Raw genomic sequence first — 55,331 nt, 5'->3', positions numbered from 1 at the left:
AGAGGGCCGAGCCGATGGCCATGTGCATGTCGAGGTACTTGTAGGTGCCGAGGCGGCCGCCGAAGAGCACCATCGGCTCCTTCTTCGCCAGCTCGCGGTAGCGGAGCAGCTTCGCGCGGTCCTCGGCGGTGTTGATCGGGTAGTACGGCTCGTCGCCGTCCTCCGCGAAGCGGGAGTACTCGTGGACGATGACCGTCTTGCCGGGCAGGTGGGTCTTCGCGCGCTCGGGATGGAAGTGCTTGAACTCGATGATGCGGGTGAACGGCACGTCCTGGTCGTTGTAGTTGACGACGCCGGTGCCCTGGAAGTCGTCGACGTCCTCGATCGACTCCTCCAGGTCCACGGTCCGCCAGGAGAGCCGGCCCTCGGAGTTGCCGAAGTACTCGTCGACGGGGCCGGTGTAGACGATCGGGACCTTGCCCTTGTAGTCCTCGGCCCTGAATCGATCGGTCTGGGCGAAGAAGTCGGTCTCGAGGCGGACCTCGATGTTCGGGTGGTCGGCCATCCGCTCCAGCCAGGCGGTGTAGCCGTCGGTCGGGAGGCCCTCGTGGGTGTCGCTGAACCAGCCGTTCTCGAAGGTGTAGCGGACCGGGAGGCGCGTGATGATCTCCGCGCTGAGCTCCTTGGGGTCGGTCTGCCACTGCTTGGCGGTGTAGCCCTTGATGAACGCCTCGTAGAGCGGCCGGCCGATCAGGCTGATCGCCTTCTCCTCCAGGTTCTGCGCGGCCGCGGTGTCGATCTCGCTGGCCTGGCCCGCGATCAGCTCGCGAGCCTCCTGGGGGGTGTGGCTCCTGCCGAAGAACTGGTTGATCAGGCCCAGGTTCATCGGCAGCGAGTAGACCTGGCCCTGGTACTTCCCGAACACCCGGTGCTTGTAGTCGGTGAAGCTGGTGAAGCGGTTGACGTACTCCCACACCTTCTCGTTGGAGGTGTGGAAGAGGTGGGCGCCGTACTTGTGCACCTCGATCCCGGTCTCGGGCTCGCGCTCGGAGTACGCGTTGCCGCCGAGGTGGTGGCGACGCTCGAGCACGAGCACGTTCAGGCCCAGGTCGTTGGCACAGCGCTCGGCGATCGTGAGGCCGAAGAAGCCGGAGCCGACGACGACGAGGTCTGGAGCAGAGGAGGCCACGATGCGTCAGTCTACGGACCGGGACGGCACGGACCGCATCGTCCGCGCGTCGCGCATGGCCCGGATCACATTGCGCGCCTCGGCCCGCCCGCCCCGCAGCGGGCTCAGCACCACGACCGCGGCGGCCACCGCCCAGGGCTTGAGCCGCACCAGGACGTTCTCGCCGTACCTCAGGTGCACGACGAACAGGTTGCGGTACATGAAGTAGCCCTTCCACCCGCTCAGGTCGTGCTGCTGGTCGAAGGGCAGCTGGCGCACGAGCACCGCGTCGCGGACCGCCCAGATCCGGTAGCCGGCGCGGCGCGCGCGCACGGCGTAGTCCACGTCGTCGTAGAAGATGAAGAACGACGGGTCGGGCAGGCCGATCGCGTCCACGACCTCCCGGCGCAGCAGGAACCCCTCGAACGCGACGTTCTCGAGCTCGACACGGCGCGGCATCCGGTCCCGGCTGCCGTACTCGGTCTCGACCATCGCGGTCTTCGGGCGCACCGCGAGCGGGTTGCGCAGGTCGAAGCGGAGGGCGGCCTTCTCGACCAGCCGGCCGTGGGTGTCCTGTCGCACCGACATCAAGCAGGCCTCGTCCTGGCCCAGCAGGACCTCGAGGCAGTCGGGCGCGGGCACGACGTCGTCGTCCATCAGCCAGATCCGGTCGTGCCCGGCAGCGTGCGCCATGCCCACCCCGAGGTGGAACCCACCGGCGCCGCCGAGGTTCTCCTCGACGTGGGTGACCTGCAGCGGCAGCCCGGGGCGGGCGGTGGCCACCTGCTCGGTGAGCAGCGCGCGGGTGTGGTCGCTGCTGGCGTTGTCGATGACGAAGATCGCGTCGGCCGGCCGGGTCTGGGCGGCGAGGCCGTCCAGCATGTGCGCGAGCAGGTCGGCCCGGTTGTAGGTGACGACCACGACCGCGACGCTCTCCCGCGCGCTCATCGCAGGAACCTCCGGTGCCCGCCGAAGTCGCCGCGGAGACCGGCGTACATCGCGCGGACGCTGAGCACCAGCCGACGGGGGTCGGGGCGGGTGAACGTGTAGAACCACGCGGTCTTCGCCACGAACGCGAGCGCATGCGGCCAACCGCGGTACTCGCGCAGGTTCAGGAGGTTGTTGCGGGCCATGCAGTAGTGCTTGAGGTCGCTCGGGCTGTGGTTGTACGTCGTCCGCCCGAACATCATCGGCGCGCCGAGGCTCCCGACCGCCGGGTGGTGGACGCGGGCGCCGACGACGGTGGCGATCCGGGCCCCGGCCGCCTCCGCGCGCAGCCGGTACTCGTGGTCGTCGCCCCAGATGAAGTACTCGGCGCGCGGGAGCCCGATCCGAGCGACGAGCTCGCGGGTGACGAGCACGCCGTTGAAGGGGATCACGATGCCGTCGATCCGGCCGTCGGCCGCCGCGCGCTCCACGTCCGGCAGGCCGTGCACCACGCGGGTGCCACCGGGCAGCCGGATCGGGAAGACCAGCCGGTCCGGCTGGTCCTGGTCGACGACGACCGGGCCCCAGAAGTCGAGGTCGTCCTCGGCGAGCAGGCGCGAGAGGCAGTCCGGCTCGGGCAGTCCGTCGTCGTCCATCAGCCACGTCAGGTCGGCGCCCCGCTCCATCGCCCAGGCGAGGCCGTCGTGGAAGCCGCGCGCGCCGCCGCCGTTCTCGGCCAGGGTGCGACCGAGCACCGGGGTCGTCGGGCGCCCCTCGCCCGCGTCCCGGTCGTCGAGGCCCGCGAGCCACTCCCCGCTGCCGTCGGTCGAGGCGTTGTCGACCACGAGGATCTCGCTCAGCTCCGGCACCTGGTCGAGGCGCTCGAGCAGCCGTTGCAGCAGTCCGAGCCGGTCGTAGGTGACCACGACAGCCACCACGCGTCGGTGCTGGGGCTGCTGGCTCACGCGTCCAGCCTAGGGTCCGAGTCGACGCGACCTGCCCGGGGGCGGGGTCCGAGTCGGCGCAACTTGCCCGCGGACGCGAGCCGAGTCGGCGCAACTTGCCCGCGGGCCGGGCAAGACGCGCCGACTCGGCGGTCTGGGGTGAGCAAGACGCGCCGACTCGCCCCTAACAGGCGGAGCCCAGGTCGTCGGCCTCGTTGGCGGCGTAGCCGGTGCTGAACGAGCCGATCGAGCCGCCGGTGACCGGGTCGCCGTCGTGGCGCTTCTGCTTGTTCGGCGGCGGGGCGGTGCCCTCGGCACGGTCGATCGACTCGGCGACCTTCGTCTTGATCAGCCTGATGTCCGGATCGGCCGTGTTGATCATCGGCGGCACCAGCGAGAGCGTCGAGACCTTCTGGTTGCGGGCCTTGAGGGCCAGCGAGATGAACCGGTCCACCTCGCTGCCGGGGATGTTGGTCGAGATCATCGCCGAGCTCGCGTCCGCGATCTTCTCGAAGTTGCGCAGCGCCACCTGCGGGCTGATCTGCTGGAGCATGGCGTTCATCACGCACTTCTGCCGGGCCATCCGGGAGTAGTCGTCGGAGTCGTCGCGGGCGCGCGCGAACCACAGCGTGTCGTGGCCGTCGAGCCTGCGGACGCCCGGCTGGATGTAGCCGGTGACGTCGTCACCGAGGCCACCGACCGGGATCGGCTGGCGCACGTTGAGGGTGACCCCGCCGACCGCGTCGACCAGGTCCTTGAAGCCCTCGAGGTTGACCATCGCCCAGTAGTTGATCTTCAGGCCGGTGATCCCCTCGATCGCCATGATCGTGGCGTCCACCCCGGGATTGTCGGACCCGCGGAACAGCTCGGTGTTGTCGCCGGCCCAGGTGCTGACGCCGTTGAGGTAGTCGGCGTCGAAGCCGTCGGGGAACTGCTCGTGCATCACCGATCCCCGCACGAACGGGAAGTTCTGCATGTTGCGCGGCAGCGAGATCAACACCGTGCGCCCGGTGTCGGCGTCGATGCTCGCGACGGTCATCGAGTCCGGGCGAAGTCCCCAGCGGCCCGCGCCGGAGTCGCCGCCGAGGAGCAGCACGTTGTAGCGGCCGTCGTGGGCGCCGGTGACCTGGTCGCTGCCGAACATCGTGAGCATCAGGTGCCGCTGCACGCCGACGAGGTGCGCGCCGAAGAGGAGCGAGCCCGCCACGGTCAGGCACAGCACGCCGTTGACGCCGACGACCGCGCGCCGGTGGCCGAGGCTGAGCGTGAGCGGCTGGCCGATCCGCCAGGCGTCGAAGAAGAGGACCGCCCACCCCGTGGCGAGCGCCATCAGCCCGACCCGGATCCAGAACAGCGCGAAGGTGTCCGAGGCGAGCCGGAAGATCAGCTCGTGCCAGAAGATCCCGACGACCAGCGTGGCCAGGAACGTCGCCACCAGCACGAGCCAGATCCGCAGCGCGGCGATGCCGACCCTGCGGTTGCCGGCCACGAGCTGGGCCGAGCCGGGGAGGAGCAGGGTCATCAGCATCAGGGCCATGGCCCTGCGGAAGCGCACCCGAGCGGCGCGGTCGACCGCGGTGGAGCGCGGACCGTGGCTGTCATGCGACCCGGGGGAAGAGACGGGCGGCATCGAGATGCCTCTCTGCTGTGGAACGGGGAAGGGTACTGCTGCTCGCCAGTATCACCAGTCACACCCGTCACAATCCGGCGCGACGCGCCGAAGGACCTGCGATCAGGGGCCGGGGTGGCGGCCCGCCTCGATCGCCTCGCGCCGCGACAGCCGGTTCGCCCGGCGGATCTCGGCCTCGCGCATCCGGCGGATCTCGTCCGGGGTCTCCGGCACCAGGCCCGGCACCCGGCGCGCCTGCCCGGCCCCATCGATGGCGACGAACACGAAGTACGCCGACGCCACGTGCAACGAGGTCGTCGACGGGTCGTTCCACGGCTGGGTCTCGACCCGCACGCCGATCTCCATCGAGGACCGGCCGGCCCAGTTGACCTGTGCCATGGTCCGGACGATGTCGCCGACGTGCACCGGCTCCAGGAACGCCATCTCGTCCATGACCGCGGTGACCGCGGGCCCGCCGCTGTGCCGCGCCGCGACGGCGCCCGCGGTCGAGTCGGCCAGCTTCGCGATCTCGCCGCCGTGGATGTTGCCCAGCAGGTTCGCGTGCGCGCTGGAGGTGACCACTGCCAGCGAGACGCGTGCGTAGGACGGCGGCAGGCCGTGCAGGTCCGGATCCGGTGCCATGCCGGCACGCTACCGCCGGCGTGCGACCACCCCGGCGGTCAGTGGCCCGCCAGCGGCTCGACCGACCGTGACGCCGGTCGGAGGAACCGCATCGGGGAGCCTCCTCGGACCCGTCGTGCGCTCGTAGGGCCTTTGGGCCCAGGACCCCGGGGACCCGCGGCGCCCCGGCAGGGGCCGGTCGGCCCGGGTGCTCGGGCAGGCACGCGCTGAGACTGGTCGCGGGAAGGAGTCCCCGGTGGACCGACTCACACCGCTCGCCGACGCGTTCCTCGAGGTCGAGGACGTCGACCCTGCGGTCTCGCTCGTCATCGGCTCCCTCGCGGTCTTCGACGGGCCCGCGCCGCGGTACGACGAGTTCCTCGCGCTGGTCGACGCGCGGCTCCCCCTGGTCCCCCGCTACCGGCAGCGGCTGCGGACGGTGCCGTTCGACCTGGCCGCGCCGGCGTGGGTGGCCGACGAGCACTTCGACCTGCACAACCACGTGCTGCGCGCCGCCGTGCCCCGCCCCGGCGGGCCGAGCGAGGTCGCCGGCCTGGTGGCCGCGCTGATGGCGCCCCGCATGGACCGGTCCCGCCCGCTGTGGGAGTCCTGGGTGATCGAGGGCCTTCCCGACCGGCAGTGGGCGGTCCTCTCGCGGGTCCACCACTGCCTCGCCGACGGGGTCTCCGGGACCGACCTCTACCGGCTCTTCCTCGACCTGGCGCCGAACACCTCGCCACTCGTCCCGGCGCCCGCCCCGTGCGGTCGTGAGCAGACCCCGACGGCCTTCGCGGCCCTCGGCCTCGGCGAGCTGGCCGGCTACCCGGCCCGGGTGGCGACCGCCGTCGGCCGGCTCTCGCGCACGCCGGTCCGCTCCGCCAACGCCGTCGCCCACGCCGCCCGGGGCCTGCTCGACCTGAGCGGCGCCGCCCGGCCCGTGCACCCGTCCTCCCTCCTGGGCCCGATCGGCGCCGACCGGCGGTTCACCTGGGTCGAGGTCCACATGTCCGAGGTCGCCGACGTACGCCGCCGGTGCGGCGCGAGCGTCAACGACGTCGCGCTCGCGGCGATCGCCGGTGGGTTCCGTCGGCTGCTGCTGGGCCGGCGCGAGAGCCCCGACGCCAGGACGGTCCGCTCCCTGGTGCCGGTCTCGACCCGCGCCAAGGGCGACGAGTCGGTCACCGACAACCAGGTCTCGCTGCTGCTCCCCTACCTGCCGGTCGACGTGGCCGACCCGGTCGAGCGGGTGCACGCCGTGCACCGGCGGCTCCGCCGACTGCGCGCCCACCACGAGCCGGAGGCAGGCATGAGCATCACCTCGACGGCGGAGCTCGGCCCCTTCCCGCTCGTGTCGTGGGGCCTGCGCACCGCCTGGCGGTTCCCGCAGCACCAGGTGACGACGGTGACCACGAACGTCCCCGGCCCCCGCGTGCCGCTGTACTGCCTGGGCCGGCCGGTGCGCTCGATGGTCCCGTGGGTGCCGATCGCCGACCACGTCCGCGTCGGCATCGCGATGCTCTCCTACCAGGACGCGTTGGCCTTCGGGCTGACCGGCGACCACGAGTCGGTGCCGGACCTCCAGGTGCTCGCCGACGGCATTGCGGAGTCCTGGTCGGAGCTGGCGGCACGGTAGCGTCGGGGCATGACTGATCGCCCCCGGGGGGACGGCGAGCCCGGGGACGGGTCTCCCGACTTCCACTGGCTGTACGGCGGATCCGGTGACCCGGACCGTGAGCCGCGACCCGACGAGACCCGGGTGATGCCCACGGTGTCGCGTCCCGGGCAGACGCCACCGCCCGTGCCTGCGCCCGGCCGGCCGGCGACCCAGCCCGGCCGCCCGACGCCCCCTCCACCCGCGGCGCGCCCTCCCGCCGGCCGGCCCCGCGGCCGTCGCCGGGGGCCGGGGTTCTGGCTGCGGATCGTGCTCGCGCTGCTGCTGCTCTGGGTCGTCTACCTGGTCGCGGTGCCGCTCTGGGCGTGGAGCAAGGTGGACAAGGTCGACTTCGAGCCGTCCGGCGACCGCCCGGGCGACCAGCCCGGCACGACGTACCTGCTCGTCGGCAGTGACTCGCGGGCCGGGCTGAGCCCCGAGGAGCGCAAGCAGCTCGGCACCGGCAACGCGGCGGGACAGCGCACCGACACGATCATGCTGCTGCACACCGGCGACGGCCCGAACCTGCTGATGTCGATCCCGCGCGACTCGCTCGTGGGGATCCCGGGGCACGGCACCACGAAGATCAACGCGGCCTACGCGTACGGCGGCCCCCAGCTGCTGGTCCGCACCATCGAGCAGAACACGGGCATCCGCGTCGACGACTACGTGGAGATCGGTCTCGGCGGGCTCGCCGGGGTGGTGGACGCCGTCGGCGGCATCACGATCTGCCCGAAGCAGGCGATGAAGGACAAGCTCGCCAACCTCGACGTCGAGAAGGGCTGCCAGGAGGCCGACGGCACGACCGCGCTCGGCTACGCCCGCTCGCGGCACACCTCGAGCATCGGTGACATCGACCGGGTCAAGCGCCAGCGCGAGGTCGTCGCCGCCGTCGGCGACGAGGTGGTCTCGCCGTGGACGGTGCTGAACCCGGTGCGGTACTGGCGGCTGTCCAACTCGGTCCCGGACTTCTTCGCCTTCGGCGAGGGCACCAGCCCGCTGCGTGCGGCACTGTGGGCGTCGTCGATGACGCACGTGAACGGCGAGAACGGGCTCAGCTGCGTGGTCCCGATCGCGGACCTCGCCGTGCACTGGGACGCCGAGCGGTCCAAGCAGATGTTCCGCTACATCATCGAGGACAAGACCGACGACGTGCCGGCCAGCCTGTGCACGCCGACCGGCCTGCCGAGGAGCGTGACCGGATGAGCTACGAGACCCTGCGCTGGTCGGTCGACGAGGACGGCATCGCCACGTTGACGCTGGACCGCCCCGACCAGCTCAACGCGTTCGACGTGACCATGGCGCGCGAGCTCGAGACGGTCTTCCGCACCGACGCGGTCGAGGACGACGTCCGCGCCGTCGTGGTCACCGGTGCCGGCCGTGCGTTCTGCGCCGGGATGGACCTGTCGGCCGAGGGCAACGTGTTCGGGCTCGACGAGTCGCTGCGCCCGACGCCCGAGGAGTTCCGGGCGGCGTACGACGAGCCGCCGTACCACGACGGGGTGCGCGACACCGGTGGCCGCGTCACGCTCGCGATCCATGCGCTGCCGAAGCCGGTGATCGCGGCGATCAACGGCCCGGCGGTCGGGATCGGCGCCACCATGACGTTGGCGATGGACCTGCGGCTGGCGTCGACCACGGCTCGGATCGGCTTCGTCTTCGGCCGCCTCGGCATCGTCCCGGAGGCGGCGTCGAGCTGGTTCCTGCCGCGGATCGTCGGGATCCAGCAGGCCCTGGAGTGGGTGTACTCCGCGGAGATCCTGAGCGCCGACGCCGCGCTCGCCGGCCGCCTGGTGCGCAGCGTGCACGAGCCGGACGAGCTGCTCCCCGCGGCGTACGCCCTGGCCCGCTCGTTCGTGGTCGGCCGCTCCCCCACGGCGCTGGGCCTGGCGAAGCGCCTGCTCTACCGCAACAGCGCGGCCGCGGACCCGCTCGAGGCGCACCTGTCGGACTCGCTGGCGATGTACTGGTCCTCGATCGGCGATGGGAGGGAGGGCGTCACGGCCTTCCTGGAGAAGCGGGCGCCGACCTTCACCGGCCGGGCCTCGGAGCTGCCACCCGTGTTCTAGGGCCGTCGTTCTAGGGCCGTCGTTCTAGGGCCGTCGTTCTAGGGCCGTCGTTCTAGGGCCGTCGTTCTGGAGCCGACGTCCTGGGACCGTACCTACGCTGCGGGGCCGGACGACGCGTCGGACTCGGCCAGCATCCGCTCGCGGAGCCGGCCCAGGATCCGGTTCAGCAGCCGGGAGACCTGCATCTGGGTGACGCCGATGTCGGCCCCGATCTCGGCCTGGGTGCGGTTGCCGAAGAACCGCAGCTCGAGGATCCGCCGCTCCCTCGGCGTCAGCCCGCGCATCAGCGTGGCCAAGGTGATCCGGGCCTCCGCCGTGGCGAACGCCGGATCGACCGCGCCGAGCCGGTCGCCCAGGGAGTCGTCGCCGTCGACGGCCACGATGTCGAGCGACGCCGGTGCGAAGCAGCCCGTTGCGCCGAGGGCGTCGAGCACCTGCTCCAGGTCGACCTCGAGGTGTCGGGCGAGGTCGCTCGGCCGCGGCGAACGGCCCAGCTCCTGGGCCAGGTCGCCCTCGGCGGCCAGGATGCGCGACTGCAGCTCCTGGATCGAGCGCGGTGGCCGCAGCGCCCAGCCGAGGTCGCGGAAGTGGCGTCGCACCTCGCCGCGGATGGTCGGAACGGCGAACGAGAGGAAGTCGTGGCCACGGCCCGCGTCGAACGCCCTGACCGCCTTGACCAGCCCCAGGTAGGCCACCTGGTCGAGGTCCTCGGTCGCGATCCCGCGCTGCCGGTAGCGCCGGGCGCAGTCGCTGGCGACCCGCATGTTGAGCCGGACGATCTCGTCGCGGATCCGGTGGGCCTCCTGGTCGGATGCCGCTTCCAGCTCCTCGAAAAGCCGGGTCGTGGCCTCTCGTCGGTGCTCCATCTCGCACCTCCTGGGCGATGGTCGGCGGGCGCGCGGGGCGCCCGCCGTTCCGATCCTCGCAGCGGCCCACAGGCGGCACACCACCCTTATGGGGGACCGAACGGTTCCTTCTCGGCCGCGGTTCTCGCGCGGATTTGTCGTCAGGTCGGCCGGTCACCGGCCGAACGAGGAGGTACGGCCGACGCCGAACGCGACCACCCGTGCGCTCGACGAGGCCGTTCCACTGAACGAGGCCGGGGGACCATGGACGCGACGGGTGTGAGCACGACTGCCGCGACCAGGACCGCGACGACAGCCGTCGCAGTGGCCTGCCTGGGCATCACGGCGCACCTGGTCGCACCCTCGGGCCGCGCGGGAGACCTGACCTACCTGATCGGCGCGACTGCAGCGATGGTGATCGCCTGGGCGGGCGTGCTCCGCCGCCCCGCAGGTCGGAGCGTGGCCGTGCTGATCGCGGCGGCCGTGAGCGTGACCGTGGCCGGCGACGTGCTCGAGCGGTGCGTCGTGGGCTGGGCCGGGCTCGACGACGCGGCCTGGCTCGCGGCGGTCGCCTACTTCGCGGGCTACCTGGTCCTCGGGGCGGCACTGCTCCGACTGCTCGCCCCCGCGGCCGGCCGGCGTCGACTGGCACGTCTCGACCCGCTCCTCGAGGCGGCGACCATCGTGACCGTGGCGGTGCTGCTCGTGTGGACGGCCTCCACCACAGCGGCGTTCGAGGCGAGCGACCTGAGCGTCGCCGAGGGGGCGCTCCAGCTCTCGACGCCGGTCGCGGACCTGACCCTGCTCGCGTTCGCGGCACGTGCGGTCGTCGTACGTCGCGGCCGGTCGGCGGCCGGGTGGCTGATGACGGCCGCGCTCGGCACCTGGCTGCTGACGAGCAGCGCGTTCGTGGCGGTGGGAGGCACGCCCCCCGACCGGCTCGACGCCGGCTGGCTGGTCGGGATGCTGCTCCTCGCATCGGCGGCCCTGCCGCGGGATCGCACTGCGCCGGCAGTCCAGGCGGACGGGAGGGCGGTGCGCCGCAGCCACACCACGCGGATGCTGCTCGCGATCCTCCCGGCGGCCGTGCCCCCGGTGGCGCACCTGGTGACCCACCACGACCAGCACGCCCTCTACGTCCCGTACGTCGGGATGGGCGTGCTGCTGCTGATCACGTTGATCCGCGTCGGACGACTCCTGGCATCCGAGGACGCCGCCCACGCCGAGCTGGCCCGCAGCCACCAGTACTTCCAGGCGCTCGCCGACAACACGGTGGACGCCATCCTGGTCGTCGACGAGCGTCTCGACGTCGTGTTCTCCTCCCGTGGCGTGGAGGAGTCCCTCGGCCCCTCGAGCCGGCGCAGCCTGCCCGCGTGGGCCGAGGCCGCCGGGCTCCGGCTGCACGACGGGCTCGAGGACGCGCTGGAGCGGACCCTGGCCGCCCCCGGAAACGTCGTGCAGGCGGAGCTCCATCTCGTGCCGGCGGAGGCGGAGCATCGCTGGGTGCTCGCCCGGTTCGTCAACCTCCTCGACGACCCCGTCGTCCGCGGGATCGTCATCTCGCTGTCGGACTCGACGGCCCGCAAGGAGATGGAGCTGGAGCTGGAGCGGGCGCGCGACGACGCCCTGGCCGGCTCGCGCGCCAAGTCGACGTTCCTCGCCACGATGAGCCACGAGATCCGGACACCGCTCAACGGCGTCCTCGGGCTGACCGAGCTGATCCTGACGACCCGTCTGGACGGCCAGCAGGACCGCTACGCCGAGGGGATCCGGGTGGCCGGCGAGGCACTCCTCCAGGTCATCAACGACATCCTCGACTTCTCGAAGATCGAGGCCGGCCATCTGGAGCTGGACGAGGTCGACCTCGACGTCGCACGGCTCCTCGACGAGACCGCGCGGTTGGTCGCGGGGCCCGCCCAGGAGAAGGGGCTCGAGCTCGTCGTCCGCTGCTCGCCCGAGGTGCCGCTCGGGCTGCGCGGCGACACCGTCCGCCTGCGCCAGATCCTGCTCAACCTCGCCTCCAACGCGATCAAGTTCACGACGACCGGCGAGGTCCTCGTCTCGGCGCGCCTGGACCGGGCGATGGCCTCGGACGTGGCCACCGTGCGCTTCGAGGTCCTCGACACCGGCATCGGCGTCGACCCCGACCAGCGCGAGCACCTGTTCGACGCCTTCACCCAGGCCGACTCCACCACGACCCGGCGCTTCGGCGGCACCGGGCTGGGGCTGGCGATCAGCCGCCAGCTCGTCACCGCCATGGGCGGCGAGATCGGCGTCGAGCCCCGCGCGGGCGGCGGTAGCCGGTTCTGGGTGGTGGTGCCGCTGCCCGTGAGCGCCGTCCAGCCCTCGCCCCGTACGGCACTCGCCGACGCCTGGCAGGGACAGCCCGTCCTGCTCGTCGACGACAGCGAGGGCTGCCGCACGGCGCTGGCCGAGCAGCTCACGCGCTGGGGCATCGAGGTGGACCAGGCGTCCTCGGGCGAGGAGGCCCAGGTCCTGCTGCACCGGGCGGCAGCCGCGGGCATGCCGTACCGCCTCGCGCTCCTGGACCTGTCGATGCCCGGCCTCAACGGCCTCGAGCTCGCGTCGTGGGTCCAGGCCACGCCCGAGCTGGCCGGCACGGCGACGATGCTGCTCACCTCGGGCACGGACGTGCTGCCGACCGCCTCGCTGCCGGCGGGGCTCGCGGCCCGCCTCGTCAAGCCGGTGCGGCCCTCGGCGCTGAGCGAGGCGATCTCGAGACTCTCCCTCGCCCCCGGCGCCACGCCCCGGCCGGAGCCCGCCACCAGGAAGCCGGACGCCCGACTCCTGGTCGTCGAGGACAGCGAGGTCAACCAGCTCGTGGCCGTTGGCATCCTCGAGCACCTCGGCTACCAGGTCGACGTCGCCGCGGACGGCCTCGCCGCCCTGGAGGCGCTGCGCACGCGGAGCTTCGACGCGGTGCTCATGGACTGCCAGATGCCCGTCATGGACGGCTACCAGGCGACGGCCGAGATCCGTCGGCTGGAGCTGGGGGGCCCCGGCCTGCCGGTCATCGCGATGACCGCCTCCGCGGTCGCCGGCGACCGCGAGCGCTGCCTGGCGGCGGGCATGGACGACTACCTCACCAAGCCGGTGACGGGGGCGGGCATCGAGGCCGTCCTCGCGCGTTGGCTCCGGCCACCCTCGGGGGCGGCAGCCGGTCCGGTGTCCGCCGACGCGTGAGCCTCAGCGGCCGACGGCCCGCTCGAGCTCGGCCTTGTTCATCGACGAGCGCCCCTTGATGTTCTTGTCGCGGGCCTCCGCATAGAGCTGGTCCCGGGTGCGTCCCCCGGGCCCGGAGTGCGAGCGCAGCCCGCCGCGGCGGGAGGAGGAGATGTCCTCGGTCGACGTCCGGCTGCGCTGGCGCGCCTCGCCGCTGCGGGCGCGCTCCTTGTTCACCGTGCGCGCGGCGATCTCCTCGGCCTCGTCCTCGGAGCGTCCGCGCTCCTCGAGACCGTCCTTGATGTGGTCGTACTGCCGCTCGCGCTTCTTGCTCCACTGCTGCTGGGGCATCGGTCGACCTCCTCGGCACTCGGATGCCCACCGGTACCCAGCCGGCCGGCCCGGATGCGCGACCGCCCGGGCCTGGTGCCCGACGACGACCCACGGAACGCCCGGAGGCACCGACCGGCTCGATGGGCGCGGGTCAGAGGTCGCTCTGCACTCCCGCGAGGAGCTGCCGGGCCATCACGATCCGCTGGACCTGGTTGGTGCCCTCGTAGATCTGGGTGATCTTGGCGTCGCGCATCATCCGCTCGACCGGGTAGTCGCGGGTGTAGCCGTAGCCACCCAGGACCTGCACGGCGTCGGTGGTGACCTCCATCGCCACGTCCGAGGCGAAGCACTTCGCCGCGGCCCCGAAGAACGTCAGATCGCTGTCGCCACGCTCGGACTTCCCCGCCGCCGCGTACGTCAGCTGCCGGGCCGCCTCGACCTTCATCCCCATGTCGGCCAGTAGGAACTGCAGCCCCTGGAAGTCGCTGATCGGCTTCCCGAACTGGCGCCGCTCCTGGGCATAGCCCAGCGCGTAGTCCACTGCCCCCTGGGCGATGCCCACCGCCTGCGCCGCGATCGTGACCCGGGTGTGGTCCAGGGTCCGCATCGCGATCTCGAACCCGGTGCCCTCCGCCCCGATCATCCGGTCCGCACCGATCCGGACGTTGTCCAGGTAGACCTCCCGGGTCGGCGAGCCCTTGATCCCGAGCTTCTTCTCCGGGGCACCGAAGGAGACGCCCGCGTCGGACTTCTCCACCACGAAGGCGCTGATCCCCCGGCTGCGCTTCTCCGGGTCGGTCACCGCCATCACCGTGTAGTACTCCGACTCCCCCGCGTTGGTGATCCAGCGCTTGACCCCGTTGAGCACCCACGTGTCACCGTCGCGCACCGCGCGGGCCTTCATGCCCACCGCGTCCGAGCCCGCATCCGGCTCGGAGAGGCAGTAGGAGAACCCGCCCTCACCACGCGCCAGCGCCCCCAGGTACTTGACCTTCAGCTCCTCCGAGCCGGCGATCTGCACCGGCAGCGACCCGAGCTTGTTCACCGCCGGGATCAGGCTCGAGGAGGCACACGCCCGGGCCACCTCCTCGATGATGATCACCGTGGCCAGGGCATCCGCACCGGCACCGCCGTACTGCTCGGGGATGTGCGGAGCGTGGAAGTCCGCGGCCAGCAGCGCCTCCGCCGCCTCGCGGGGGTAACGGGCGTGCTCGTCCACGTCGGCCGCGAACGGCGCCACCTTCGCATCACATACCGCACGGGCCGCCTCGCGGACGGCCTGGTGCTCCTCGGAGAGGGCGTAGAGAGAGAACTCGGTGCTCATGGGTCGGACTCTATCCACGGGCAACCGTGCTGTCCGGGCCGGGCATGCGAACGCCCGGCCGGGGCAGAACCCGGCCGGGCGTTCGTCGGTTCGCGTTGGATCAGGGCGTCACTTGATGATGGCCGAGATCGGCTTCCCGGCCGCGTCCTTGCTGTCACCAGCGGTGAACCCGTCTCCCTTGTAGCTGAAGACGGCCTTCTTGCCCTTCAGCGCCTTCGGGAAGGTGAAGACGGTCTTGCCGTTGCTGTTGAGCTTCTCGGAGAAAGCCTTCTTGCCGACCTTGGCGACGACCTTGCCGGACGGCGTGCTGTACTCGTTCGTCACGGTCACGTTGACCTTGTGCCTCCTGACGGCCTTCACCGTCATCTCGCTGGCCTGCTTCCCCAGCGTGACAGTGCCGAGGGTCGCCGGCGCGTCGGTCGAGCACGCGACCGGCACACTCGGGCTCCCGTGGGACGTGCTGGAGAACGTGAAGGCCCCCGGCAGCTTGACGTCGTAGGTCCCAGCCTTCGGGGTGGTGAACGTCTCGTTGATGCCGGTGGCGTTCACCGTGGAGGTCCCGTTGCCGTTGTCGGTGATGTCCGTGACGGTGAGCGGAGCCCCGATCGTCGCCGCACCGAGAGTCATCCCGAAGTCATCGACGGTGCCACCGTCGATCCCGGCGCCCTGCAGGAGAACCGAGGGAACGGTGAGGTGGGCCTCCACGCCGAGCAGCGGGGTGATGGTCAGGCCCGCGGGCGCGGTCGGCGGGAGCAGCGGCACCGAGATCGCCAGCGGGAAGTCGCCCAGCACGCTCCCAAGCGCCGAGCAGGTGTACGTACCGGTGACGTCGGCCGCCTCGGCCGCGCTGGTGGTGGCGCCGACCAGCGCACCAGCAGCGAGGGCGGAGACGGCACCGGCTACCGCGGTGCGGGTGGCAAGACTGCGAAGATTCATGGAAAGTGCTCCCTCCCGAGCAACTCAGGTCGCGCTACCACTCGGTAGCGCGAGATCGGGTCACGGTAACTCCTCCGCGACGCGGCCGGGGCCAGAACCTCAGAACTCTGATCGATTCCTGCGATTTCCCTCCTGACTAGGCTGGGACCATGGCGGACTGGCAGGACCCGGAGCGGGTCCGGTTCATGCTCGACGACTGCGAGACCTGGGCGGTCGTGGGTCTCTCCGGCGACCCGAGCCGGACGGCGTACTCCATCGCCGCCCTGCTCCAACAGCGCGGGAAGCGGATCGTCCCGGTGCACCCGGACGCCCCGACGGTGCTGGGCGAGCCGGGCTACCCGACCCTGGCCGACATCCCGTTCCCCGTGGACGTCGTGGACGTCTTCCGGCGCTCCGAGGCGGCCGGTGAGTTCGCCGACCAGGCCGTCACCATCGGCGCGAAGGCCGTGTGGTTCCAGCTCGGCGTGATCGACGAGGACGCGTTCGCGCGGACGACGCAGGCGGGCGTCCCGATGGTGATGGACACCTGCCCCGCGATCGAGTGGCGCAAGCGGCGCTGAGCGGCGGATGAACCTCGTCGTCCCGCCCGGGCCGGGCCTGCCCTCCGGCCTCGTGGTCCCGGAGGCCGAGCTGGTGGAGCGTTTCTCCCGGTCGCCGGGGCCGGGCGGGCAGTCGGTGAACACCACCGACAGCCGCGTCGAGCTGGAGTACGACGCGGCCGTGTCGACGGTCCTCACCGACGCTCAGCGTGCCCGGGTCGTCGGCCGGCTCGGCTCGCCGGTGCGGGTGGTCGCCACCGAGCACCGCTCCCAGCACCGCAACCGGGTCGCCGCCCGGGAGCGGCTCGCCGAGCGGCTCCGCGAGGCCCTCGCACCGCCGCCCCCACCCCGTCGCCCGACCAAGCCGACCCGCGGCTCCCAGCAGCGCCGGCTGGACGCCAAGAAGCAGCGCGGACGGACCAAGTCGCTGCGCGGGCGGGTCCGGGACGCCTGAGGCCGAGCGGATGGGGCGTGTCGTCTCAGTCCGCCAGCCGGGCGAGCTCCTCGTCGACGATCGACGGATCGAGCTTGGTGAAGATCGGCGTGGGCTTCGAGACCGGGGTGCCGGGCACGATCGGCCGGCGCTGCCAGGCGGGGAAGCCGGAGTACTCGCCGGTGATGATCGGGTACGGCGCGCCCCCGTCGAGGTCGTCGACCTCCTCGATCCGCGGCATCGGCGCGAGGTCGCCGGCTCCGCCGAGCGCCTTGTCCACCTCGTTGGCCGCGAACGGCAGGAACGGGCTCAGCACCAGGTTGAGGTCGGCCACGCACTGCGCGACCACGTGCAGGATCGTGCCGAGGCGGTCGGGGTCGTCCTTGATCTTCCAGGGCTCGGAGTCGGAGACGTACTTGTTGACCTCCGCGACCGCACGCATCGCCTCGCCGATCGCCTGCTTCTGCCGGTGCCGGCCGATCAGGTCGCCGACGGTGCCGAACGCCGCCCCGACCGAGTCGAGCAGGGCCTGGTCATCGGCGGTCAGCTCGCCGGCCTTCGGGATCTCGCCGAAGTTCTTCGCGATCAGCGTGGCCGTGCGGTTGACCAGGTTGCCCCAGCCCGCGACGAGCTCGTCGTTGGTGCGGCGCACGAACTCCGACCAGGTGAAGTCGGAGTCCTGGTTCTCCGGGCCCGCCGCCGCCACGAAGTAGCGGAACGCGTCGGGCTGGTAGCGGCTGAGCAGGTCGCGCACGTAGATCACGACCCGCTTGGAGGAGGAGAACTTGCGGCCCTCCATCGTCAGGAACTCCGAGGAGACCACCTCGGTGGGCAGGTTCAGCTCGCCGTACTCGCGCGGCGAGCCGCCCTTCGCGCCCTTCCCGGAGTAGGCCAGCAGCTCGGCCGGCCAGATCTGGCTGTGGAAGGTGATGTTGTCCTTGCCCATGAAGTAGTACGACAGCGCTTCGGGGTCGTTCCACCACTCCCGCCACCGCTGGTCGTCACCGATGCGGCGGGCCCACTCGATGGACGCCGACAGGTAGCCGATCACCGCGTCGAACCACACGTAGAGCTTCTTGGTCGGGTTCTCCCGCCAGCCGTCGAGCGGCACGGCGATGCCCCAGTCGATGTCACGGGTCATCGCCCGCGGCCGGATCTCCTTGAGGATGTTCTGGCTGAACCGGATCACGTTCGGCCGCCAGAGGCCGGTCGCCTCGCGACCGTCGAGCCACTCCCCCAGCGCGTCGGCCAGCGCGGGCAGGTCCAGGAAGAAGTGCTGGGTCTCGATGAACTCCGGCGCCTCGCCGTTGATCTTCGAGCGCGGGTCGATCAGGTCGTGCGGGTCGAGCTGGTTGCCGCAGTTGTCGCACTGGTCGCCACGCGCGCCGTCGTAGCCGCAGATCGGGCAGGTGCCCTCGATATAGCGGTCCGGCAGCGTCCGTCCGGTCGAGGGCGAGATCGCGCCGTACGTCGTCTGCTCGACGAAGTAGCCGTTCTCGTAGACCCCCAGGAACAGCTCCTGCACGACCGCGTGGTGGTTGCGCGTCGTCGTGCGCGTGTAGAGGTCGTAGGTCAGGCCGAGCGAGGTCAGGTCCTCGGCGATGACCCGGTGGTTGCGGTCGGCCAGCTCCTGCGGGGAGAGACCCGCCTCGTCGGCGGCGATCAGGATCGGCGTGCCGTGCTCGTCCGACCCGGAGACCATCAAGACGTCGTGCCCCGCCATCCGCATGTACCGGCTGAAGACGTCGGACGGCACGCCGAAACCGGCCACGTGGCCGATGTGGCGCGGACCGTTGGCGTACGGCCAGGCGACGGCGGAGAGGACATGACTCATGAGGCAATCCTAGGGACCTGGGACCCGGGTCCTGACCGCCGCATCGCGCTAGCGTCGGTCCGGTGGACACCCTCATCGCGGAGGACCTGCTCCTCCTGCTGCTCGACGACGACAGCGGCAAGCTCACCCTGACGTCCTATCCGCAGACCGTGCTGGGCGGAGCCCTCCTGGTTGAGCTCGCGACCACGGGCGCGGTGGAGGTCGAGGAGACGACGGGCGTGTGGCACGCCGCGAGGGTCCGAGCGGTCGCGGGAGCGGCTCCGCAGGACCCGGTGCTGCGCACGGCGTACGACGTCGTGGCGGCGAAGCCGCGCACCGCGCGGGACCTCGTGGACCGGCTCGGCAGGGGCACGCGCGACGCGCTCGCCGAGCGGCTCGCCGCACGCGGCGTCCTCGAGCGTCACGACGACCGGGTGCTGGGGCTGTTCCCGCGCACCCGCTGGCCCGCGGTCGACTCCGGCCGCGAGCAGGAGGTCCGCCGGCTGCTGACCGCCGTCCTCGTCCAGGGGGTCGAGCCGGACGAGCGCACCGGCGCGCTGGTCGCGCTGCTGTCGGCCATCGACAAGCAGCACTTGGTGGTCGACCACGAGGGCCTCTCCGCCGGCGAGGTCCGCAAGCGGGCCAAGCAGATCGCGAAGGGCGACTGGGCCGCCAAGGCGGTCCGCGACGCGATCGTCGCCGCCACGGCAGCCATCACCGCGGTCGCGGCGACGACGGCCGCCGGCGGCGCCGCGAGCACCTGACCGGGGCGGCCCGGCGGGTCAGTCGATCGGGCGTCCGGCGAACGCGGCGAGCCGCTCGTAGGTCCCGGCGTCCTCGGCGGCCGACTGCTCCGGGCCGAACACCCCGCTGCGGTTCTCCGGCGTCAGGCCGGACCGCAGGAGCTCCAGCGCCCGGGTGGCGACCTCCCGGTCGAGCCGCTCGACGGGGAAGCCGATCGCCCGCGCCAGGTCCCAGGTGTGCACGGCGAGCTCGGCGGTGGCCATGTCCGCGCTCGACTCCGTCTCACCGCCGTGCTCGTGCCACCAGTGGATCAGGTCGTCGGCCGCGACGCGGAACGCCGGGCCCCACTCCTCGGTGACGTGCGCCGGGGCCGACCAGTCCGGCTGCTCGCCGCGGGCCATCGCGAGGAAGTTCGCGGGCGTCGCCACCAGGTGGTCGGCGAGGGCCGCGACGTCCCAGTCAGCGCAGGGCGTCGGTCTCTCGAGGAGGTCCCGATGCACCTGGTCGAGCACGTCGCCGGCCTGGTCGAGCGCTCGCGCGAGCACCCGGACGTCGTCGCCCCAGTCGGCCTGCGCGTGGTGGGTCGTCATGCACCCACGCTAGGGGCGCCGGTCAGGTGAAGTCGAGGGTCTCGGTGCGGCTGCGCTTGAGCTCGTAGAAGTGCTCGTAGGCCGAGAGTGTGACGAATGCGTCCCACATCCGGCCGGCGTCCTCGCCGCGCGGGGCCTTGCTCAGCACCGGCCCGAAGAAGGCTCGTCCGTCGAACGCGATGGTGGGGGTGCCGACCTCGTTGCCGACCTGGTCCATGCCGAGGTGGTGGGAGCGCGCGATCGCCTCGTCGTACGACGAGTCGTCCATGGCGTCGGCGAGCGTCAGATCGAGACCGGCCTCCGCGAGCGCCCCCTCGACCATCGCGCGGTCCCGGTCCTGCTTCTCGATGTGGATCCGGGTGCCCATCGCCGTGTACAGCGGCAGCAGGACCTCCTTGCCGTACTTCTGCTCAGCGGCCATCAGCACGCGCACCGGCTCCCAGGCGGTCGAGAGGAACTCGCGGTAGTCGTCCGAGACGTCCTTGTCCTGGTTGAGGTAGGCCAGGCTCATGATGTGCCAGGTCACCTCGATGTCGCGGACCTTCTCGACCTCGAGGATCCACCGCGACGAGATCCAGGCGAACGGACAGGCCGGGTCGAACCAGAAGTCAGCGCCGGAACGGGTGTCGGTGGTCGTGTCGGAGGTCATGTCAGTTCCAACCGAGCACGCCGAGGACTATTCCCGCGGCCGCCCCGCCGGCGACGTACCAGGCGCTGTTGAGCTCGGTGCGCCACATCAGCAGCAGCGTGACCACGAAGATCCCGACCGTCCAGCCGTCGACCAGCGCCGTCCGGCCGAGCTGCCACGACACGCCGGCCATCAGGGCGAGGGCCGTCGCGTTGAGTCCGTCGAGCATCGTCGAGGTCCACGGTGAGGAGCGGATCCGGTCGGTGATCCGGGTCAGCAGCCCGACGAAGACGAACGATGGCAGGAAGATCCCGACCGTGGCCAGGAACGCCCCGGGCAGCCCGGCGACGAGGTAGCCCAGGAACGTCGCGGTCGTGAACACCGGCCCCGGCGTGACCTGGCCGATCGACACCGCGTCGAGGATCTGCTGCTGGGTCACCCAGCCCAGCCGGTCGACCAGGTCGCCCTCGAGGAACGCCAGCAGCACGTAGCCGCTGCCGTAGAGCACCGCGCCGATCTTGAGCATCGTGAGGAACAGCTGGGCGAGCTGGCCCCCGGTCGGGTCGGGGAACAGCACCGCGAGCGGCGCGAGCAGCCCGTGCCGCGGGCCCGCCGCCCGGCTCACGAGCCGCGCCAGGCCGGCGAGGGCGGCGCCACCGAACAGCACCACCAGCTCGTGCACGCCGAGGAAGTACGCCGCCAGACCGGCGGCGGCCAGCAACCCGAGCCACACGGTCTTCAGGACCGTGCGAAGCAGTGCCACCAGCGCCCAGGCGACGATCGCCAGCACCGCCGGCACCACGCCGTAGAGCAGCCACTCGGCCGACGGGGTGTCGCCGTACTCGACGTACGCCCAGGCGAGCGCGGTGACGATCAGCGCCGCCGGGAGGATGAAGCACAGGCCGGCGAGCAGCAGGCCGCGCCAGCGGGCTCGGTCGTAGCCGAGGTGGATGGCCAGCTCGGTGGAGTTCGGCCCCGGGATCAGGTTCGTGGCGCCCATCAGGTCCACGAACCGCTCGTCCGTGACCCACCCGCGGCGGCGGACGAGCTCCTCGCGCATCATCGCGGTGTGGGCTACGGGACCGCCGAACGCGATGGTGCCCAACCGGAGGAAGAGCAGCGCGACCTCGCGGGTCCGACCCGGCTCGCTCACAGGCCCATCATGCCGGGCGCATGTCCTTTTCCTCGACCACGACCCGGGTGGCAGGATGCGTCGCATGCCTGGAACCAACCTCACCCGGGACGAGGCCGCGACTCGCGCCGCGCTCCTGGACGTCACCTCGTACTCCATCGACCTGGACCTCACGACCGGCGACGCGACCTTCGGCTCGACGACCACGATCCGGTTCACCTGCACCGAGCCCGGCGCCGAGACGTTCGCGGACCTCGTCGACGCGACCGTCCACGAGATCACGCTGAACGGCGAGTCGGTCGACCCGGCCACGGCGTACGCCGACAGCCGGATCGCGCTGACCGGCCTGGCCGCGGAGAACGAGCTCGTCGTGCGGGCCGACTGCACCTACTCGCGCACCGGCGAGGGCCTGCACCGGTTCGTCGACCCCGCCGACGACCGGGTCTACACGTACTCGCAGTTCGAGGTCCCCGACGCCCGACGGGTCTACACGACGTTCGAGCAGCCCGACCTGAAGGCGCCGTTCACGTTCACCGTCACCGCCCCCGAGGGGTGGAAGGTCGTCTCGAACTCCCCGTCGCCCGAGCCCGAGGCCGTTGCCGGGCAGAGCGGCAAGGCCGTCTGGCGGTTCGCCCCGACCAAGCCGCTGTCGACCTACGTGACGGCGATCGTCGCCGGCGAGTACCACGAGGTCCAGCACGTCTACCGCGGCAAGCACGGCGACATCCCGCTGGGTCACTACTGCCGCCAGTCGCTCGTGGAGCACCTCGACGTCGACGAGCTGGTCAAGATCACCGAGCAGGGCTTCGGCTACTTCGAGGACGCCTTCGACTACCCCTACCCGTTCGGCAAGTACGACCAGCTCTACGTGCCGGAGTACAACATGGGCGCGATGGAGAACGCCGGGTGCGTCACGCTGCGCGACGAGTACCTCCCGCGCAGCCGCCAGGACCGGGCGTTCTACGAGTTCCGGGTCGAGGTCATCCTCCACGAGATGGCGCACATGTGGTTCGGCGACCTGGTGACCATGAAGTGGTGGGACGACCTGTGGCTCAACGAGTCGTTCGCCGAGTGGGCCTGCTACCACGCGGCGGTCGAGGCCACCGAGTTCACCGAGGTCTGGACGGGCTTCACCAACGCCCGCAAGAACTGGGCCTACCGCCAGGACCAGCTGCCCAGCACCCACCCGATCGCCGCGGACAACGTCGACCTGCGCGCGGTCGAGGTCAACTTCGACGGCATCACCTACGCCAAGGGCGCCTCGGTGCTCAAGCAGCTGGTCGCCTGGGTCGGCCTGGAGAACTTCCTGAAGGGCGTGCGCACCTACTTCAAGAAGTTCGAGTACGGCAACACCGAGTTCAAGGACCTGCTGGCCGCCCTCGAGGCGTCCTCGGGCCGGGACCTCGAGGCGTGGGCCCAGGAGTGGCTCCAGACCTCGGGCGTGAACACGCTGACGGCCGAGTTCGAGCTCGACGACGAGGGCAGCTACTCCTCCTTCGCGATCCGCCAGACCGCTGCGGCCGAGCAGCCGACGCTGCGCCGGCACCGGCTCGGCGTGGGCCTCTACGACGCGGTGCCCGACGCCGCGGGGAACCGTCGGCTGGTCCGCCGTACCTCCTTCGAGACCGACGTCGCCGGGGCGCTCACCGAGGTCGCCGAGCTCGTCGGCCAGCGCCAGCCGGACCTGTTGCTGCTCAACGAGGGCGACCTGGCGTACGCAAAGATCCGTCTCGACGAGCGCTCGCTGGCCACCGTCGTGGGCGGGATCGCGACCCTCGACGACTCGCTCGCGCGCGCGCTGTGCTGGGGAGCGGCCTGGGACATGACCCGCGACGCGGAGATGAGCGCGACGGACTTCGTCGCGCTCGTGCTCAGCGGCATCGGCAGCGAGACCGACGCGTTCGGCGTGAGCCGGATCCCGACGTACGCAGCCCAGGCGGCCACGCTGTACTCGGCCCCGGAGAACCGGTCCGCCCTGCGGGCGACCTGGGAGCAGGGCCTGCGCAAGCTGCTCGACAACGCCGAGGCCGGCAGCGACCACCAGCTCTCGTTCGCTCGCGCGTACGCCGGCGCGGCCCACAGCGAGGCGGCACTGGACGACCTCGAGGGCCTGCTCGACGGCACGCTCACGTTCGAGGGACTGGCAGTGGACACCGACCTGCGGTGGACCCTGCTCGGCGGGCTGGCGAAGAACGGACGCGCCGACGCCGACCGGATCGCCGAGGAGCTGGCCCGCGACAACACGATCTCCGGGCAGGAGCACGCGGCTGCCTCCCGGGCCCTGCGCCCGACCGCCGACGCGAAGGCCGAGGCGTGGGAGATCGCGATGGTCCGCGACGACGTCGCCAACGAGACCCAGCGCAGCGTGGTGCTGGCCTTCCAGGTGTTCGGCCAGGACGAGGTGCTGGCGCCGTACGTCGAGAAGTACCTCGAGGCGGCCGACACCATGTGGGAGGAGAAGGGCACCCAGCGGGCCTCCACCGCTCTGGAGTTCATCTTCCCCAAGCAGCTCGCGAGCCAGGACCTGCTCGACCGGGTCGACGGCTGGCTGGAGTCCTCCGCCGCGAACCCGGCCGCCAAGCGCTACGTGCGCGAGGGCCGTGCGGACGTCGCCCGGGCGCTCGCCGCCCAAGCCAAGGATGCGCGGAGCAGCGACGCATGAGGAACGAATGCGGCGCGTGGGCTCCGCCGGATTGAGCAAGCGCCGCGGCTGAGGGACGAAGCCGCGACGGTCTCGTCGAGATCCGGTGGGACGACTGAGTGGGACGATGGAGGGCGGTGACCGCTTCGGTCACCGCCCTTGCCCGTTCCGGCTCGGGGCCGATCGCCATGCCCACTCACGGACCTCACGCGCCCTACAGCAAGTCAGTCCGAGTGGAGGGTCTCGGGGCCGCGCGCATGGTCGGCGAGCATCTGGATGCCGCGCCGCAGCCCGCCGACGAGGTCGCCCTCGGCGAAGGTCGTCTGCATCTGCAGCGCGGTCAGCTCGACCTCGGCGTCGGTGAGGTGGCTGCGGACGACCGCGCCGGTGACGACCTCGAGGGCCCGCGCGGCCGGGTCGACCAGGATCAGGACGCTGCGCTCGGGTGCGACCAGCGAGCGGTGCAGCCGCGTGGCGAACGCGCGCGGCTCGCCGTCGGCTCGCCCGACGAACACGCTGAACTCGTAGCGCGAGACCTGCTCGGCCGTCCGGATCGCGTCCTCGATGGCGAACCGCTCCGCGCCGCCCAGCTCACCAGCGCGCACTTGCGCCCCCGGAGCCTGTCGCGCCGGCCTCGGCGGGCGGCAGCTCGGCCGTGCCCTGGCGCGGACCGCCGAACCACTGGTCGTCGGCCTGGCCGGCGGCGAGCGCGTGCCGCTCGCGTCGACCCGGGACCATCACCAGCAGGGTGATCACCGCGATCAGCAGCGCGGGCACGCCACCGAGCAGCAGCACCGCGTACACCGGGTCGACGCCGTCGGCGACGGGCCACCCCTCCGGGGTGTCGGCGCCCGCCGGGCCGGAGGCCAGGAGGACGAGCGACCCCGCGAAGAGCACGACGGTGCTGCGGAGGACGCCGCGGAGGACGCTGCCGGGGACGCTGCTGAGGACGCTGCTGGGGACAGGGTGCGCGAGCTTCGTGGTCACGCCGCCAGCCTATCGGCTCGGCGGGGTCGAGCAGCCTTGCCCCGGTGCGGTAGACATGGGGCCCATGTTCGGGTTCGAAGACACCAGGTGCGACCCCTCCGACACCCTCTGCAACGCCGTCTTGGACTGGACCGACAACCAGAGGCTCGCCAACGCCTCCGACATCCTGATCGGCAAGCCGCTCGCGATCATCAGCCTGCTGCTGCTGATGATGGTGGTGCGGTGGGTCCTGCACCGCCTCGTGGACCGGCTGGTGCTGCGCGCCGAGGACGGGGTCCTCCCCGACCGGATGAGCCGGTTCGGGCTGCGGGGCAAGGCAGCACAGCAGGCCACTGCCCAGGACCTCGCGGCCTCGACCCGCCGGGTGCAGCGCGCCAAGACCATGGGCGACCTGCTCAAGAGCGTGCTCACCGGTCTGCTGATCGCGGTCTTCGGCACCATGGTCCTCAGCGAGATCGGGGTCAACATCGCCCCGATCATCGCCAGTGCGGGCATCATCGGCATCGCACTGGGCTTCGGCGCCCAGTCGCTGGTCAAGGACTTCCTCTCCGGCATCTTCATGATCTTCGAGGACCAGTACGGCGTGGGCGACGTCGTCGACGTCGGCGAGGCCAGCGGCACGGTCGAGGCCGTGAGCCTGCGCGTCACCCGCCTGCGCGACCTCAACGGGACCGTCTGGTACGTGCCGAACGGCGAGATCCTCCGGGTCGGCAACATGAGCCAGAACTGGTCGCGGGCGGTGGTCGACGTCGCGGTCGCGTACGGCGAGGACGTCGCCCGGGTCACCCGGGTCCTCAAGGAGCTCGCGCACGACCTGTGGGAGGACGACGACTTCCACGGCATCATCATCGAGGAGCCCGAGGTGACCGGGGTCGAGGTCCTCGGCCCCGAGTCGCTGACCCTGCGGGTGCTGCTCAAGACCGCGCCGATGGAGCAGTGGGGCGTGGCCCGCGAGCTGCGCCAGCGGGTCAAGGCCCGCTTCGACCACGAGGGCATCGAGATCCCGCTCCCCCAGCGGGTGGTGTGGCACCGGGAGGACACCGCCCACCAGACGCCGACGGGCCCCACCCCCGGAGGGGAGGAGCCCGTCGAGAGCTGACCGGGTCGGTCGGCCCGTCAGGCGAGCGACGCCTCGAGGGTGATCGTGGTGCCGGCCAGCGCCTGGCTGACCGGGCAGCCCTCCTTGGCGGCCTGGGCGGCGGCGACGAAGTCGCTCTCGCTCATGCCCTCGACGACCCCGGTGACGGTCAGCTTGATGCCGGTGATGCCGGTGCCGGGGGTGAACTCGACCTCGGCGCTGGTGTCCAGGGCGGTCGGCGGCGTGCCGGCCTTCGCGAGGCCGTTCGACAGCGCCATCGAGAAGCAGGACGAGTGTGCCGCGGCGATCAGCTCCTCGGGGCTGGTCCTCCCGTTCGGCTCCTCCGCGCGCGAGGGCCACGACACGTCGTAGGTCCCGAGGCCGGAGGACTCGAGGGTGACCTGGCCGGCCCCCTCGAAAAGACTGCCTTCCCAGTGGGTCGTAGCGGTTCGGGTCGTTGCCATGGACGGATCACTCCTCGTGCGTCGGCTTGGAAGTCCGGAACGCCGCGAGTCTTGCACGCCGGCGTCCTGCGCTCCGGCGACGACCGCCAGAATGGACCGGTGAGCACCTTCTACGACGAGATCGGCGGCTTCGAGACCTTCCGACGGATCGTCGCGACGTTCTACGAGGGGGTCGCGGAGGACCCCGTGCTCCGGCCGATGTACCCCGAGGAGGACCTCGGACCCGCCGAGGAGCGGTTCCTGCTGTTCCTCGTGCAGTACTGGGGCGGGCCGACGGCGTACTCCGACAACCGCGGCCATCCTCGCCTGCGGGCCCGGCACGCACCGTTCGCGGTGACCCCCGAGGCCAAGGAGCACTGGCTGCGCCACTTCCGCGCCGGCCTGGACGAGGTCGCGCTCACCCCGGAGCAGGACGCGCAGTTCTGGGACTACGTCACCCACGCCGCCCAGTTCATGGTCAACAGCCTCGAGTGAGAGCGCCGGCAGAAATCTCCGAGATCGTGTAACACCGGACGCGGGTCGCGACAGGTGTGGGGTGACCGGGCGGGAGACCGCCGACTCAATCCCCGACACAGGAGGCCCAGCATGCGCAGGACCACCACCGCTGTCACGGCGACCGCGGCACTCGCCGCTGCACTCACGTTCGGTACGGCGTACGCCACCCAGACGGGCACGGACAGCGACGACGCCAGCGCCACGACGACGAGCAGCTCGCCCGTCCTGAACAAGAACGGCCACGAGGTCAACGAGCACGCGGCCTTCGGCCAGGCGCGCGCGGCCGAGGCCCGCGCCCAGCACGAGGCGACCGAGACGCCCACCTCCGAGCCGAGCGAGGAGACCGAGGCCCCCGAGACCGAGGCCCCCGAGACCGAGGCCCCCGAGACCGAGGCGCCGGAGACCGAGGGACCGAACGAGCACGCCGGCACCCACCCGGACACCCACGCCCTCGAGGGTGGCACCGAGCACGGCCAGGACGGCCTGGAGCACGGCCACCAGGGCGAGCACGGTGACGACGGCGACCACGCCGACGGCCCGGACGAGCACGCGGGCGACCACCCGAACGAGCACGCCGCACCCGAGCCCGCTGAGGGCTGACCCCAGGACCGGCGGTCCCGACGTTGACCCACCCCCGACTAACGTCGGGACCGCCAACTCTGGGAGGACGACCATGGCCGACCACCGAACCCGCGGCGCGCAGCTGCGCACGCCGGCACCGACGCTGGAGCCGGACGATGCGTTCGTCGCACGACTGAGCTCGCTCGCCGCGGCCGGCGCTCCCGCGCCGGCCGGCGCAGCGGCACCGCGCATGACCTGGCGCGTGGGCCTGGCCGCGGCGAGCGTCGCGACCGTGCTGGTCGGCGGCACCTGGCTCAGCGGGTTCGCCGACACCGGCTCGCCGGCTCCGCCGGCGACCCCCCCGAGCGGCCCGGCCACCGTCCCGGGCACGACCCCCGACGCATCACCCGACGGCTCGGCGAGCAACCGGCCGGACGTATCGGGCGACGCGACCCCGGGCGCCGGCCCGTCCGCGTCGGACGATACCTCGGACGGACCGGACGAGGGCGGGCCGACGAGCACGCCGGGAGTCGGCCAGGGACACGAGCCCGGCGACGACGCGACCCGTGAGCACCAGGGACCGGGCCCCGACGACCACGCCGGCGACCACCCCGACGAGCACGCCACCCAGAAGGCGGACAATGCGGACCAGGCCGCCGGGGAGCACCCCGGCGGCGGAGCAGGCGGCAGACAAGCCAGGTGAGCAGCGACGACGACGTGGTGGCGTCCGCCAAGCGGGGCGACGCCGAGGCGTGGCGCGCCCTCTACCGCAACCACGCCGGTCGCCTGCTGGTCTGGCTGAGCACCCGTCCCAGCGGTGACAGCGCGGTCGCGGCGGAGGATCTCGCCGCCGAGTCGTGGCTGGTCGCCGCCGAGAAGATCCACGACTTCGACGGCACGGCGTCGGAGTTCGCCGGCTGGCTGTTCGGCATCGCCCGCAACCTCGGCGGCAACGCGCGCCGCCGCAGCCGGCGTCGCGGCACCTACGCCACCGACCCCGGCGAGCTCGGTGAGCCCGGCCCGGTCGCGGGCCCGGAGTCGTCGTACGCCGCCCAGGACTGGGTGGTCCGCGCCCTCGCGACGCTGCCGCCCCGGGAGCGCGACGTCGTCGGCTGCCTCGACGTCGTCGGCCTGGACGTGGAGACCACCGCGCGCGCCCTCGACATGTCACACGTCGCGGTGCGGGTGGCCCGGCACCGCGGGCTCAAGCGGCTGCGCCTGGCCGCTCCGGACGCTCAGGGGGCCAGCAGCGAGCCCAGCGCCTCGAGGTAGGGCTCGGGCGGCGCCACCGACCGCTCGGTCCGCGGGTCGAAGAACACGATCGCGACCCGGGCCCGGGCGAGGACGGTCTCGCCGTCGAGGATGAGCGACTCGATGGTCGCCGAGCGCTGGCCGACCCGCGACGTCCAGGACCAGGCGTCGTACGCCTCGGGCCGGAACAGGATCGGCACGCGGTAGTCGACGTCGGTCTGCGCGACCACCAGCGAGATCGGCTCCAGTCCGCGCCACAGGTCGGCGGTCAGCCGGATCCGCGTCTCCTGGAGGTACTCGAAGTACTTCACGTTGTTGACGTGGCCGTACACGTCGACGTCCGAGAACCGCACCTGCACCGGCGCGTGCGCCGCGACCTCCGGCCGCGTCGACGCGACCGGCACCCGCGGAGCCGGGTCGTCGGGCTCGAGGAAGGTCGCCAGGGTCTCCCGTTCGACCGCCGCGAGCCGGCGCGGGCGCTCGCTGGCGAAGACGTACGGCGTCAGCACGGTCTTGGCGCGGACGTACACGTGCCGCTCGCCGTCCCGCTCGTGGAAGATCTCGTAGGCGAGGGTGAAGGTCGCCGCCCTGATCTCGGTGACCCACGACTCGATGGTCACCGGCTCGAACCCGAAGGCGAGCGGAGCGAGGTAGCTCACCTCGTGGCGGACGACCACCACCCCCTCGGCCAGGTCGCCCGTGCCGGCGGCGGGCCCGTGGGTGCGGAGCATGTCGACGCGGGCCTCCTGGAGGTAGTCCACGTAGACGACGTTGTTCACGTGCCCCAGCGGGTCCAGGTCGGCCCAGCGCAGGGGGCACCGGTAGGTGTGCCGCACGGGTCGATGCTGCCAGAGGAGACCTGGAGGAGCCGGGTGCGGTCAGTGGGTGAGCACGAGGCGCCGGTAGTGGGTCCGCACCGACTCGTGGCGGGCGAGGCGGTCGTGGCGGTTGCTGACGACGAACTCGACGAGCACGCCGGCGGCGACGACGGAGGCGATCAGACCGAACACGACGAACGCGAGGCCGAACGCGGCGAGGGTGGCGTAGAAGACCATGGCAAACCTCTCTACAGATGTAGACTCTACGTATGTAGAACGTAGCTCCGCCGGCCGCCCCGGACAAGCGCAGGGGTAGTGTCCCCGCTCACCGGCCCGGAGAGGTCGGAGCAGAGAGGTCGTGATGTCCGCGAGCCCGCGCCGTCGTCATCTCCTCGACGCCGCGCTCCACGTCATCGCCGACGAGGGGCTGCGCGGCCTCACCCACCGAGCCGTGGACCGCCGCGCCGGGCTGCCCGAGGGCAGCTGCTCGGCCTACTGGCGCACCCGCGCGGCGCTCCAGCGCGCGCTCACCGAGTACGTCGCCGAGACCCTCCTCGGCGACGTAGACGAGCTCGCGGAGCAGCTCCGGACCGACTGTGAGAGCGAGCAGGAGAGCGTCGACGCGGCGCTGTCGCTGTTCCTGCGCTGGCTGGACCAGCGGGAGCTGCTGGTCGCCCGTCTCGAGCTGAGCATGGCGGCGACGCGCGACCCCGGCCTGGCCGACCTGCTCGTCGACCACCGGTCCCGCCTGGTCACGCTGGTCGAGGGGATCATGACCACGTCGGGCAAGGGGTACCCGCGCGACCGCGCCGAGGCCCTGGTGGCGTCGTACGACGGCGTCCTGCTCGCGGCCCTGCTGCGACCGCCGGCCGCACGACGCGAGTTCCTGGCCCGGTCGCTCGAGCTGATCGGCGAGCAGCTCGGCGGTCGCGACGGGGCGTGACGAGGGTCTCGTCCACGCCGCGAGGACACGGTCTAATCTGGCCGGACACCTCGATCCACCCCTCCGATCACCCCCGATCACAACCTGAGATGGAGCTTGCATGCCCGAGGCAGTCATCGTTTCCGTCGCCCGCTCCCCCATCGGCCGGGCCAACAAGGGCTCGCTGAAGGACCTGCGGCCCGACGACCTGAGCGCGTTCATCATCAAGACCGCCCTGGACAAGGTCGAGGGCCTCGACCCGCACGCGGTCGACGACGTCTACCTCGGCTGCGGCCTGCCCGGCGGCGAGTCGGGCAACAACATGGCGCGGATCGTCAACGTGCTCAACGACATGGACGACGTCCCGGGCGCGACCATCACCCGCTACTGCGCCTCCTCGGTGCAGACCACGCGGATGGCGTTCCACGCGATCAAGGCCGGCGAGGGCGACATCTTCATCTCCGCCGGTGTCGAGATGGTCTCCCGCTTCGCGAAGGGCACCTCCGACCACTGGCCGGACACCCAGAACCCGCGCTACGACGAGGCGATGGCGCGCACCGAGAAGACCGCCGAGGGCGGCGTCGACTGGCACGATCCGCGTGAGGACGGGCTGCTCCCCGACGCCTACATCGCGATGGGGCAGACGGCCGAGAACGTCGCGCGGCTGCGCGGCCTGGACCGCAAGGAGCTCGACGAGTTCGGCGTGCGCTCCCAGAACCTCGCCGAGAAGGCCATCAACGCCGGCTTCTGGGCCCGGGAGATCACGCCGGTCACCACGCCCGACGGCACCGTCGTCAGCCAGGACGACGGCCCGCGCGCCGGCGTCACGTACGAGGCGATCTCGCAGCTCAAGCCGGTGTTCCGCCCCGACGGCGTGGTCACCGCCGGCAACTGCTGCCCGCTGAACGACGGGGCGGCGGCCGTGGTGATCATGTCCGACACCAAGGCGGCCGAGCTCGGCGTCACGCCGCTGGCGCGGATCGTCGCGACCGGCGTGAGCGGCCTCTCGCCCGAGATCATGGGCCTCGGCCCGGTCGAGGCGACCAAGCGGGCCCTGGCCCACGCCAAGATGAGCATCGGCGACATCGACCTGGTCGAGATCAACGAGGCGTTCGCGGCCCAGGTCGTCCCGTCCTACCAGGACCTCGGCATCGACCTGGACCGGCTCAACGTCAACGGCGGCGCGATCGCGGTCGGCCACCCGTTCGGCATGACGGGCGCCCGCCTCCAGAACACGATGCTGAACTCCCTGGACTGGCACGACAAGACCACCGGCCTGATCACCATGTGCGTCGGCGGTGGCCAGGGCATGGCGCTCATCCTCGAGCGGCTGTAGCGGGGCCGCGCAGCGGACCCGCTGATGGTGGTCGAGCGAGGCGCGCGACCGAGGAACGAGGTCGCGACCGCCGTGTCGAGACCGACCACCGTCGCGGAGCGTTTCTACCGGACGCCCCGGCCGCGGTCCGCGGCCGGGCGTCCGGCGTCCCACGATGGAGGTCACACGGCACGTCGGTCGATGACGCCCACGCCGTTCGGGAGGACGAATTAGACTGCCGGGGTGAACGACACCGGGGGAGACGACGCGCGCTGGCTCGACGACCAGGAGCAGCGCTCGTGGCGGGCTCTCCTGATGGGGATGACGCTCCTTCTTGACCGGCTGGACGACGAGCTGCGTCGCCACTGCGACCTGTCGCTGGTCGAGTACGAGATCCTGGTCCGCCTCTCCGAGGCTCCGGACCGCCAGATGCGGATGGCCCAGCTCGCCGACGCCCTCGCGCACAGCCGCAGCCGGGTGACCCACACCGTCGCGCGGATGGAGCACGCGGGCCTCGTGCTCCGCAAGAGCTCCCCCGACGACGGCCGCGGCGTGGTCGCGAGCATGACCGACAAGGGCTTCGACCTGCTCGTGCGGATGGCGCCCACCCACGTCGAAGGCGTCCGCGCCCACCTGGTCGACCTCGCCAGCCGCGAGGACTTCGAGGCCGTCGGCCGCGTGATGAACGCCGTCGCCGACCATCTCGTCGAGGCCCACCCCGAGATGGAGATGCGCTGACCTCGACGCGTGTCAGCGCGTCGAACGGAAGCGGGTCGAGCGAGCGAGCGAGCCTGCGAGCTCGCGACCGCGGGTCGAGACCCAGTAGCTGTGTGGGGCATCGACGTGGCGAAGGTCGAGCGAGCGCCCGCGGCTGAGCCTGCGAAGCCGCGACGGCGCGTGTCGAGACCCAGTCGGCACGTGGGGCATTGAAGCGCGCGAGACTCCGTGAGCGAAGGCAGGTCGGCGAGGCCGCGCACCGGCACGGGGATCTCGACAGGCTCGATCACCGGTGGCCGCTCGACCACCGGCCACCGAGGCCCGCTCAGTCCCGCGTGAGCCGCCGGTGCGTGACCCGGTGCGGGCGCGCTGCCTCGATGCCGAGACGCTCGATCTTGTTCTCCTCGTAGGAGGCGAAGTTGCCCTCGAACCAGAACCACTTCGCCTCGTCCTCGTCGTCGCCCTCCCAGGCGAGGATGTGGGTGGCGATCCGGTCGAGGAACCAGCGGTCGTGGGAGGTGACCACGGCGCAGCCCGGGAAGTCGAGCAGCGCGTCCTCGAGCGAGGACAGCGTCTCCACGTCCAGGTCATTGGTCGGCTCGTCGAGCAGCAGCAGGTTGCCGCCCATCTTCAGCGTGAGCGCGAGGTTCAGCCGGTTGCGCTCGCCGCCGGACAGGACGCCCGCCTTCTTCTGCTGGTCGGGTCCCTTGAAGCCGAACGAGGCGACGTAGGCGCGCGAGTTCATCTCGAAGTTCGCGACCTTGATGAAGTCCAGGCTGTCGGAGACGACCTCCCAGACGTTCTTGTTCGGGTCGATGCCGCCCCGGCTCTGGTCGACGTAGGAGATCTTCACGGTCTGGCCGACGGTCAGCACGCCGTCGTCGGGCTCCTCAGCGCCGGTGATCATCCGGAACAGCGTGGTCTTGCCGACGCCGTTGGGTCCGATCACGCCGACGATGCCCGCACGCGGGAGCGTGAAGGACAGGTCCTCCATGAGGGTCCGGCCCTCGAAACCCTTGGTCAGGCCCTTGGCCTCGAGCACCACGTCACCGAGCCGCGGGCCGGCCGGGATGTTGATGTCGGAGGTGTCGATCTTGCGGGCGCGGTCGGCCTCGGCGGCCATCTCCTCGTAGCGGGCCAGACGCGACTTGCTCTTCGCCTGCCGGGCCTTGGGGTTGGAGCGGACCCACTCCAGCTCCTTCTCCAGCATCCTGGCGCGCTTCGCGTCCTTCTGGCCCTCGATCTTCAGGCGATCCTTCTTGGTCTCCAGGTAGGTGGAGTAGTTGCCCTCGTAGCCGTGGATCTGGCCACGATCGACCTCGGCGATCCACTCCGCCACGTTGTCGAGGAAGTACCGGTCGTGGGTGACCGCGAGCACGGCGCCCGGGTAGCTCTTCAGGTGGCCCTCGAGCCACTGCACGGACTCGGCGTCGAGGTGGTTGGTCGGCTCGTCGAGGAGCAGCAGGTCGGGCTGCTGCAGGAGCAGCTTGCACAGCGCGACCCGGCGCCGCTCACCACCGGAGAGGTTGTCGACCAGGGCGTCGGGCGGCGGGCAGCGCAGCGCGTCCATGGCCTGATCGAGGCGGCTGTCGAGGTCCCACGCGTTCGCGTGGTCGAGGTCGGTCTGCAGGTCGCCCATCTCGGCGAGCAGCGCGTCGTAGTCGGCGTCGGGGTCGGCGAGCTCCTCGGAGATCGCGTTGTAGCGGTCGAGCTTGCCCTTGATCTCGCCGACCGCCTCCTCGACGTTCTCCAGGACTGTCTTGCCCTCGGTCAGCGGCGGCTCCTGCTGGAGCATGCCCACGGTGGCGTCGGGGTCGCGGATCGCGTCGCCGTTGTTGGGGTGGTCCAGGCCCGCCATGATCTTGAGCAGGGAGGACTTGCCGGCCCCGTTGGGGCCGACGACGCCGATCTTCGCCCCGTGCAGGAACGAGAGAGTCACGTTGTCGAGGACGACCTTGTCGCCGTGGGCCTTGCGCACGTTGCGCAGGGTGAACACATATTCCGCCATGGGGCCCGAGCCTAGTTGGCGAGCGGTGGTGGGGCCCGATCGGGGGGCCGCGGCGCCGACGGGCGGCCGGCCTCACGCGGCGGCCTCCTGCTGCGGCGTGTCCTGAGCGGGGGCAGGCCCGGCGGCGTCCGCCGCGCCGCCGTGGTCGGGGCGCGGCGTGCGGGTGAACCGGCTGGTGCCGCGGGCCAGGTCGTGGCCGATGTGGGTGGCCTCGATCTCGAAGCCGCTGACCTCGACGTTCTCCGCGTTGACCCACACCCGCAGGTCGAGGCGGCCGTGCACGACGATCGGATCGCCGCGGTGCAGGGAGGAGGCGCAGTTCTCGGCGAGCTGGCGCCAGACGTTGACGGTGTACCACTGGGTGGCGCCGTCGGACCAGTTCTCCGTCCGCCGGTTGAAGCGCCGCGGGGTGCACGCCACCCGGAAGCTGGCCACCGGGACGTCACCGGCGCTCCGCAGGGTCACGTCGCTGCCCAGCCACCCGTGCAGCGTGATGAGCGATTCGTTCATGGAGGTCTCCTTGCCTCGGTCGGGGTTGTCCCTGATCGAGGCTGGGCGGCCGCGCCGACACTCGGACGGTACGGCGGGAGACGCTGTGGAGACCGGTGCCGGAACCTGTGCTGTGGACGACGGGCGGGTCGGGCGACCGGGCGAGCGGGCGTCAGGCGAGGGCGCGGGTCAGCCCGTTGCGGACCGCGGTGTAGGCGGCCAGCTCGATCTCCACCGGGTCCACGACCAGCTCGTGGGAGACCTCCGCGACCGCGCCGCGCAGCCGTTCGTCGGCCGCCTCGGCGCGCCGGCGCGCGGCCCGGGCCACCCCGATCCGGCACAGCAGCGCGAGCAGCAGGCCGAGCCCGACCCCGCCGACGAGCAGCACCAGTGCCAGCGCGACGCCGGCGATCTGGGGGGTGTCGTTGTCCTGGAGCTTGCCGGAGCCGGCGAGCACGCCGGTCCACACCAGCCCCACGACGCTCGCGGCGAGCAGGAGCCAGTGGACGACCCGCACCAGGCCGGCCCAGAACGGCAGCCGGCCGGTGCCGACGTCGGCGTCCGCGAGGGCGCCGTCGAGCCGGTCGCCCAGGTCGTCGAGCCGGGACACGGACGCGCGACGCACCGCCTCCACCCAGGGCGTGGCGAGGCCGCTCGAGACGTCGTCGGCAAGGGTCCGGACCTCGGTGTCGACCCGCGCGCGCTGCACCTGCGCCGTCTGCGGCGAGGCCGTGCGCGCCCGGCCCGAGAGCTGGCGGCCATCGGCGCCCAGGTCGAGGTCGAGGTGCCGCAGCGGGTCGGGCTTGATCCCGGCGAGCCAGGTGAGCACGGGCCAGCCCGTGGCGCGACCCAGGCGCATCCGCGACGAGCGCTCCACGGCGTCGACGATGGTGGGCACCCCGGCAGCCTCGGCGAACGCGTCGTCGAGGGCCGTGACCCGCTCCGGGGAGAGGATCCGGGTCGGCGCGTCGCCGGAGGCGACCGACAGCTCGGTCGCGGCCGCCTTGACGTCCGCGTCGATCCGCGACCGGGTGGCCCGCTTCTCGCCGGCGCGGCGGGCGATCTCGGTGCGCAGCTCCGTGATGCCGGTGCCGTTCCGGGCGCTGACCGGCAGCACCGGGACCCGGTCGAGACCGTCGGCGTCGAGGAGCCGGCGTACGTCGTCGAGCATCGACGAGCGGCGCTCCTCCGGCACCGTGTCGATGTGGTTCAGGACGACCAGCATCACGTCCTGGTGCTCGGCCGAGGGCGCGAGGTAGCGGTCGTGGATGGCCGCGTCGGCGTACTTCTGCGGGTCCAGGACCCAGACCAGGAGGTCGGCGAGGTCGACCAGCCGGTTCACCTCGAGGTGGTGGGCGACCTCGGTGGAGTCGTGGTCGGGCAGGTCGAGGAGCACCACGCCGTCCAGCTCGGAGTCGGCGCCGCGCCGGCCCGAGTCGAGCATGGAGTCCCGCGTGGTCTGGTGCCGCGGCGGGATGCCCAGCCACTCGAGCAGCTCCTCGGCGCCGTCCCGCCCCCACACGCACGCCGAGGCCCAGGAGGTGGTCGGCCGGCGCACGCCGACGGCGGAGAGCTCGAGGCCGGTGAGGGCGTTGAACGTCGAGGACTTGCCGGAGCCTGTGGCGCCGCCGATGGCGACCACCGTGTGGGTCGCGGACAGCCGCAGCCGCCCGGCCGCCCGGTCGACGACCCCTTGCGCCTCGGCGACCAACCCGTCGTCGAGGCGGCCGCGCGCCGCGTACGTCGCGGCGTCGAGGCCCTCGATGCGGGCACCGATGTCGGTACCTCGGGTGACCAGCTTCTTGGCCCCCTCGAGCAAGGACGTCATGTTCTCCCTCGACCCGGCAGCGGCGGGGTGCAGCGGTGGGACAGTTCGATACCCACCCTAGGGGGTTGGGTGCTCACGACGTGGGCTCGACTCCCGACCGGGCCTGCTCGAACCTCCGGTCGTCGATCCGGCGCGAGGCCGCCCGCAGCAGGTCGGGAGCCGCCGCCGGCAGGTCGAGGCCGTCGAGGACGGCGACGTACCTGGTGCGCTCGGACTCCGCGAGCGTGGTGAGGCGGCGCTCCAGCGAGGCCCCCGCACGCTCGATCAGCGCGGCCACGGTCGCGTCCCCGAACACCGCGTCGAGCAGGGTCCGCCCCAGGTCGTCCGCCACGGGCGCTCCGCGCCGGAACGTCGCGACCATGAGGGCGACGCCCAGACCATGCACGCCATAGGCGAGGAAGCGGGCACTGGTGCGCTTGTCGGCGGCCTCGGCGCGCACGAGGTCGAGCACCTCCTCCTGCCAGGCGCGCACCTCCGACTCCGCTCGGCGGCGCAGGTCGCCCGCGGCCCTGCCGAGGTCGTCGCGGCCGGCCAGGAGCCCCGGGCCCACGTCGGACTCCGCCCAGGCGGTGTGCACGCGCGTGGCCGCGGACTCTGCGTGGTCGAGCACCAGGGCCTCGGCGGCCGCCTCGACCGCCAGCAGCACGCGGTCGGCCTGCTGGGGCGTGCCCCTGACCGCGCTGACGACCCGCTCGCGCAGCCGGCCGACGCGGTTGTCGAGGCTGCGCAGCAGCTCGCCGGTGCCGACCAGCTCCTGCCACCGGGCCAGGACCTCCCCGCGCAGCAGCGTGCCGTCACCGGACTCCCGCACGAGCCCGGCAGCGGCGTCGTCGTACGCCTCGTTCGCCCGCGCCCGCAGGTCGGCCGCCGCCTCGAGCTGCGCCGCCACGGCGTCGGCGACCTGGTGGGTCTGTCGGCCGAGGGCCCGGATCGTGCCGTCGAGGGTCTGCCGGACGACCAGCGCGCGGGCGTCCCCGTCCTCGGCCAGCGCGGTCAGCCAGCCGCGGATGTCGGCGACCTCCCTGGCCGCGAGCAGCCCGTCCTCGGTGATCGGGGCCTCGTTGACGGTGAACAGCGGCGAGTCCTTCAGGCCGCGGCTGGCGAGCATCCGGGCCAGGTGCGCGGCCACGGTCTGCACGGCGTCGGCGGGGGTGCGGTCGAGGACGACGGCGACGGCCGTGGAGCGCTCCGCGGCCTGGCGCAGGTAGTCCCAGGGCACCTGGTCGGAGTAGCGGGCGGCCGAGGTCACGAACAGCCACAGGTCGGCCGCCGCGAGCAGCTGGGCGGCGATCGTGCGGTTGTGCTCCTCGACCGAGTCGACGTCCGGGGCGTCGAGGACGGCCAACCCCTCGGGGACGGTCTCGCACGCGACCAGCTGCAGCGCGTGCGGGTCGTCGGTGGCGTGGTCCGTGCGCACCAGGTCGGGGAGCAGCCGGTCCTGGCCGAACCAGGTCGCGTCGTCGGGGTGGTGCACCAGCACGGGCGAGCGCGTCGTGGGCCGCAGCAGGCCGGAGGCGGTGACCCGTCGGCCCACCAGCGAGTTGACCAGCGTCGACTTGCCGGCGCCCGTGGAGCCGCCGACGACGACCAGCAAGGGTGCGTCGACGGTCATCTGACGCGGGATGACGTAGTCCTCGAGCTGGTCGATCATCTGCTGTCGCGACGTACGCCGCTCCTCCACGCCCGGGACGTCCAGCGGCAGCCGCGCGGCCTGGAGGGCGCCCCGCAGCTGCACCAGGGCGGTGAGCATCCGGGTGTCCATCTGGTCGCTCTCGTCGCGGGAGAGACTCATCGGGTCGGTACCACCTGTCCGGGGAAGGCGATCGACGGCCGCAGGGCCGCGATCCGCTGGAGGAACTGCTGTCCGCGCTCGGCGTAGTCCGGCGGCGGGGTGCCGCGCAGGAACCGGTAGTGCAGGAAGCCGAGCTCGATGGCGGCCTGCTGGTAGTCGCGCACCACGCGCTCCGCATCGCGGCCACCCACTCGGCGCGCGTAGGCACGGCTTCGGCGCCGGGCTCCGAGGTCGACCACCCAGCCGATGTCGGTCGCCGGCATCAGGCCGCGGCGCGCGGCGTCGGTCAGGGCGGCCGCCAGCACCCGGCGCTCCGAGCTGCGCACCCACACGGCGAAGCCGGCCAGCGCCACGAAGGCGGGCGCCATCAGCACGACGTACGCGATGACGAAGTTGTCGAACCCGTAGACCGTCGACGTGTTCCAGACGGCATGTGCGACCACAGCACCCGCGTACCCGCCGAGCGGCCACAGGATGCGGGCGGCGTGGCTGCGGGAGTTGACGGCGAGGCCCACGCCGATGCCGGTGAACGCAGTGAAGAGGGGGTGGGCGAACGGGCTGAACAGGCAGCGCACCACGAACGTGGCGGTGAGCGCCTCGGTGCCGCCGGGGCCCGCGCCGTCGGTGCCGTTGTACGCCGCGGCCAGGTAGAGGATGTTCTCGGTGAAGGCGAAGCCGATGCCGACCATGCCGGCGTACACGATGCCGTCGAGCACGCCGTCCAGCTCGGCCAGGCGCCACCACAGCAGGAGCAGCAGGAAGAGCCCCTTGCTCGCCTCTTCGGTGACCGGCGCGACGACGGCGAGGCTCTGGTTGTCGGTGAAGGAGACCACGAAGCCCCCCACGCCCTGGATGAGCAGCGCGGCCGCGGTGGCCACGAAGCAGCCCCAGAGCAGGCCGGCGGCGAGCAGGGTGCGCGGCTCCGGCTCGTAGCGGTCCAGCCACAGGTAGCAGGCCACCAGCGGCCCGACCGGCAGCGCGGCCAGCACGGTCGCCAGGGCCAGCGAGCCGGGTGCGCCCGAGAAGACCAGCAGGGCGAGGATCGCCAGCGCGCCGAGGCACACGAGCACGGTCACCACGACCGCGAACGCGACCGACGAGGTCGCACGGTCGCGGCGGGCACCAGGCATGGACGGCAGCCTATCGGGGGAGGTCGGCGCGGCCGTGGTCGTGGCGGCGCGCGGCGTAGAGTGGGCGCGTGAGCGAGCAGACCCCTCCCGAGGGCACCGACCCGTCCACCCAGCCCGCCGCGCCGCACACCGAGTCCCACGACCCGGCGGTCCCGGCCGCGTACGCCGCGTTCATGCGCGAGGGCTGGGGCGATCGCGAGCTCGACCTGCCGGTCGAGCCTGTCGCCGCTCCGGCGGCGCTCCGCCGGGCCCGGCTCGCCGAGGCGTTCCCCGGTGAGCGCCTCGTGCTCCCGGCCGGCACCTTCAAGGTCCGGGCCAACGACACCGACTACCGGTTCCGCCCCGACACCGCCCACGCCTACTTCTCGGGCAACCAGACCAGTGACGCCGTCCTCGTCGTCGCCGACGGTGAGCCGGTGCTGTACGCCCGGCCGCGCTCGTCGCGCGAGACCGACGAGTTCTTCCGGGACCGGCAGTACGGCGAGCTCTGGGCCGGGCGCCGCCCGTCGCTCAAGGAGATGTCGGACTCGCTCGGCCTCCCGGTGCGCCACCTCGACGACCTGCCCGCCGCCCTCCAGGGCGCAGGGAAGACCCGGGTCCTGCGCGGCGTGTCCGCAGCGGTGGACGCAGCCGTGAGCCCGGACGAGGCCCGCGACTCCGAGCTCGCCCGCGTCGTCTCGGAGATGCGGCTGGTCAAGGACGACTGGGAGCTCGAGCAGCTCCAGGAGGCCTGCGACATCACCACGCTCGGGTTCGAGGACTCGGTGCGCGAGTGGGCCGACGTGCTGCGCTACGGCGAGCGCTGGATCGAGGGCACCTTCTTCCGTCGCGCCCGGGCGATGGGCAACGACATCGGCTACGACTCGATCGTCGGCGGCGGCTCGCACGCCACCACGCTGCACTGGATCGAGAACTCCGGCCAGATCACGCCCGGCGAGCTCGTGCTGCTCGACATGGGCGTGGAGAACCGGTCGCTCTACACCGCCGACGTGACCCGGACCCTGCCGGTCGACGGCCGCTTCACCGACCTGCAGCGCGAGCTCTACGACCTCGTGCACGCCGCCCAGGAGGCCGGCATCGCGGCCGCGGTCCCCGGCCAGCCGTTCCGCTCGATCCACAACGCCGCGATGGAGGTGCTGGCGCACGGCCTCGAGGGCCTGGGGCTCCTCCCGGTCTCCGCGGAGGAGGCGCTCGACCCCGAGAGCCGGGTGTACGCCCGCTGGACCCTGCACGGCACCAGCCACATGCTCGGTCTCGACGTGCACGACTGTGGCCAGGCGGCTCCGGAGGCGTACGCCGAGGGCACCCTCGCTGCGGGCATGGTGCTCACCGTCGAGCCCGGCCTGTACTTCCAGGAGGACGACCTGCTGGTGCCCGAGGAGCTGCGCGGCATCGGCATCCGGATCGAGGACGACATCCTGGTCGCCGCCGACGGGCCTCAGAACCTCTCCGCCGCACTCCCCCGCACCTCCGGGGACGTCGAGGAGTGGATGGGCGCGCTTCGCCGCTGAGCGCGCCGGTCGGCCGGTCGATGACCACGGACCGACCAAGCGCGCTTGGGGCTGCTGCGGCATACTGACGGCGAATTGGCGATGCCGTCGAACGACACCGAGGTTGTACCCACGGTGTCCCGACTGCACTTCCGATTCCCCGCCCCCGTAGCTCAGCTGGATAGAGCAGCGGCCTTCTAATCCGCCGGTCGCAGGTTCGAGTCCTGCCGGGGGCGCCTTCAGATCGTGCCGCTGCCGGCCGACGCTCAGCCGTCGACCCCGGTCGCTGCGTGCGCCTCGCCGACCGGCTTGCTCTGGGACGACCCGCGCTGCCGCAGGTAGATCGCCAGGACCGCCATCGTCGCGATGGCCAGGAACTCGCTCTGCCAGTTCTGCAGCGTCCGGTTCCAGAAGTCGGCGTTGAGCAGGTAGGAGCCCCAACTGACCGGGTCCTGCATGCGCTCCAGGCGGGTCTGGTTGTACGACGCCCAGCCGGCGACCGACTGCACCGACCAGGAGGCGAGGAAGATGACGCCCATCACCATCGCCAACGAGGACGAGTACACGCGGGTCCGCCAGCCGCCGCGTGCCCATGAGGGCGAGTCGTCCTGGGCGTACTCCCCCACCAGCTGGTCCTCGTCGGACTCCCGCCCGACCTTGTCCAGCTCCTTGGACTCCGGCGAGCCACGCTGGACCAGCCAGACGGTGGCCGTGAGGTAGAGCCAGAACTGCAGGAACTCGCTCTGCCAGTTCTCCGCGACGTCCACCGCGAAGTCAGCCGACGTGAGGTACGAGCCCAGGCCGATGCTGCCGAGGCCCTCCGCCACCTGGTCTGCGTTGAACTGGTGCCACCCCGCGAACGCCTGGCCGACCAGCGAGGCCGCGAACAGCATCCCGAAGAACAGACTGAGGGAGTTCTCCCGGACGAAGGTCCGCACGGCCCGGCCCATCAGGCGTGCCTCAGGGCGATGACCATCAGGTAGAGCAGGCCGGACGAGATCAGCAGGAGATAGCCGAAGAACACGACGCGCACGTCACCCTCCCTTGACCTGGCAGTCGTAGGGGCCGTGCGGCTGCGGCCGACAGGCCGCCGCCATCACCCGCCACCCGAACTGGAACCGGGACAGGAACGCCGTGTCGTCGCCGTAGCGGACCTGCGCCGTCGTGCCAAAGACATGCACCGAGCCGACCGCCCCCGCTCCAGGCAGGTCCTCGGAGAGGATCGCCTCCCGGCAGGGCGCCTCGGCCGACTCCTCCAGCTCCTGGACGGTGCCGGGCGCGAGGGCGTCACAGGCGGCGCCGCCGTCGTGGGACCCGACGGCGGCGTAGAACGAGTCGGCGACCCGCCGGACCTCCCCGTCCTGGCTGTTAGCGCAGCCGGCGACCGAGACCAGGACGACCAGGCCGACGACCGCTGTCGCGACGCTGCTCCCCCGCGCTCGGACCATGGTCCTGAGGTGCCCGCATCGAGCCGGACCCAAACGGACGAGGTACGTCGACGCTTCCGGCCGCGAGCGGCCTGCGGGTGTGCGTGGGTGGCGGCGTCCGGCGGGACTCAGCGGTCCTCGGGACGGTCGGCCTCGGCGATCGGGTGCTGGTACTGCTCGCGCTCCGCCGGGTCGAAGTCCTCCTGGTCGGGGCGGTTGACGTGCTCCTCCGGCGACTCGTCCAGCGTCTCGGCCGCGCTGGCGTCCGAGATCCCCTCCTCGTCCGGGACCGCGTCGGTGTCGACGGCCCGGAGCTCCTCCACCGGCTGCTTGGTGCGCTCTCGATCTCCCATGCCGGTCGGGTACCCGCCCGCGGCACGGGCATTCCCACCAGGTGGTCGGGCAGGGCCCCTCAGCGACCGGTCGCCACGCTGCGCCCGCGGTCGGGCGTGAACCCGTGTGTCATGCCCCAGGCGACGGCCTGCGCGCGCCGGGTGACCTCGATCTTGCGGTAGGCGGTGCGGATGTAGGTCTTCACCGAGTTGATCGAGAGGTAGGTCTGCTGGGCGATCTCCTGGTTGCTCAACCCCTGGGTGATCAGGGCCAGCACCTCGGCCTCGCGGGCCGTGAGTCCGACCTCGCGGCCGGGCCACACCCCGCTCACGTCCCGGTCCACGGTCTCCGCGGACGGCGGCGGAGACACGGTCTCCCCGCGGTGGATCGCCTCGATCGCGGCCACGATCTCGCCCGCGCTCATGCCCTTGGAGAGGTAACCGGCGGCCCCGTGCTCGAGCGCGCGCCGCACGAGGTCGGGCTGCAGGTTCCAGCTGAAGATCACGACCGGCGCCGTGTCGCCGGCGAGCAGGTCCTCCAGGTCGACCGCGTCGCCCTGCACCTGGCCGAAGGTGTCGTAGAGGACCACGTCCACGTCGCTGATGACCGGCAGCTGCGAGTCGAGCTCCACGACCGCGACGCGGTCGTGGTGGGGGGCGAGCATCGCGGCGACACCTGCGATGACGATCTCGTAGTCGTTGACGATCGCGACCCGGATCGGTGAGCTGGGCATGGCGTCACCCTATGCCGCCGTCCCATGGACGTCAGTGTGATGCGGTCGACACGCGCGCCAATCCCCGGAATCAGCACGCATTCGGGATACAAAGGTGCTGGCCCCGCTTGGTATGAGCTCGCGGGGCCTATTCCTTTCCGGGACCTGGCAGGGCGAGGGTCAGGCCGACCCGGACGCGGCGTACGCGTCGATCTCCCCGAGGATGCGCGACTGCACGTCAGGCTCGGCGAAGGACGCGCGTACGGCGGTGCGCGCCAGCTCGGCCACCCCCGCCTGGTCGAGGCCCAGCAGGTCCGCCGCCACCTCGTACTCGCGGTTCAGCGTGGTGTTGAACATCGGCGGGTCGTCGGAGTTGACGGTCACGACGACCCCGGCGTCGCGGAACGCCCGGATCGGGTGCTCGTCCAGGGCCGCCACCGCCCGGGTCGCGACGTTGGAGGAGGGACACACCTCGAGCGGGATCCCACGTTCGGCGAGCAGCACGAGGAGCTCCGCGTCCTGGGCCGACGACGTGCCGTGCCCGATGCGCTCGGCGCCCAGCAGGTCGATCGCGTGCCGGACCGTCTCCGGACCGGTCGTCTCCCCGGCGTGCGGCACGCTGTGCAGGCCGGCCGCGCGCGCTGCGTCGAAGTGCGGCCGGAACTGCGGGCGGGGGACGCCGATCTCCGGGCCACCGAGCCCGAAGCCGACCAGCGCGTCGGTGCGGTGGTCGAGGGCGTACGCGAGGGTGGCGTCCGCCGCGGGCAGGCCGGCCTCCCCGGGAATGTCGTAGATCCACCGCAGCACCAGCCCGAAGTCGCGCTCGACGGCGACGCGGGCATCCTCGATGGCCTCGGTGTAGGCCTCGATCGGCATGCCCTTCCCGAGCTCGTGCGGTCGCACGGAGGTGTACGGCGTGCAGGTCAGCTCGGCGTACCGCAGGCCCTGGCCGGTGGCCATCTCCCGCCCGATCTCGTGGGTCAGGTAGCGGATGTCCTCGGGGGTGCGGACCAGGTCGACGACCGCGAGGTAGACCTCGACGAAGTGCGCGAAGTCGCGGAACTCGAAGAAGCGGCGCAGGGCGTCCGGGTCGCTCGGAACCGTGCCCGGGTGCCGCTCGGCGAGCTCGGAGACGATCCGCGGTGAGGCGGATCCCACGTGGTGGACGTGCAGCTCCGCCTTCGGCAGTCCGGCGATGAAGGTGGCGAGGGGGTCGCTGGTGCTCACCCGACGGAGTCTCCCAGCGCGGGGCACGGAAGCGGAAAATCCCGACGCCTCGATCAGCCCCGCCGGTCCGCGGAGGGCCTCGGGACGTCAGGCGGGCGGCGCAGCAGGCGACACCGTCCGTCTGACGTCCCGGGGGACCGCTCGAGCCGGTCGAGACCCCGGATCCATGCCGGCGCTGCGGGTCAGCCGATCTTGTCGACCAGGTTCGAGGCGAGGTCGTCCATCGTCCGACCGTCCTGGAACACCTTGCCGTCGAGCAGCACCGTCGGGGTGCCGCGGACGCCGGCGTCGAGGGCGGCCTGGGTCGCGTCGCCCACCCACGCCTTGCCGTCGCCGGCGGCGAGGCCCTTCTTCAGCTCGGCCTCGTCGGCGCCCGCCTCGACGGCGAGCTTGATCAGGTCGTCGTCCGAGGGGAACGGGCCGGACTCGCTCGGCTGGTTCTCGTACAGCAGGTCGTGCAGCTTCTTGGCCACGTCGGGACCGGACTTGTCGAGGACGACCGCGAAGACGGCGGCGGAGCGCTCGGAGTAGTCGCCGATCGTGGAGAGCAGGTTGAAGGGGCGGTACTCGACCTGCACCTTGCCGTCCGCGGCGAGCCTGGCAAGGTCGTCGCGGCTCGCGTCCTCGAGCTGCCCGCAGTAGGGGCAGAGGAAGTCCTCGTAGATCACGACGTCGTGGGGGGCGTCGTCCGGGCCGATGGTCAGGCCGTACTTGCTTCCCCCCGCGGCGGGCGCCTGCACGTCCTTGGACGTGTCGAGCGCTCGGGACAGGAAGTACCCGCCGACGATGATCACGAGCAGCGCGAGAACGACCCCGCCGACCATCAGGTTGCGGCGCCGGCGTTCCTGCTGCTGCTGCTCATGCATTGCAGCTGCCGCGCGCTCGGCGCGACCGACGGGACGGCTCTTCTTCGACATCAGGGTCCTTCGGGCTCGGGGACCCGGCCGAAGAGGACCGAGTCCAGTGCCAGGCGCGTGGACGGCAGCCAGGCGACGAACAACGAGACGAGCAGGAGGGCGCCGTCGCGGGCGATCTCCCAGGGGTACTTCGAGGCCGCGTCGGGGTCGTAGCCCCCGCCCCCGAAGCAACCGCAGTCGATGGTGATGCCGCGGGCCCACACCGACGCGATGCCGATGATGAACGCCACGAACAGCAACGCGGACACGAGGGCCGACGCGCGGGTCAGCAGGCCGAGGACCAGGGTCGCACCCACCACGATCTCGACCACGGGGAGCAGCTGCCCGACCGGCTCGACCAGCGACGCGGGGAGCAGCTGGTAGGCGCGTACGGCGTCGACGCTCTGGGCGGGGTCCGGCAGCTTCACGGCGCCGGCCGCGATCCAGACGCCACCGGTCACCAGGCGCGCGAGCAGACCCAGCCACCCCGTCACCCTCGTCGCCACGTCGCGACCCTAGAGCCCGAGGCTGAACACTGACTGAGAGCAGGGCCGTCCCACGCTCGGGTCTAGGGTGGCTGCCGTGAACGAACGACTCGTCTGGATCGACTGTGAGATGACGGGCCTGGATCTGCGGGCCGACGCCCTGATCGAGGTGGCCGCGCTGGTCACCGACTTCGACCTCAACGTGCTCGGGAGCGGGGTCGACCTGATCGTCAAACCGCCCGCAGAGGCTCTCGACCAGATGAACGAGTTCGTCCGGGACATGCACGAGCAGTCCGGGCTGCTGCGCGAGCTCGACTCCGGGATCTCGCTCGACGACGCCGAGGAGCAGGTCCTGTCCTACATCAAGGAGTTCTGCCCCGACGGCAGCCGCCCACCGCTGGCCGGCAACACCGTGGCGACCGACCGGGCGTTCCTCGCCAGGGACATGCCGACCCTGGAGACCTTCCTGCACTACCGGATCGTCGACGTGTCCTCGATCAAGGAGCTCTCGCGCCGGTGGTACCCCCGGGCGTACTTCCAGGCGCCGGCCAAGCGCGGCAACCATCGGGCCCTCGCCGACATCCAGGAGAGCATCGAGGAGCTGCGCTACTACCGCGACGCGGTCTTCGTGCCGTCCCCCGGCCCCGACAGCGACGCGGCGCGGACGATCGCCCTCAAGCACGGCGGCTCGCTCACCGGGCTCTCCGGCGCGGAGGCCTCGGAGCCGGCGTCCGAGACGGGGGCCGATTCTGCGGATCAGCCGTAGTTCCCCTACACTTTCGGTCGGTCCCGACACCTCGGGATCGCTCATGGTGGGTGTAGCTCAGCTGGTAGAGCACCTGGTTGTGGTCCAGGTGGCCGCGGGTTCAAGTCCCGTCACTCACCCCAGGCACATCGGGCCCCCGACCAGTCAGCTGGCCGGGGGCCCGATCGCCTTCGGGGCCGGTCGGCTCACTCGGGGAGGGCGTCGTACGCCGTCTCCCGGCTCGCCAGCATCGCGACGAGCGCCAGGGCCGCCACCGCGGTCAGGTACCACGCAGGCGCCAGGACGCTGTCGGTGACAGCGATCAGGGCCGTCGCCACGAGCGGTGCGGTGCCCCCGAAGAGGGCGTTGGCCGAGTTGAAGCTGAACGCGAAGCCGCTGTAGCGCACCGAGGTCGGGAAGATCTCCGAGAGGAAGACGGGCAGCGTCCCGTCGTTCATCGTCAGCATCACCCCGAAGGCGACCTGGATCGCCACCAGGGGGACCACCCCGACGCGACCGGCCAATGCGAACAGCGGCACCGAGGCCAGCACGAAGAGCACCGACGCGGAGATCAGCATCCGGCGCCGGCCCCACCGGTCCGAGAGCCGCCCCATGCCGAAGATCGCCCCGATGTACACGGTGAGCGCGATCGAGGAGGACAGGAACGCCGTCGTCTCGCCGAGGTCGAGCTCGGTGGTCAGGTACGTCGGCATGTAGCTGAGCAGCAAGTAGAACGCGACCGCGTTCAGCGAGGTGACACCGAAGGCGATCACGACAGCGCGACGATGGGTGCTCAGCAGCACCCGGATCGGCGACCGCTCGGCGACCTCGACGGCCGCCTGACGGCGCGCGCACAGCTCCCGGAACCTCGGGGTGTCCTCGAGGTGCAGCCGGATGTAGCGGCCGATCAGCCCGAACGGCCCGGCGAGCAGGAAGGGCAGCCGCCACCCCCAGCTCTCGAGGGCCGCATCGCTGAGCAACGCGTGCAACACGGTGGCGAGGACCGATCCGAGAAGCAGCCCGGCGGCGGTGCTCGCCGGGACGATGCTCGTGTACAGCCCACGCTGGCGGTCGGGCGCGTACTCGGCCAGGAAGGCCGACGCTCCGGCGTACTCACCGGAGGCCGAGAACCCCTGGCAGAGGCGGGCCACCAGCAGCAGCGCGGGCGCCCCCAGGCCGATCGTCGCGTAGCCCGGGATCAGCGCGATCGCGAACGAGGCCCCCGACATGATGAGGATCGAGACCGACAGTGCCGCCCGGCGCCCGTATCGGTCCCCGACGTGGCCCCAGAAGATGCCGCCGATCGGCCTGACCACGAACGAGATCGCGAAGACGGCGAAGGTCGCGAGCAGCGCCGTGGTCGGGTCCGAGTCCGGGAAGAACACGTCCGCGATCACCGTGGCGAGGTAGCCGTAGGCGGCGTAGTCGAACCACTCGACGAAGTTGCCGATGAAGCTGGCAGTGGCCGCCTTGTGCAATGACCGCCGGTCGACGGCCTCTCCTGCCCCCCCACCGGGGAGAACGGCTACCTCGCTCACGGTGCGCGCCCGTCGGGTGCGTCAGCCCGGGAGTCGCGCGGCGGAGGCCGGATCGGCGGGCGGCCCGTCAACCTGCCGACGCCCCCGACGGAGACTGGACACGACCTCGCCCATGCCACCTACGACGATGAAGGCACCGCCGACGACCTGCATCACGCTCAGCGCCTCGGAGAACGCGACGACGCCGACACCGGCACCGACGACGCACTCCCAGTAGGAGACCGTCGAGAGCTCGACCGCTCGCAGGTGCCGGCCGGCGACGGTCAGCAGGCCGAGAGCCCCGAAGCCGATCAGCGCGGCCATCACGATCAGCCACACCCAGCTCGAGCCGTCCATGTCGGCCAGGCTCGGTCCGGAGAACAGGAAGATGATGCCGATGCCGACCGCGCCGAACACGAAGTTGTAGAAGCCGCGCACGTCGCTCGCGACGTCAGTGCGGTAGCGCGACAGGAACAGGAACAGGCCGTAGCCGGCGCCCGAGAGCAGCCCGAGCATGTCGCCCTTGAAGGTGTCCCCGGAGAAGGACAGGCCGACGGAGACGCCCGAGCCGTCGATGCTGACGAGGCCCAGGATCAGGATCATCCCGAAGAAGACCAGCCCGAGGAACAGGGCGGTCAGCGGCTTGATCCGCTCCTTGAGGAAGATCGCGGCCAGGATGGCCGAGATCAACGGACCGGTGTAGATCAGGAAGACCGCGTTGGCGAGCGAGGTGAACTTGGTCGCGGACACGTACGCCGCCAGGCAGGTGCCGAGCGCCATGCCGCCGACGATCATCGCCGGTGAGAGCCGGGTCGACCGCAGGGCCGGGAGACGACGGGCGAACGCCAGGATGAACAGGCAGCCGGTCGCGCCGGCGAGCATCCGGAAGAACGCGATCACGTCGCCGGTGGTCGAGATGTGCCGGGCGAAGTACCCGACGAAGCCCATCAGGGTGGCCGAGACCGCCATGGTGGCGAAGCCGAGGTTCTTGTTGACGTGGAGCTGGCCGGGGGCCGCGGGGGCTCCCGGCCGGGGGATCGACGTGGTGGTCATGATGCCTCTTCGGATCGAGCGCTGGGTGGCGTGGGGCTGGGCTCCCGGGTGCCGCCACGGCGGCACCCGGGAGCCCGCTGGTCAGACGAGAGTGACGTCACCGAAGGCGGTGTCGGTGAAGTACTCCTCGCAGTCGCCCTCGCGGTTCACGTCGGCCGTCGCGCAGTGCAGGCCGCCGCCGAAGGGGTAGGCGTCGCGGAAGTCGATCGGGATCACGTTCATCCCGAGCTTGTCCATCTGCTCCTGCTGGTGCACCTCGGAACCCTCGACGATCACGGTCTTGTGGTCCAGGACCAGGCAGTTCATCGACAGCCAGACCGAGCTGTAGCACAGCGGCGGGGGCTCGGTGTGCGCCGGCTGCGCCGCGTCGACGATCTCCCAGCCGTTCTTCTCGAAGACCGCGCGCTGGTCGTCAGGAAGGCGACGGTGCGGGTTGTTGATGATCAGTCCCGGACGCAGCGGCACGAAGGTCGCGTCGATGTGGATCGGGTAGGGGTCGCCGGGGAAGTTCACCGCGTGCACCCGGAGGTCCGGGTAGCGCCGCTTGAACCACTCCATCGCCTTGCGGTTGGTGGTGAGGCCGTGCTGGATGAACAGGTCCTTGCCGAGGCGCAGCACGTCGGCGGCGTCGAAGAGGATCTCCTTCTCGGTGGTGACGAAGTCCTTCGCCGCGGTGCGCTCGAGGCGCTCCTCGAGCGAGATCTGCTCGTCGTAGTAGTTGTGCTTGTACGACGCGTCGCTCAGGCGCGGCCGCGGCGCCTGGCTCCACAGGAACTCGGGGTCCTCGTCGAAGTACCGCTCGAGCAGCGGCCGGTAGGCGAGGTACTCCCAGTAGCGGCAGCGGAACGACATCGCGGCCTCGACGATCTCGTTGCCGATGGTGAGCAGTACGTCGCGCGGGGGCATCGCGGTCATCATCGACTCGGTGCGGAAGTCCGGCGTGTTGACCGGGGCGTTCCACTGCAGCGGCGTCGGCCGGTCGACCTTCACGCCGCGCTCCTCGAGGATCTTCACGAGGTTGTCGAGCTGGGCGTTGGCCTTCTCGACGGTCTCGAGCGGCCGGGGTCCCCAGCTGCCGCGCATCGGGCTGTCGATCGGGACCTTCTCCGAGGTGGCGGGCTCCTCCGGCGGGATGCAGCTGTGGTCCGCCCGTCCGACGATGACGTGCTTGAGCGGGTCGAAGTCGTTCCACGAGTTGACGATCTTGGTCATCGCGTGACTCTCCTGTTGGATGCGCTCCCGATCGGGAGCTGGTTGGACTCCTCCAGGACGGGCGCCACGAGAAATGCGAGAACGCGCAGGAGACGGACACGGTTGCACCAATCCTGGAGCGGATGGTGGGCGACCGGTCGGCGGTCCACGTCTGCGCGTTGTCCACACCTTCGTCCGTCGGCGCGCCCGGATACAGAGGAGGACGACCCGCAATTTCCGGGGACCTTGGTCCCGGGGCCGTCACTCCCGCGCAAGCTGCAGCAGGGCATGGAACTCCACCTCCGTGAGCGATCGCGACCGGCCGGCCTCGAGGTCCCCCAACAGGACCGGGCCGACCCGGACGCAGACCAGGCGCTGCGGCGGCTGGTGCAGCGCGATCAGCAGCCGGCGGGCCCCCCGCTTCGTGGTCTCGCGCAGCGAGATCTCGACCATGCTCGAGCGCGGGGCGCTGACCACGACCCGGAAGTCGTCCACGCCGAGTCGGGCGCCGTCCACGACGACTCCCGCACGCAGCTGGGCCTCGAGCCCGGGCGGGACCGGCCCCGGCAGCTGCGCGAGGTAGGTGCGGGTCAGCGCGCGAGCGGTCAACCGGCCGGCCAGAGCGCCGTCGTTCATCAGGATCTGCAGCCCAGCCGTCTCGGCGTCCAGCCGTCCGACATGGAAGAGCCCTCGGTTCGCGGGACCGACGAGGTCGCCGAGGCAGGCCCGCCCCAGCGGGTCGTGCATGGTGGCGACCACGCCCGGCGGCTTGTTCACGACGACGTACTGCAGGTCACGGGCGGTGTCGACCGGGCTGCCGTCGACGGTGATCGGGGTGACCGCCGGATCCACCTTGGTCAGGGGGTTGGTGACGACGACTCCGTCGACGCTCACCCGCCCCGCGATGATCAGCTGGTCGCAGACGCGACGCGAGCCCGCACCGGAGCGCGCGAGAGCCTTGTCCAACCTGACAGGGTTCGCCGCGATGGCTGTCATGCCTCGACGGTGTCAGGGCCAGGCACCTCCGCCCAGGGACGAACGACCCCGGCACGCGGGCGGAGGGCCCGACCGTGCGTCCGGACTGGCGTCCGGAGCCTCCTCAGATCCCGTCGCGCTCGATCGGGCAGCTCATGCAGCGCGGGCCGCCCCGGCCCCTGCCGAGCTCGTTGCCCTGGATGGTCACGACCTCGATCCCGTTGCGGCGCAGGAACGTGTTCGAGGTGAGGTTGCGCTCGTAGGCGACGACGACCCCGGGCCGAACGGCGAGCACGTTGTTGCCGTCGTCCCACTGCTCCCGCTCGGCGGCGTGCACGTCCTGGGTCGGGGTGAGCACGTTGACGTGGTCGATGCCGAGTGCGGCGGCGATGGCGTCGTGCATCTGGTCCGGGGCGTGGGCGGTGACCGCGAGCTCGAACTCGCTGGCGCCTGGCTCGACGGTGTACGACGGCAGCATCCCGAGGCCGGCGTACTTGGTGAAGGTGTCCTCGTTGACCATGGTCATCACGGTGTCCAGGTGCATGAACGCCCTCTTGTGCGGCATCGAGACGGCAACGATCCTGCGGGCCCGGCCGGACGCGAACAGTCGACGGGCCAACCGCTCGACGCCCGCGGGGGTGGTGCGCTCGCTCATCCCGACCAGGACCGCGCCGCGGCCCAGAACCAGGATGTCTCCGCCCTCGGTGGTGGCCTGGCCGTTCGTCGATCCATCGCCCCAGACGTTGAACCCGGTGCCGGCGAAGAACGGGTGCCAGCGGTAGATCGCCTCGTAGTGGACGGTCTCGCGCATCCGCGCCCGCTTGCGCATCGAGTTCACCGACACACCGTCGTAGATCCACGCGGACGTGTCGCGGGTGAACAGGTGGTTCGGCAGCGGCGGGAGTAGCAGGTCGTCCAGGCCGAGCGCCTGCACGACCAACGACGGCGGCTCGGGGATGCGCTCGAGCAGCTCGCGCTTGGTGATCCCCCCGATCAGGAGCCGGGTCAGCTCCCGGTCCTCCATGTCGGTGAAGAGCTGGTAGAGGGCGTCCAGCGCCATCGGGCCGTAGACCCGCTCGTCGAGGGACTCGGTGAGGATGTGCTTGCGGGCCTCCGGGATCGCAAGGGTCTCGCTGAGCAGCTCGTCGAGCAGGTGGACGCGGACGCCGAGATCGCGCAGCGTCCGGGCGAACGCGTCGTGCTCGCGCTGAGCCTGGTCGACCCACAAGACGTCGTCGAACAGGAACTCGTCCTTGTTCGTCGGGGTCAGCCGTCTCATCTCCAGGTCGGGCCGGTGCAGGATCGCCTGTCGCAGACGACCCACCTCGGAGTCGACGTGCAGGGTGTTCATGAGGATGCCTCCTTCGCGACCGGCCCGGGGGTCGGTGCCGCGGGCAGCGTCGGTCGCCTGATGGGCGCTCGGTCAGAGCGCTCGGGTCCTCCAAGGACGGCGCCCGGCGAAGACAGTGGCACGCGCAGGACACCCGGCACCGGCCCTGGAGCGGATGTGGGCGACCGGTCGGCGGTCCACGACTGCGCGTGCCCCCACCATGCGGGTGGCCCGGGCGCCCGGGCAGGGGCCCACGTCACCGGCCGCCGGGACGAACGTCCTCGTCCGCGGACGGCTCGATCAGGCGCTGCCGACCACCTCGGAGTGCACGGCCGCGATCCTGTCCCAGCCGGTCGCTCCGAGCGTGACGACCGCGACCGGGAAGATCCCGAGGTTCTCCTTGTCGATGTGCACCGAGAGGTGGTCCAGCAGCTCCTCGACGCGCGCCTCGAGGTCGCCGTCCTCCAGGCCGAGGTCGGAGAGCGCCTCGTCGAAGTCGGCATGCTCCCCCTCCAGCTCGGCGACGGCGTCGCCGAAGTCGCCCTGGTCCTTCAGCGCCCGGAACAGGCCGCGCTCCTCCCGGTCCACGTGGTGTCCCAGGTCGTGCGCGAGCCGGGCGAGCAGCTGCCAGGCGCCGCGACGGTCACCGGTGTCGAGATGACGGCGGATCTCCCCGCCGACGTCGAGCAGCGCGAGGTGCTCGTCCATGAGCTGGGCGATCGGCTCGACGCCACGGCAGCCGCAATGCTCACACACGCGAGTCGTCCCACCCGCGCCGCGGGCGGTGGCTGCCGAGCAGCTCGTCACGTCCCCGGTAGACGATGTAGGGCCGGGTCAGGTAGCCGACCGGAGCACTGAACACGTGCACCAAGCGCGTGAACGGCCACAACGCGAACAGCCCGAACGCCACCAGGGCGTGCAGCTGGAAGCCGATCGGCGCGTCGCCCATCAACGATGCGTCGGGCTGGAAGGCGAGGAACGAGCGGTACCAGATCGAGACGCCCTCCCGATAGTTGTACTCGCCGCCGACCGTCATGACCGACCCTGCCACGGTGTTCCACATCCCGAGCACGATCGCCGCGGCCAGGAACGCGTACATCACCTTGTCCATGACGGTCGTGGCCGAGAACACGGGTCCGACGGTGCGGCGCCGGTAGATCAGGATCACCATGCCGACCACGGTCATCACGCCCGCGATCAGGCCACCGGTCACCGCGACGACGTGGTACGCCTCGTGGCTGATGCCGACCGCGTCCGTCCACGACTGCGGGAGGAGCAGCCCGATGATGTGTCCGCCGACCACGCCGAGCATGCCGAAGTGGAACAGCGGCGACCCGAGCCGCAGCAGCCGGTCCTCGTAGAGCTGGGAGGACCGGGTGGTCCAGCCGAACTTGTCGTAGCGGTAGCGCCAGAAGTGCCCGACCACGAACGTCGTGAGGCACAGGTAGGGCACGATCACCCACAGGAAGGTGTCCATGGTCAGCGTCCTCCGGGGAACGACGGCATCGGCAGCGCGACGGGCTGGTCGGGCTGGGCGGGCTGGGCGGGGCCGGGGTCGAAGCCGGGCGTGGCATACGGCGTGAGCCCGACCTCCTCCTCCGGGGGACCCTCGGCTGCCAACCGCCGGACCGCCTCGATCTCGTCACCCTGCAGCGGTGGCAGCGTGGCGGTGACCGCCTCCACGGCCCCCGCCCACCGAGAGCCGGCGTCGACCAGGGACAGCCGGAGCAGCTCGAGCCCGGCGCGGTGGTCGAGGATCAGCTGCCGCCCGGACTCCTGGTCCACCGTCGCGGCGAACTCGAGCGCGACGCACAGGTGGTCCGGCAGCTCCTCGTCGGAGAGCTCCACGCCCGAGGCGAGGTAGGTCTGCTTGAACCGCAGCAGCGCCACGCCACGCTTCCGGGTGTCCCCGTGGGCGAAGTAGGTGAGGAAGAGGTTGTGCCGGCGCCGGCTGTCGAAGGTGTCGACGTACTCCTCCTCCAGGTCGGTCAGCGGGGTGCCGTCGAGCCGGGCGACGGTCTCGCG

General features: G+C 71.7%; 56 protein-coding genes and 2 tRNA genes (2 of these 58 cut by a window edge). 20 read left to right on the top strand and 38 right to left on the bottom strand.

The window, feature by feature from the left end; all coding sequences use genetic code 11:
* The 5 genes from glf to QMC84_RS17675 form a co-directional block, all read right to left on the bottom strand.
* Window positions 1–1,129 carry the 5' portion of a UDP-galactopyranose mutase gene (gene glf / locus QMC84_RS17695; RefSeq protein WP_300376981.1) on the bottom strand. It extends 74 nt beyond the left edge of the window, so only the first 1,129 of its 1,203 coding nucleotides appear in the window; it begins with the start codon at window positions 1,127–1,129; its stop codon lies off the left edge, out of view.
* A gap of 6 nt (window positions 1,130–1,135) precedes the next feature.
* On the bottom strand, window positions 1,136–2,056 hold the full coding sequence (locus tag QMC84_RS17690) for a glycosyltransferase family 2 protein (protein WP_300376980.1): 921 nt from the start codon (window positions 2,054–2,056) through the stop codon (window positions 1,136–1,138).
* A complete protein-coding gene (locus QMC84_RS17685) occupies window positions 2,053–3,000 on the bottom strand; it encodes a glycosyltransferase family 2 protein (RefSeq protein ID WP_300376978.1) in 948 nt (315 codons plus the stop codon). Before QMC84_RS17685 ends, QMC84_RS17690 begins: the two co-directional genes overlap by 4 nt.
* Window positions 3,001–3,163: 163 nt before the next feature.
* A complete protein-coding gene (locus QMC84_RS17680) occupies window positions 3,164–4,516 on the bottom strand; it encodes an LCP family protein (protein WP_300376976.1) in 1,353 nt (450 codons plus the stop codon).
* A gap of 195 nt (window positions 4,517–4,711) precedes the next feature.
* The gene (locus QMC84_RS17675) at window positions 4,712–5,230 is read right to left on the bottom strand and encodes an acyl-CoA thioesterase (protein WP_300376974.1); all 519 of its coding nucleotides are present in this window, start codon (window positions 5,228–5,230) and stop codon (window positions 4,712–4,714) included.
* Between the two features lie 235 nt (window positions 5,231–5,465).
* Here QMC84_RS17675 and QMC84_RS17670 point away from each other — a divergent pair, with 235 nt between their 5' ends.
* The 3 genes from QMC84_RS17670 to QMC84_RS17660 are packed head-to-tail and all read left to right on the top strand — an operon-like array spanning window position 5,466 to window position 8,929.
* Window positions 5,466–6,842: a wax ester/triacylglycerol synthase family O-acyltransferase gene (locus QMC84_RS17670; protein ID WP_300376972.1), complete on the top strand. Its 1,377-nt coding sequence runs from the start codon at window positions 5,466–5,468 to the stop codon at window positions 6,840–6,842.
* A 9-nt stretch (window positions 6,843–6,851) separates the two neighbouring features.
* Entirely contained in the window at window positions 6,852–8,066 is a 1,215-nt protein-coding gene (locus QMC84_RS17665; RefSeq protein ID WP_300376970.1) for an LCP family protein, read from the top strand.
* Window positions 8,063–8,929, top strand: coding sequence for a crotonase/enoyl-CoA hydratase family protein (locus QMC84_RS17660; RefSeq protein ID WP_300376968.1), 867 nt, complete (start codon window positions 8,063–8,065; stop codon window positions 8,927–8,929). Before QMC84_RS17665 ends, QMC84_RS17660 begins: the two co-directional genes overlap by 4 nt.
* Before the next feature lie 92 nt (window positions 8,930–9,021).
* Here the strand turns inward: QMC84_RS17660 and QMC84_RS17655 are convergent, their stop codons facing one another.
* Window positions 9,022–9,795 (bottom strand): SigB/SigF/SigG family RNA polymerase sigma factor, encoded by a 774-nt coding sequence (locus QMC84_RS17655; protein ID WP_300376966.1) that lies wholly within the window; start codon window positions 9,793–9,795, stop codon window positions 9,022–9,024.
* A gap of 258 nt (window positions 9,796–10,053) precedes the next feature.
* Here QMC84_RS17655 and QMC84_RS17650 point away from each other — a divergent pair, with 258 nt between their 5' ends.
* Complete coding sequence (locus QMC84_RS17650; RefSeq protein ID WP_300376965.1) at window positions 10,054–12,978, top strand: PAS domain-containing hybrid sensor histidine kinase/response regulator; 2,925 nt, start codon at window positions 10,054–10,056, stop codon at window positions 12,976–12,978.
* 3 nt (window positions 12,979–12,981) lie between these two features.
* On the opposite strand, the gene QMC84_RS17645 is transcribed toward QMC84_RS17650, so the two are convergent.
* The 3 genes from QMC84_RS17645 to QMC84_RS17635 all read right to left on the bottom strand — a co-directional run bounded on the left by QMC84_RS17645 (window position 12,982) and on the right by QMC84_RS17635 (window position 15,550).
* Entirely contained in the window at window positions 12,982–13,308 is a 327-nt protein-coding gene (locus QMC84_RS17645; RefSeq protein WP_300376963.1) for a plasmid stabilization protein, read from the bottom strand.
* 133 nt (window positions 13,309–13,441) lie between these two features.
* Window positions 13,442–14,614: an acyl-CoA dehydrogenase family protein gene (locus QMC84_RS17640; protein WP_300376961.1), complete on the bottom strand. Its 1,173-nt coding sequence runs from the start codon at window positions 14,612–14,614 to the stop codon at window positions 13,442–13,444.
* A 108-nt stretch (window positions 14,615–14,722) separates the two neighbouring features.
* The gene (locus QMC84_RS17635) at window positions 14,723–15,550 is read right to left on the bottom strand and encodes a hypothetical protein (protein ID WP_300376959.1); all 828 of its coding nucleotides are present in this window, start codon (window positions 15,548–15,550) and stop codon (window positions 14,723–14,725) included.
* Between the two features lie 149 nt (window positions 15,551–15,699).
* On the opposite strand from QMC84_RS17635, the gene QMC84_RS17630 reads away from it, so the two are divergent.
* Together QMC84_RS17630 and arfB are read left to right on the top strand one after the other, a co-directional pair.
* Window positions 15,700–16,110: a CoA-binding protein gene (locus tag QMC84_RS17630; protein WP_300376957.1), complete on the top strand. Its 411-nt coding sequence runs from the start codon at window positions 15,700–15,702 to the stop codon at window positions 16,108–16,110.
* A 7-nt stretch (window positions 16,111–16,117) separates the two neighbouring features.
* On the top strand, window positions 16,118–16,543 hold the full coding sequence (gene arfB, locus QMC84_RS17625) for an alternative ribosome rescue aminoacyl-tRNA hydrolase ArfB (protein WP_300376955.1): 426 nt from the start codon (window positions 16,118–16,120) through the stop codon (window positions 16,541–16,543).
* A 25-nt stretch (window positions 16,544–16,568) separates the two neighbouring features.
* On the opposite strand, the gene metG is transcribed toward arfB, so the two are convergent.
* On the bottom strand, window positions 16,569–18,356 hold the full coding sequence (metG, locus tag QMC84_RS17620) for a methionine--tRNA ligase (RefSeq protein ID WP_300376953.1): 1,788 nt from the start codon (window positions 18,354–18,356) through the stop codon (window positions 16,569–16,571).
* A gap of 62 nt (window positions 18,357–18,418) precedes the next feature.
* Here metG and QMC84_RS17615 point away from each other — a divergent pair, with 62 nt between their 5' ends.
* Complete coding sequence (locus tag QMC84_RS17615; protein WP_300376951.1) at window positions 18,419–19,099, top strand: GPP34 family phosphoprotein; 681 nt, start codon at window positions 18,419–18,421, stop codon at window positions 19,097–19,099.
* 18 nt (window positions 19,100–19,117) lie between these two features.
* Here the strand turns inward: QMC84_RS17615 and QMC84_RS17610 are convergent, their stop codons facing one another.
* The 3 genes from QMC84_RS17610 to chrA are packed head-to-tail and all read right to left on the bottom strand — an operon-like array spanning window position 19,118 to window position 21,450.
* On the bottom strand, window positions 19,118–19,669 hold the full coding sequence (locus tag QMC84_RS17610; protein ID WP_300376949.1) for a TIGR03086 family metal-binding protein: 552 nt from the start codon (window positions 19,667–19,669) through the stop codon (window positions 19,118–19,120).
* A gap of 22 nt (window positions 19,670–19,691) precedes the next feature.
* On the bottom strand, window positions 19,692–20,318 hold the full coding sequence (locus QMC84_RS17605) for a DsbA family protein (protein ID WP_300376947.1): 627 nt from the start codon (window positions 20,316–20,318) through the stop codon (window positions 19,692–19,694).
* Between the two features lies 1 nt (window position 20,319).
* Window positions 20,320–21,450, bottom strand: a complete 1,131-nt coding sequence (gene chrA / locus QMC84_RS17600; protein ID WP_300376945.1) for a chromate efflux transporter — start codon at window positions 21,448–21,450, stop codon at window positions 20,320–20,322.
* Between the two features lie 64 nt (window positions 21,451–21,514).
* Between chrA and pepN the strand changes: the two genes are divergently transcribed.
* Window positions 21,515–24,091, top strand: a complete 2,577-nt coding sequence (pepN, locus tag QMC84_RS17595) for an aminopeptidase N (protein ID WP_300376943.1) — start codon at window positions 21,515–21,517, stop codon at window positions 24,089–24,091.
* Window positions 24,092–24,294: 203 nt separating this feature from the next.
* Here the strand turns inward: pepN and QMC84_RS17590 are convergent, their stop codons facing one another.
* A complete protein-coding gene (locus QMC84_RS17590; protein ID WP_300376941.1) occupies window positions 24,295–24,675 on the bottom strand; it encodes a DUF5130 family protein in 381 nt (126 codons plus the stop codon).
* A complete protein-coding gene (locus QMC84_RS17585; protein ID WP_300376939.1) occupies window positions 24,662–25,057 on the bottom strand; it encodes a hypothetical protein in 396 nt (131 codons plus the stop codon). Before QMC84_RS17585 ends, QMC84_RS17590 begins: the two co-directional genes overlap by 14 nt.
* 64 nt (window positions 25,058–25,121) lie before the next feature.
* Here QMC84_RS17585 and QMC84_RS17580 point away from each other — a divergent pair, with 64 nt between their 5' ends.
* Window positions 25,122–26,156, top strand: a complete 1,035-nt coding sequence (locus QMC84_RS17580; protein ID WP_300376936.1) for a mechanosensitive ion channel family protein — start codon at window positions 25,122–25,124, stop codon at window positions 26,154–26,156.
* A 17-nt stretch (window positions 26,157–26,173) separates the two neighbouring features.
* Here the strand turns inward: QMC84_RS17580 and QMC84_RS17575 are convergent, their stop codons facing one another.
* On the bottom strand, window positions 26,174–26,599 hold the full coding sequence (locus QMC84_RS17575; RefSeq protein WP_300376934.1) for an OsmC family peroxiredoxin: 426 nt from the start codon (window positions 26,597–26,599) through the stop codon (window positions 26,174–26,176).
* 99 nt (window positions 26,600–26,698) lie between these two features.
* Here QMC84_RS17575 and QMC84_RS17570 point away from each other — a divergent pair, with 99 nt between their 5' ends.
* The 4 genes from QMC84_RS17570 to QMC84_RS17555 all read left to right on the top strand — a co-directional run bounded on the left by QMC84_RS17570 (window position 26,699) and on the right by QMC84_RS17555 (window position 28,927).
* Window positions 26,699–27,073: a globin gene (locus QMC84_RS17570; protein WP_300376932.1), complete on the top strand. Its 375-nt coding sequence runs from the start codon at window positions 26,699–26,701 to the stop codon at window positions 27,071–27,073.
* A 111-nt stretch (window positions 27,074–27,184) separates the two neighbouring features.
* Window positions 27,185–27,694, top strand: coding sequence for a hypothetical protein (locus tag QMC84_RS17565; protein WP_300376930.1), 510 nt, complete (start codon window positions 27,185–27,187; stop codon window positions 27,692–27,694).
* 73 nt (window positions 27,695–27,767) lie between these two features.
* Window positions 27,768–28,358 (top strand): hypothetical protein, encoded by a 591-nt coding sequence (locus tag QMC84_RS17560; protein ID WP_300376928.1) that lies wholly within the window; start codon window positions 27,768–27,770, stop codon window positions 28,356–28,358.
* On the top strand, window positions 28,355–28,927 hold the full coding sequence (locus QMC84_RS17555; protein ID WP_300376926.1) for an RNA polymerase sigma factor: 573 nt from the start codon (window positions 28,355–28,357) through the stop codon (window positions 28,925–28,927). The genes QMC84_RS17560 and QMC84_RS17555 overlap by 4 nt, the downstream gene beginning before the upstream one ends.
* Here QMC84_RS17555 and QMC84_RS17550 read toward each other — a convergent pair.
* Window positions 28,891–29,742, bottom strand: a complete 852-nt coding sequence (locus QMC84_RS17550; RefSeq protein ID WP_300376924.1) for a thioesterase family protein — start codon at window positions 29,740–29,742, stop codon at window positions 28,891–28,893. The genes QMC84_RS17555 and QMC84_RS17550 overlap by 37 nt on opposite strands.
* Before the next feature lie 42 nt (window positions 29,743–29,784).
* Window positions 29,785–29,961, bottom strand: a complete 177-nt coding sequence (locus QMC84_RS17545; protein WP_300376922.1) for a hypothetical protein — start codon at window positions 29,959–29,961, stop codon at window positions 29,785–29,787.
* A 124-nt stretch (window positions 29,962–30,085) separates the two neighbouring features.
* Between QMC84_RS17545 and QMC84_RS17540 the strand changes: the two genes are divergently transcribed.
* The 3 genes from QMC84_RS17540 to QMC84_RS17530 all read left to right on the top strand — a co-directional run bounded on the left by QMC84_RS17540 (window position 30,086) and on the right by QMC84_RS17530 (window position 32,699).
* Window positions 30,086–30,667 (top strand): TetR/AcrR family transcriptional regulator, encoded by a 582-nt coding sequence (locus QMC84_RS17540; protein WP_300376919.1) that lies wholly within the window; start codon window positions 30,086–30,088, stop codon window positions 30,665–30,667.
* A gap of 100 nt (window positions 30,668–30,767) precedes the next feature.
* Window positions 30,768–31,982: an acetyl-CoA C-acetyltransferase gene (locus tag QMC84_RS17535; protein ID WP_300376917.1), complete on the top strand. Its 1,215-nt coding sequence runs from the start codon at window positions 30,768–30,770 to the stop codon at window positions 31,980–31,982.
* Between the two features lie 222 nt (window positions 31,983–32,204).
* Entirely contained in the window at window positions 32,205–32,699 is a 495-nt protein-coding gene (locus QMC84_RS17530) for a MarR family transcriptional regulator (RefSeq protein ID WP_300376916.1), read from the top strand.
* 304 nt (window positions 32,700–33,003) lie between these two features.
* Here QMC84_RS17530 and ettA read toward each other — a convergent pair whose 3' ends face one another.
* The 5 genes from ettA to QMC84_RS17505 form a co-directional block, all read right to left on the bottom strand.
* Window positions 33,004–34,686, bottom strand: a complete 1,683-nt coding sequence (gene ettA / locus QMC84_RS17525) for an energy-dependent translational throttle protein EttA (protein WP_300376914.1) — start codon at window positions 34,684–34,686, stop codon at window positions 33,004–33,006.
* A 72-nt stretch (window positions 34,687–34,758) separates the two neighbouring features.
* Window positions 34,759–35,196, bottom strand: coding sequence for a single-stranded DNA-binding protein (gene ssb / locus QMC84_RS17520; protein WP_300376912.1), 438 nt, complete (start codon window positions 35,194–35,196; stop codon window positions 34,759–34,761).
* A 151-nt stretch (window positions 35,197–35,347) separates the two neighbouring features.
* A complete protein-coding gene (locus QMC84_RS17515; protein WP_300376910.1) occupies window positions 35,348–37,003 on the bottom strand; it encodes a GTPase in 1,656 nt (551 codons plus the stop codon).
* A gap of 73 nt (window positions 37,004–37,076) precedes the next feature.
* Window positions 37,077–38,795 carry a dynamin family protein gene (locus QMC84_RS17510; RefSeq protein ID WP_300376908.1) on the bottom strand — a complete coding sequence of 573 codons (1,719 nt, stop codon included), beginning with the start codon at window positions 38,793–38,795 and terminating at the stop codon, window positions 37,077–37,079.
* Window positions 38,792–39,925 carry a PrsW family intramembrane metalloprotease gene (locus QMC84_RS17505; protein ID WP_300376906.1) on the bottom strand — a complete coding sequence of 378 codons (1,134 nt, stop codon included), beginning with the start codon at window positions 39,923–39,925 and terminating at the stop codon, window positions 38,792–38,794. The genes QMC84_RS17510 and QMC84_RS17505 overlap by 4 nt, the downstream gene beginning before the upstream one ends.
* 68 nt (window positions 39,926–39,993) lie before the next feature.
* Between QMC84_RS17505 and QMC84_RS17500 the strand changes: the two genes are divergently transcribed.
* Both QMC84_RS17500 and QMC84_RS17495 read left to right on the top strand, forming a co-directional pair.
* Complete coding sequence (locus QMC84_RS17500; RefSeq protein WP_300376904.1) at window positions 39,994–41,436, top strand: aminopeptidase P family protein; 1,443 nt, start codon at window positions 39,994–39,996, stop codon at window positions 41,434–41,436.
* A 141-nt stretch (window positions 41,437–41,577) separates the two neighbouring features.
* A tRNA-Arg gene (locus tag QMC84_RS17495) sits at window positions 41,578–41,651 on the top strand.
* A gap of 30 nt (window positions 41,652–41,681) precedes the next feature.
* Here QMC84_RS17495 and QMC84_RS17490 read toward each other — a convergent pair.
* The 7 genes from QMC84_RS17490 to QMC84_RS17460 all read right to left on the bottom strand — a co-directional run bounded on the left by QMC84_RS17490 (window position 41,682) and on the right by QMC84_RS17460 (window position 46,516).
* Entirely contained in the window at window positions 41,682–42,365 is a 684-nt protein-coding gene (locus tag QMC84_RS17490; RefSeq protein WP_300376903.1) for a DUF6766 family protein, read from the bottom strand.
* 84 nt (window positions 42,366–42,449) lie between these two features.
* Entirely contained in the window at window positions 42,450–42,863 is a 414-nt protein-coding gene (locus QMC84_RS17485; protein WP_300376901.1) for a hypothetical protein, read from the bottom strand.
* Between the two features lie 107 nt (window positions 42,864–42,970).
* Window positions 42,971–43,195 (bottom strand): hypothetical protein, encoded by a 225-nt coding sequence (locus QMC84_RS17480; protein ID WP_300376899.1) that lies wholly within the window; start codon window positions 43,193–43,195, stop codon window positions 42,971–42,973.
* A gap of 59 nt (window positions 43,196–43,254) precedes the next feature.
* Window positions 43,255–43,908: a response regulator transcription factor gene (locus tag QMC84_RS17475; RefSeq protein ID WP_300376897.1), complete on the bottom strand. Its 654-nt coding sequence runs from the start codon at window positions 43,906–43,908 to the stop codon at window positions 43,255–43,257.
* 159 nt (window positions 43,909–44,067) lie between these two features.
* The gene (locus tag QMC84_RS17470) at window positions 44,068–45,114 is read right to left on the bottom strand and encodes an adenosine deaminase (protein WP_300376895.1); all 1,047 of its coding nucleotides are present in this window, start codon (window positions 45,112–45,114) and stop codon (window positions 44,068–44,070) included.
* 182 nt (window positions 45,115–45,296) lie between these two features.
* Window positions 45,297–46,031: a thioredoxin domain-containing protein gene (locus QMC84_RS17465; RefSeq protein WP_300376893.1), complete on the bottom strand. Its 735-nt coding sequence runs from the start codon at window positions 46,029–46,031 to the stop codon at window positions 45,297–45,299.
* Window positions 46,031–46,516: a MauE/DoxX family redox-associated membrane protein gene (locus QMC84_RS17460; protein WP_300376891.1), complete on the bottom strand. Its 486-nt coding sequence runs from the start codon at window positions 46,514–46,516 to the stop codon at window positions 46,031–46,033. Before QMC84_RS17460 ends, QMC84_RS17465 begins: the two co-directional genes overlap by 1 nt.
* 76 nt (window positions 46,517–46,592) lie before the next feature.
* Here QMC84_RS17460 and orn point away from each other — a divergent pair, with 76 nt between their 5' ends.
* Entirely contained in the window at window positions 46,593–47,261 is a 669-nt protein-coding gene (gene orn, locus QMC84_RS17455; protein WP_300376889.1) for an oligoribonuclease, read from the top strand.
* Window positions 47,262–47,307: 46 nt separating this feature from the next.
* Window positions 47,308–47,383, top strand: a tRNA-His gene (locus tag QMC84_RS17450).
* A gap of 63 nt (window positions 47,384–47,446) precedes the next feature.
* Here QMC84_RS17450 and QMC84_RS17445 read toward each other — a convergent pair.
* The 8 genes from QMC84_RS17445 to narJ all read right to left on the bottom strand — a co-directional run.
* Window positions 47,447–48,718, bottom strand: a complete 1,272-nt coding sequence (locus QMC84_RS17445; RefSeq protein ID WP_366145763.1) for an MFS transporter — start codon at window positions 48,716–48,718, stop codon at window positions 47,447–47,449.
* Between the two features lie 81 nt (window positions 48,719–48,799).
* Window positions 48,800–49,810 carry a DMT family transporter gene (locus QMC84_RS17440; RefSeq protein ID WP_300376885.1) on the bottom strand — a complete coding sequence of 337 codons (1,011 nt, stop codon included), beginning with the start codon at window positions 49,808–49,810 and terminating at the stop codon, window positions 48,800–48,802.
* 81 nt (window positions 49,811–49,891) lie between these two features.
* Window positions 49,892–51,022, bottom strand: coding sequence for a serine/threonine protein kinase (locus QMC84_RS17435; protein WP_300376883.1), 1,131 nt, complete (start codon window positions 51,020–51,022; stop codon window positions 49,892–49,894).
* 240 nt (window positions 51,023–51,262) lie between these two features.
* Complete coding sequence (locus tag QMC84_RS17430; protein WP_300376881.1) at window positions 51,263–51,997, bottom strand: pseudouridine synthase; 735 nt, start codon at window positions 51,995–51,997, stop codon at window positions 51,263–51,265.
* A gap of 103 nt (window positions 51,998–52,100) precedes the next feature.
* Window positions 52,101–53,327 carry an arginine deiminase gene (locus QMC84_RS17425; protein ID WP_300376879.1) on the bottom strand — a complete coding sequence of 409 codons (1,227 nt, stop codon included), beginning with the start codon at window positions 53,325–53,327 and terminating at the stop codon, window positions 52,101–52,103.
* Between the two features lie 279 nt (window positions 53,328–53,606).
* Entirely contained in the window at window positions 53,607–54,062 is a 456-nt protein-coding gene (locus QMC84_RS17420; RefSeq protein ID WP_300376877.1) for a hemerythrin domain-containing protein, read from the bottom strand.
* The gene (narI, locus tag QMC84_RS17415; protein WP_300376875.1) at window positions 54,055–54,783 is read right to left on the bottom strand and encodes a respiratory nitrate reductase subunit gamma; all 729 of its coding nucleotides are present in this window, start codon (window positions 54,781–54,783) and stop codon (window positions 54,055–54,057) included. Before narI ends, QMC84_RS17420 begins: the two co-directional genes overlap by 8 nt.
* A 2-nt stretch (window positions 54,784–54,785) precedes the next feature.
* Window positions 54,786–55,331 carry the 3' portion of a nitrate reductase molybdenum cofactor assembly chaperone gene (gene narJ / locus QMC84_RS17410; RefSeq protein WP_300376873.1) on the bottom strand. It continues 165 nt past the right edge of the window, so only the last 546 of its 711 coding nucleotides appear in the window; its start codon lies beyond the right edge, outside the window — the gene reads right to left on this strand; it ends in the stop codon at window positions 54,786–54,788.

Origin of the sequence: Nocardioides sp., from assembly GCF_030019515.1 — a bacterium.
GTDB lineage: Bacteria > Actinomycetota > Actinomycetes > Propionibacteriales > Nocardioidaceae > Nocardioides.
Note: the sequence above shows the minus strand (reverse complement) of the source record. Positions and strands in the feature narration are given on the sequence as shown.

What these genes read in the sequence shown, in the direction of transcription:
- QMC84_RS17560 (WP_300376928.1), top strand. Translation starts at nt 27,768, where the DNA reads ATGGCCGACCACCGAACCCGCGGCGCGCAGCTGCGCACGCCGGCACCG.
- QMC84_RS17535 (WP_300376917.1), top strand. Translation starts at nt 30,768, where the DNA reads ATGCCCGAGGCAGTCATCGTTTCCGTCGCCCGCTCCCCCATCGGCCGG.
- QMC84_RS17630 (WP_300376957.1), top strand. Translation starts at nt 15,700, where the DNA reads ATGGCGGACTGGCAGGACCCGGAGCGGGTCCGGTTCATGCTCGACGAC.
- QMC84_RS17515 (WP_300376910.1), bottom strand. Translation starts at nt 37,003, where the DNA reads ATGACGTCCTTGCTCGAGGGGGCCAAGAAGCTGGTCACCCGAGGTACC.
- QMC84_RS17655 (WP_300376966.1), bottom strand. Translation starts at nt 9,795, where the DNA reads ATGGAGCACCGACGAGAGGCCACGACCCGGCTTTTCGAGGAGCTGGAA.
- QMC84_RS17580 (WP_300376936.1), top strand. Translation starts at nt 25,122, where the DNA reads ATGTTCGGGTTCGAAGACACCAGGTGCGACCCCTCCGACACCCTCTGC.
- QMC84_RS17490 (WP_300376903.1), bottom strand. Translation starts at nt 42,365, where the DNA reads ATGGGCCGGGCCGTGCGGACCTTCGTCCGGGAGAACTCCCTCAGTCTG.
- QMC84_RS17540 (WP_300376919.1), top strand. Translation starts at nt 30,086, where the DNA reads ATGTCCGCGAGCCCGCGCCGTCGTCATCTCCTCGACGCCGCGCTCCAC.
- QMC84_RS17465 (WP_300376893.1), bottom strand. Translation starts at nt 46,031, where the DNA reads ATGTCGAAGAAGAGCCGTCCCGTCGGTCGCGCCGAGCGCGCGGCAGCT.
- QMC84_RS17440 (WP_300376885.1), bottom strand. Translation starts at nt 49,810, where the DNA reads ATGACCACCACGTCGATCCCCCGGCCGGGAGCCCCCGCGGCCCCCGGC.
- QMC84_RS17680 (WP_300376976.1), bottom strand. Translation starts at nt 4,516, where the DNA reads ATGGCCCTGATGCTGATGACCCTGCTCCTCCCCGGCTCGGCCCAGCTC.
- narI (WP_300376875.1), bottom strand. Translation starts at nt 54,783, where the DNA reads ATGGACACCTTCCTGTGGGTGATCGTGCCCTACCTGTGCCTCACGACG.
- metG (WP_300376953.1), bottom strand. Translation starts at nt 18,356, where the DNA reads ATGAGTCATGTCCTCTCCGCCGTCGCCTGGCCGTACGCCAACGGTCCG.
- QMC84_RS17565 (WP_300376930.1), top strand. Translation starts at nt 27,185, where the DNA reads ATGCGCAGGACCACCACCGCTGTCACGGCGACCGCGGCACTCGCCGCT.
- QMC84_RS17675 (WP_300376974.1), bottom strand. Translation starts at nt 5,230, where the DNA reads ATGGCACCGGATCCGGACCTGCACGGCCTGCCGCCGTCCTACGCACGC.
- QMC84_RS17425 (WP_300376879.1), bottom strand. Translation starts at nt 53,327, where the DNA reads ATGAACACCCTGCACGTCGACTCCGAGGTGGGTCGTCTGCGACAGGCG.
- QMC84_RS17690 (WP_300376980.1), bottom strand. Translation starts at nt 2,056, where the DNA reads ATGAGCGCGCGGGAGAGCGTCGCGGTCGTGGTCGTCACCTACAACCGG.
- QMC84_RS17485 (WP_300376901.1), bottom strand. Translation starts at nt 42,863, where the DNA reads ATGGTCCGAGCGCGGGGGAGCAGCGTCGCGACAGCGGTCGTCGGCCTG.
- QMC84_RS17505 (WP_300376906.1), bottom strand. Translation starts at nt 39,925, where the DNA reads ATGCCTGGTGCCCGCCGCGACCGTGCGACCTCGTCGGTCGCGTTCGCG.
- pepN (WP_300376943.1), top strand. Translation starts at nt 21,515, where the DNA reads ATGCCTGGAACCAACCTCACCCGGGACGAGGCCGCGACTCGCGCCGCG.
- QMC84_RS17475 (WP_300376897.1), bottom strand. Translation starts at nt 43,908, where the DNA reads ATGCCCAGCTCACCGATCCGGGTCGCGATCGTCAACGACTACGAGATC.
- QMC84_RS17610 (WP_300376949.1), bottom strand. Translation starts at nt 19,669, where the DNA reads ATGACGACCCACCACGCGCAGGCCGACTGGGGCGACGACGTCCGGGTG.
- QMC84_RS17665 (WP_300376970.1), top strand. Translation starts at nt 6,852, where the DNA reads ATGACTGATCGCCCCCGGGGGGACGGCGAGCCCGGGGACGGGTCTCCC.
- QMC84_RS17435 (WP_300376883.1), bottom strand. Translation starts at nt 51,022, where the DNA reads ATGACCAAGATCGTCAACTCGTGGAACGACTTCGACCCGCTCAAGCAC.
- QMC84_RS17545 (WP_300376922.1), bottom strand. Translation starts at nt 29,961, where the DNA reads ATGGTCTTCTACGCCACCCTCGCCGCGTTCGGCCTCGCGTTCGTCGTG.
- QMC84_RS17645 (WP_300376963.1), bottom strand. Translation starts at nt 13,308, where the DNA reads ATGCCCCAGCAGCAGTGGAGCAAGAAGCGCGAGCGGCAGTACGACCAC.
- QMC84_RS17635 (WP_300376959.1), bottom strand. Translation starts at nt 15,550, where the DNA reads ATGAATCTTCGCAGTCTTGCCACCCGCACCGCGGTAGCCGGTGCCGTC.
- QMC84_RS17660 (WP_300376968.1), top strand. Translation starts at nt 8,063, where the DNA reads ATGAGCTACGAGACCCTGCGCTGGTCGGTCGACGAGGACGGCATCGCC.
- ettA (WP_300376914.1), bottom strand. Translation starts at nt 34,686, where the DNA reads ATGGCGGAATATGTGTTCACCCTGCGCAACGTGCGCAAGGCCCACGGC.
- QMC84_RS17480 (WP_300376899.1), bottom strand. Translation starts at nt 43,195, where the DNA reads ATGGGAGATCGAGAGCGCACCAAGCAGCCGGTGGAGGAGCTCCGGGCC.
- QMC84_RS17640 (WP_300376961.1), bottom strand. Translation starts at nt 14,614, where the DNA reads ATGAGCACCGAGTTCTCTCTCTACGCCCTCTCCGAGGAGCACCAGGCC.
- QMC84_RS17575 (WP_300376934.1), bottom strand. Translation starts at nt 26,599, where the DNA reads ATGGCAACGACCCGAACCGCTACGACCCACTGGGAAGGCAGTCTTTTC.
- QMC84_RS17510 (WP_300376908.1), bottom strand. Translation starts at nt 38,795, where the DNA reads ATGAGTCTCTCCCGCGACGAGAGCGACCAGATGGACACCCGGATGCTC.
- QMC84_RS17430 (WP_300376881.1), bottom strand. Translation starts at nt 51,997, where the DNA reads ATGACAGCCATCGCGGCGAACCCTGTCAGGTTGGACAAGGCTCTCGCG.
- ssb (WP_300376912.1), bottom strand. Translation starts at nt 35,196, where the DNA reads ATGAACGAATCGCTCATCACGCTGCACGGGTGGCTGGGCAGCGACGTG.
- arfB (WP_300376955.1), top strand. Translation starts at nt 16,118, where the DNA reads ATGAACCTCGTCGTCCCGCCCGGGCCGGGCCTGCCCTCCGGCCTCGTG.
- QMC84_RS17605 (WP_300376947.1), bottom strand. Translation starts at nt 20,318, where the DNA reads ATGACCTCCGACACGACCACCGACACCCGTTCCGGCGCTGACTTCTGG.